This is a genomic window from Flammeovirga sp. MY04, assembly GCF_001682195.2.
Taxonomy (GTDB): Bacteria; Bacteroidota; Bacteroidia; order Cytophagales; family Flammeovirgaceae; genus Flammeovirga; species Flammeovirga yaeyamensis.
In genome coordinates, this window is sequence record NZ_CP003560.2 from 2,768,230 (window position 1) to 2,825,900 (window position 57,671).

Here is a 57,671-nt window from a genome sequence, read left to right on the forward strand (position 1 = left end):
AGAGTATGCTCAGAGATTTGATTACTTTATATCAAGAAGTAAATTTAATAGCAACTCCTGTAGTAGTTGCTATCTGAGAGCAAATTGCACAAATTCTTTCAAAAAGTTTTGGATCGACTTTTTTTACAGACTCAAGCTCCGCTTTAAGTTTTTCAAGTTGAAGTTCCAATGTTTCTACATTAAGCGTAAGCTGTTGTTTTTGAAGAGACGAAATTCTATTCTCGCTTTCATAAGCTCCTTGTTCTAGGAAAGTAAAAAAAGGAGATTCTAAACTGACTAATGCATTAAATTTAGAAAGACCTGAATAGGATATAAAACCTCTTGATTCAAATTCTTTAAAGAAACCTTCAATTATCTCAGGAGAAACACCGTGCTTTATAGCAAAATCATTATTCAGATCGAATCGTAATTCGGTTAGACCTGTTTTAAAAATCTCCAATAAGATTTCATCTTTAATATTACTATACATTTTAATTTAGTTTTATAACCACCTTTTTCTCAGGAAGGTGGTTTGTTTTTGTATAGTGTAAACTTACTAAAAAGAGTTCTCAATATAGGGTTAAATATTTTACATTAATTGTCATTTTTTTTATCTTTGTTAAATAAATAACCAAATCATCCACCTCTTACTCACCCGTTTATGTCAGTACCGATGCGAATCAATACAATCAGAAAGGCAAGAATAATTCAGGCAATAGTATCTGAGTGGTATGAACCACATCGGCAAGACAGAAATAAAAAGTGGGTTTGGATGAATAAAGTGTTGCCAATGGTTCCAATCAGTTATGATAGGTATTTAAGGTTATTGAAAATAGATACAGAAATTTGTTGAAGTAAAGAAGAATTGTTATTTAAGATTGTACTTATAGGTTGGTTCTCATAGAGCTAACCTATTTTTTATGTATTGATGTCGATATTATTAATAGGTCTAGGGGTAAATTGTGTTTGAGCAGTCCTATCAAAATAGGCGGTTTCATAGGTAATTGTAAAAGAGCGTATGCCGTCTGGCCTTTTTAATTTTACTGCTGATATCCTTTGTAATGGTTGGAACTCATCAGTATAATAACCATGTAACTTACTATTGATAAGTTCAACAAGAGTCATAAAATTATCATGATCAGAGGGTCTATCCATTTGTGAGGGAGGTCTATTCCCTTGCAATCGGATGTCTGCAATAGTTACCTGTACTGTTCCTTCTCCAATTTGCACTCCTTGCCCTGCTTGAGAAAAATTAAATTGATCCATATCAACTAATGCACATGGGAATTTTACCGCAGGATTGTCAATGTCTAATTGCCCCCAATCTTCCCCTGAATATCGTAATTCGGGGATCTCACTCAATTTGTTTTGAATACTGTTTAAAATCTGTTTCATATTACTTTAAAATTTTATTTAAATCTTTTTTTATCATCAACTTAACTTTGGCGTTTAGTTTATTAGACTTACCTATGAACTGTCTTTTAGGTAGGTTTACAGAAGCCTTTCCAAATACTTTTATTTTCCCTCCTTCATTATGTACTTTAGCATAAGGAATATTGGTATAAATCTTAACAAACCCTTCTCCTGAACGATATCGAATACTGTTCATTAAAGCAGATGTGTTACCTACTAATGTTTTACGTCTTGTTGCTGCAGGGGAAAAGTTGGTAATGGCATTGGGTTTTCGTGCTTCATAAGCTTTTTTTGATTTCCATCTTTTAGGGTGATTATCTGGAGGTGTAGATTTAGCCCTATAATCAAACCCGTACCAGACACTTTTAGGGTTGGTTCTTTTGGCAGGTTTCCATTTTTGCAAATAACTATCTGTAAAGCCACTATCCTGAAAGCTTTTTTTATAATGCTTCTTTGCTTCAATACCCATTATTCTTGGAGCATCTCTATTTAAATAGGTTTGAATTTCCTTTGAATGTCGTTTTAAATCGAGTTCAAGTTTGAAAATGTGTTTTGCCATAGAACTATATTAAGGAGTTTTCGTATATTTGTATTAGACCTTGGGGAAACTCATCGTCCCACCCTTGCGGGAAGGGAAAATCCCGCATCTTTTTTAAAACAGTTGAATCAAATCATCATACGATTTGATTTTTTTTGTTTCTACTACAATCATTTCTTTCTTTCCAAGAATATAGACTAACTTCAAATGAGGATAATTTTTGATTTGTCCGTATAAAGCCGAAGCTATACCCGTTTTATTTTTTTGAATTTCTTCATTAATATTAATTACAAGAGAAACTTTATTAAAAATATTCTTTGATAATTGACCTTTCTTAGAATTAAGCTTTTTGCGGATATTATTAAGAATCGTGTTTCTTACTGTCGCATCCTTTTTTCTTTCAAAACGATCACCTGTAATTCCATTAATCACAAATTCAGGATTTTTAATATCATCGGTATTTGTGTGAGGTTTGATTAAAATCTCTACATCATATTTATCTACAATTCTTTTAGCATCGGTCATATTTTCGGTAATGTCTGAAGTATGAGCACAATAATGTATTTTAATGTTACCTTTTTTGCCTTTATATTGTATGCCTTTAGGGTATGGAAGATCAGGAATAAATGTCTGAAAAGTTTTCTCTACTCCATTTTTAATAGCTTCATTACTAATGGCAATCATAGGATGTTTATCTGTGATGATTTGACCCGTTTTTGCAGGATTATTACGAATAGACTTAGGAGGTAATTTAATTTTATCAGCAACCTCTTTTGCACCATCATCATTTCGTTCTTGACTAACTGAACATTTACAATTCCATGCAGAAGGAGGAAGCCATGTATCCCAAAAAGGATCATCAATATGTTTTATTACTCCATAAAGCTTTTTGTGTTCACTTCTTTGTTCTGCTGCAACGCTTGGGTTATATCTTAAGAAAGGATATAAATCTTTGTCCTCTTGTAAACTTTGCCATTCTTCTGCCGATTGGCACGAACGAACAGTATGATTATATTCTGTTCTTAACCAATTGGTGTTATAAAGCTTATCCATAGTTGGTGCATCTTCAATGTCAGATAGTAATAAAACAGCCGTTAGCTCACGCATTTTGTAGGCAGAAAAACGGGCAATATTCTTTCTAAAGTTTTGCACCATTTCAAAACCATTATCATCATAAATGATGTCCGAAAAGATTTTATCAATACCACTTTGCAAATAGTTATTGGTGTAATGGAAAAGTTCTGGGTGAATAAGCATTTGTTCTTTTTGAATATCATTCCACACTTTTTCAATAGCCTTGTTTCCCATTCCCAATTTAGGAGCGTTATCACTGGCAAGTTCAATAACACCATGAACAGGGCAACCATTGTTCAAGCTATCGTAGTAAAGTTTCATTTTTTCTCGATATGCCCCCATCATAGAGGGGCTTACTCGAAAAAAGAATCCAATCCACTTAAAGCCGCTTCTTTTTTAGCACCTGTAACTTGAATGCCAAATTTTTCTTTTACCCAATTAGGGTCTACGTCCATATGAGACATGGCTTGTACAGTCATTTCCCAAAGGGATTTTAAATTTTCCTCTACTTCAAATTGAAAAGTCAATCCCCCAGGAATAAACCCAATGGCCTCCAGAGCAGGAAGGACTTTCTTATTCATTTCCTGAGCTACCTTTCTTTTGTCTGCTTTTACAATGTAATCAACAAGTTTACTAGAACTTTCTTCTTTAGATCTATTTCCATGTTTTGTATCCTGACCAATAATTGCCGTACTGATAACCATTGACAATTCATTGTTACAAAGCTGAATCAAGTTTTTATACACGTTGCCATCCGTTTGTACGCCAGTAGCAAAGTTAAACTCCTCCTGATCATCAATAATAAAGTATGCAGCACTACCCATGTCACGCATCATGGCTTCGGCTCTATCCAATTGTTCAGGGTCTTGAGTGTTGGTTTTTAAAACTCTTGGAGGAATACCATATATTTCACATAATTCTGACCAACAAGCCTGAGCAAACTTTTTAAATAATACATGAGGCACACACTTATTTAAAACCCCATAATTTCGCCCTTCAGATTCGTTAAACTCAATTAACCATTTCCCAAATTCATTGGCTTCACGATAAGGAACATAATTATTACTTAAAAGATCAGGGTAAAAACGTCCGTTCGATGGCGAAATATGTCTTCTGTCAATTTCAACCAAAGTTAAAACATCATTGATGTATTCAAACTCAACCAATGAGTAACCAAATAAAGGAGCGTCTAAAATAGATTTTACTATATCAAGATAAAACGGATGCGTTTTAAATAGATTAGTTGCATTTTCATCTACTTTACCACTTTTATTAATTAGTTGGAAAGATGAACCAATGGTTCTTTCTTGCCTTTGTTGCACTTGAGATGACAATGTTCCATCCAACATAATATCTTCATAGACTTCTATGAGTAGTTGTCTTTTGGGATCATCAACATTATCAGCTTTTTGTAAGGCAGTCTTCCAGTTGGATATATCTTTTCGGGTTCTCGATATCGCTTTTGGTTTTATTTTTCTGTAAAACCCTTTTTGCTGTTTGTTTTTGCCCCCTCTTCGGTTTCTATTATTTCTATTGGTCATGGCTAAAATGTATGTGTGAATTTAGGATTTGAAGCATATCTATTTTTGATTTTGGTTTCCCCATCCTCATCTTTTTTTAGTGGAAGATTTGGGGCAATAGCATTGTTTTCGGCAACTTTAGTAAGCCAAGCAATAGCATTATCATAATAGAGTTGAGCCTTTTCAAAAAGGTAATCAGAGTTGCATACACGTATCACATAATATATAGCGATACTCTTACCAAACTCTACAAGTAAAGGGTTTCTATCGTCACCCACAGCACTAAATATTTCATCAGTATCGTATTGTGGGTATAAATACGAAGTCATTTCTTGAACAGCTGCAGCAATCTGATATTCAACATCTGTTTGAGTGGCAATTTCTGTCAAACTATATTGATAGATTACTGTACTCATTTCGTCATAAGTGATAAACATAATCTTAGAATTTACGTGGTGATGTTCTTCCTACTCTGTAGGTGTTACTTTTTGTGGCGGTTCTTTTCTGTAATAAGAACACACCTCCTTCCAATGCATCGGGTGCATCATCGTGTACTTTGGAACCTTTTTGAAAAGCAAGTAATTGCTCAATTAGAACTCTCATTCCTTGCGAATCCTTTTCTTTCTCATTAAAAAGAAAAAATCCTCTCTCAAATAGAGGTTGTAACGCTTCGATTCTTGCAAACTTGTCTGGCTTCTTGCGTTTGTCTCCTCTTACAGGGATCTGATGACCAACGGTAGCTCCAAATGTTTTAAACTCTTCCAGTAGTAGATCTTGTAAAAAATTAGCTTCCATGTAATACATTACTGGTGTCGCTCCTTTTACGAAATCATCTATATCGTAATGCCATTGTACCATATTGGATACGGTGGTTTGATCAGCATACGCTTTTATTAAATGGTAATACCCTTCTTTGGTTTTCCCTAAAAGCATCGTGGCTTTAAAGTCATTTTTGGTAGATGATTTAAAACTGGGGTCAGTATAACACACAATAGCAGCATACTTTTTTAAAGGAAGCATTTTACCAAATTGAATATACTTTTCCTGAAAGATGACTCCTTCTTCAATCGGATTGTTCATGTACTCCTTTTGGAATGCTCTTTCTCCAATTGTCTCACGTAGTTCTGATATTTCATTGGAGGTGTAATTTTCTTTCCAAGAAGGAAGTCCTTTTTTATCTAAAGCGTTTATTATGGTATGATAAAAATTGGGTCGTTTAACAAGTTTGGCAAGTATCGACTTTTTATGAATTCTGTTGCCAACTAAAGTGACCCTTCCTCTTCCCATCGCCATAGTACCCATTAAGGCAGTAAGTAGCCAATCCAAGGCAACATCCACACGAGCTTCATTACGACACATTTCATCGTCATCAATATCATCAATAACAATATAATCTGGCCTGTTACTTCTATCTTTTAAACCCCTGGGGGATTGTCCACGACCAAGAGCTACAAAATAAAATCCTCCTTGCGTTCTGAATTCTCCTTCCTCCCATGATCCTGTTTGGGGTTGGTCGCCAAAATCATGATTGAATAGTGCATTAAACTGCAATTCTGCTTGTAAGTCAGAAAGCAGACGAACAGCAGCATCTTCACTTTTTGAAACAAGAACCATCATATTGAATTGTTTGCGTTCCTGTATCATTAACCACATCGGAATTAGTAAAGAAACATGGGTTGATTTAGCGTGACCTCTCGCCCATTCAAATACAGCTCTTGCTCTTTTGTTTTTTAAAAGGTATTTACCGGCATCCAATTGGAACTTACCACATTTACTTTTAGCAAGGTGGGGAAAGTAAGTTTCAACAAAATAGGCGTAATCCTTTCGTGCTCTCGCTACTCTGGAGTCGATGTCGTTTTTAGAGTCAAGAGTAAAAAAAGCGTTCTGCACCTCGTCTACTCTGGCTTTCCACCTTTTTTGTAATTCCTTAGAGGTCATTATCCTTATTAATTAAGTGCTGAATGTATCTATCCTGGTACTGTGTAATTTTCTTCATCACCTGCTCATCTACCGTGTCATCTTTTAATGCTTCTGACTGCAGGTAATTGGAGAATTTCAAAAAGATGCGAATCACATCATCAATTTTAATGTTGTTGCCTGCCTTTAAATGCTTCAACTGGGAAATAGCTTTAGAAAAAGCATCTGCATTGAAATCGTCACCATCCAACATCTCATTAATTTTTAATAAAGATTTGGAAAGTATTGTATCAATGCTCATTGCTTGGGATGCTCTTTTTTCTTCCCAATTACCATCGGTTTTCCACTTTCTCAATGTAGGCTGTGAAATACCTACGTTCTCGCATATCTCCTTTTCTTTTTTATTCTGCATGAAAAGCAAATAAGCGTATTCGTTTTTCTCTTTATTATTCGCTCTAATACCCATTTCTTTTTGTTTGCAAATACCTCATTAGACGGCTCCAAAAAAAATAGAGTAGGTATTATAACGGTTCTGTTTTTCTCAGGGAACACAGGGGTATATGTTTGTAATACTTAAAACGCAGAATAATGAAACACACTTTTGTAATAAATGATGAAAGCAAAGTAAACTCTCACGGCTTCAGGCTGATGAATAAAGGGATAGATCAACAAAGATTTCTTTCCAACCCTGTTTTGCTCTATAATCATGATAGAGATGATGTATATGGTAAGTGGGAAAACTTACGCATAGAAGGAACCACGCTTTTGGCTGATGCCACTTTTGATGAAGAGGATTTAAAAGCAAAAGCATTATCGGGCAAGGTCGAACGGGGATTTTTAAAAGGTGCAAGCCCATGCATTCATATTTTGGAGGTTGATATTGATCCATCAGGAGAGTTTGTGGCTACAAGAAGTGATCTTATGGAAATCAGCGTGGTAAGTATTCCAAGTAATGCGAATGCTTTAAAGCTAATGAACACGGAAGGAAAAGAAGTTTCATTCGATGAGGTGTGTTTACAGTTTAGTTTAAGCGGAAATGAACCAAAATTTAAAACAATGATAAAGTTACCTGTGGCCTTGCAAAATGCTTTAGGTCTATCTGTTGAAGTTGATGAGGCAATTCTTTTATCTACGGTAGAACAGAAAATGACAGAGTTTGAGGCTTTGAAATTAAAAGTGGACGCAGAAAAAGAAACCCGTGCCACTTCGCTTGTAGATCTTGCTATTAAAGAAGGTAAGATTAACGCAGAAGCAAAAGAACAATGGTTGAACCTTGCAAAAGACAATATTGCTTTAGCTGAAAGCACATTGAATTCTTTACAAAAGAAACAAAGCTTGTCGGCATTAACTGGTAATGTTCAAAAAGTGGACGAGTCAAGAGCAAATTGGACGTATTTGCAATGGTCTCAACAAGACCCTGAAGGTCTTGCAAAGCTGAAACATCAGCAACCTGAAGAATTTGAAAAACTTAAAAACACTAAATAACTATGGCAGTCTGGAAACAAATTTGGCTGGATATCATCAAGGAAGGTTTTTATCCTGATGGTTCGTTTTTAAACGAAGTAGTGGACATGTCAGAGTTTGTCGAGTACAATACTTTGAACTTGGCAGAGGCAGGAGCTGATCCTGATGTGTTAATTGATAACACAACCTTTCCTATTCCTGCAAGTACAAGAACTGATATCCCACATGCTTTACCGTTGGCTACTTTAACAACAAAGTCGACAATTGTAAGAAACATCGAAGAGATGGAAACAAATTACAATAAGATGGATTCAGCAGTGAGAGGTCATCGTAACGCTTTGTACAAAAAAGCACTTCAATTAGCCGCTCATGGTTATGCTCCTGATACGGACGATGAATTTACCCCTGTTTTAGGAACATCAGGTAATGCAAATGGATCAATAAAGAGATGTTCTTTCCAAGATATTATTGATTTACAAACTCGCTTCTATGAGTTTGATGCTGATCCAATGGATTTGGTATTGGTACTATCACCTCAACATGCAGCAGATCTTAAGGCAGAAGATATTGCCATGTATAAGCAAGTGATGTCAGATCGTAAGTTGTTCGACTTTAACCTGCATGTATCTAGTGCGGTACCTACATTTGATATCACAGATGGATCAAAGCAAGTAGTAAGCACAAAGCCAGATGATTTAACTCTTCATAGAGCTTCTATTGCTTTCTTGAAATCGGAGGTAATGAAAGCAGATGGTGATTATGATATGTTCTTAAAAGAGAAAGATCCTGATCAACAAGGCGATGTTTTCAACTTCCAAAAAAGATTCTTGGCAAAGCCAATCAGAGGAAAAGGTGTTGCTTCTTTGATTACTTCGGTACATCCATAAGAGAAGTAGCATGAAGCACATAATAGATAAAATTGGGATGGGTTCCTTTGTGGTAGCCCTCCCGTCTAGTATTCAATCGTGGACAAATGAATCTTACCTAAGATCAATCCTTTCAGATTCAAATATCTTTTGGATTACGTGTTCAAAAACGGTAACGGTACTCACTATTATTTGGCTTGTGCTTAAAATATTCAATGAGATAACATTAAGACTAGAATCCAATGGAAAAGGAAAAACAGGAGGATAGATTAAAAGAAATGGCATTGAGGTACTTTGAGCAAAACCCAAAGGCGGATGTATACCATTTGTTTAACGATGGAATGGGGTTTGGTGATTATGCCAAATCTCATAAAGATCAATATGCAAAGAAGTCTTTTCAGGAGTGCACAACTTTCAAAAGAAAAGACTTCTTTCCAGAGAAAACAGAAGATAAAAAAATTAAAACTTCCGAACCTAAATCATAAATACCATGTCAAAAGGTTTACCAAATGCGAAAATTACGATTCTCAATGATCAATTGGGACGTGATATCACAAACACAGGGGAGTTCCTTCTTGTACTTACGGGTATTGCTGTAACAGACAAGATCGAATTAAACGAAGTGAAAAAGATCACTTCTTTGTCTGAAGCAGAGGCTTTAGGTTTGGATGCTGCTTATGATACTGCTAATAGTTTAAAAGTACATCATGAAATTACCGCGTTTTACAGAGCAGCCGATGAGGGAATTCCTCTTTGGATTATGCTTATTTCTGATGCCACAACTATGGCGGATGCTTTGGACAAAAACAATAATATTGTTCAAAAAGCTTTAACAGATGCTGGTGGTGTTATTTCTTTGGTAGGTATTAATAGAATTCCAGATGGTGCTTACTCTCCTACACCGACCGAGGGGATCGACCCTGATGTAATTACAGCAGTAGAAAAAGCACATGAATTATCAATAGCTACCCAATCATATAAAACACCTGTTCGAGTATTGGTCGGAGGTAGAGGCTATACAGGTGTTGTAGCAGATTTACATGATTTCTCTCAAGATAGTTACAATGGTGCAGCCGTTGTTTTGGCGAGTGAGTCAGAGACAGGTTATCCAGCTGTTGGATTGACGTTAGGTTGGGCGGCTCAAGGAAGTATCCAAGAGGCTATTTCCAAAGTAGAAAGAGGCAGTTTACCAGTTTTCACAGGCTATCTTACAGATGGTTCGAAGATAGAAGTAAACAGAGCTGAAACTGGTCAAGAAACTACCCAAGATAAGATTTACGATAAGCGTTATATAGCGTTCCGTAAATTCGCAAACAGAGATGGGTATTATTTCTCAGGCTTCTTGGCTGCTACTTCTAAAGCAGATGACTATTCAGAAATCCAAAGAGGTAGAATTATTGATTATGCTTTACGTATTGCTTACGATACTCTGATTGATCAGATTGATAACGATATTGAAATTGACACAAACGGTTTCCCTGCTGCAGCGGAGATGAAAGCCATCGAAGGGGCAGTAAGTGGAGCATTAACGGAACTTCTTGTTAAACCTGGTTATGCATCTGGTGTGATCGTTGAGTTAGATCCAAACCAAAATCTATTATCTACGGACACCATTGTAGTGGATCGTATTGCGGTACGTCCAAAAGGTTATCCTAAATACCTTGAGGCAAATTTAGGCTTTGATAATCCTTTAAACAGCTAAAACAATGGCAGTATTTGATACAGACGAATTCGCTTGGGCGGATGTTCAAGTGGTAATTGGAGGAAGAAATATTGTAGGTATTCGTGGTATCCGATTTAAAGAGTCGGATGATGACGAATTAATCTATGGACGTGGCAATAGACCTATTGGTATTGGTTCGGGTAATCGCTCTTATGAGGTTGAGGTAAAAATGACACTTGGGGAAAAAGATGCTCTGGAAAAATCATTGGGGATTAATTCAATTTTGGATATCCGTTTTGATGTATCAGTGGCTTACTCAAAGCAACTTTCTGGAAAACAAGCTTTCCGTTACCTGCGTAGTGTAAAGATCTCTGAAAATGAGGAGGACTTTAACCAAGGCGATAAGTTTATGGAAGTATCTCTTCCTGGTATTTGTTTGGACATTGAAAGAGCGTAATAATGGAGCTAACACAAGATAAGATTCAAGCTTGGAAGAAAGAGCATGGAGATATCAACTTAATAGAGACAGAAGACGGCAAACAAGCGGTGATTTGGAATCCTACTCAGTCATTAAATGTAATGAAGCAAGTAATGACTGCTTTTCAAAACAGTGAATTTGATGCGGTGGAAGTGGTGATAAACAATTGCTTTATTGAGGGGGATGATTTAACGGGTGATGCCGATATTATGGGTATTGCTAAAAAAATCAAACACTTACTCGATTTGCCAGATGCTTTCATTAAAGATGAAAAAGAGGAGACATTTATTTGTGTTCCAGAGTTTGACTATAAAGTAAAAGTTCGTCACGTAACAAGAGGTGATATCACGTTTGCTAACGAAAAGAATCAAAAAAACATTCCTTTTGATACCAATATTGAAATTCTTAAAAGGGTTTGGAAAGGTACTGAAAAAGAGTATCAAAACTTATTATTATCGGATCGTCTTCATTTGGCATTACTTACAGTAGTTAATGACCTGAAAAAGGAAAATGAAGCGAGCTTAAAAAAGCTTTAGAAGCTTCTGCCATCACCCAGAGCAGTAGCTTTATACGTAAGGGTGATGCATTGCTCACCTATCATTTAGGAATTCAAAAACCTTGGGAATTACCCGAAGAAGAATGGGTCTATTTATACAATGGCCTTGTTTGGGTGAGAAAAGAGGAAGCGAAATACAATAAGAAATGAGTGACGTTTATCAATACATATTAAAAATTACTGACAAAGCCAGCCCTGTTTTTGATAAAGCAGGAAAAGCGGCTGGAGTAATGAATAACCGTTTTGAACGTCTCAATAATAATGTAGATCGTTTCAATGCAAAAATGAAAGTGAGCTTTACTACAGTTGCAGCAGGAGCTACAGCCGTAGTAGGTGCAATGGCATTGGCTACAAAAGCAGCAGGAGATTATCAAAATGAATTTCTTGAGCTTAAAAATCTGAATTTAGACAAAACAACATCACAGCTTAACGATTTAGACAAAAGCATAAAAAGAGTTTCTTTCGAACAGGGTTTAAACCCAAAAGAAACCGTAAAGGCTTTTTATGATGTGCAGTCGGCTACTGGTCTTTATGGCGAGGAAGTGGATAAGATTGTAACAAAAGTAGGAAGGTTCTCTATTGCAACCAAAGCCGACTTAAATGAATCAATCAATTCCACGACCAAAGCCATGAAGGCTTTTGGTTTATCTACAGATGAATTGGACGGTTACTTGGAGTCTTCTGCTAAAACGGTACAGGTGGGTATTACTACTTTTGACGAACTAGCAAAGGTACAGACAGAGTACGCAGGAGCAGCAGCTGCAGCAGGACAAACAGTAAACACAGCCAACAAAGTGTTTGCAGCTATGACGGCTATTTCAAAAGACAGTGCTACAGCTGCAACAGCAACTAAGTCAGCTTTCCAAGGTTTAACAGCAGACAATACAGTAAAGGGTTTAAAAGAGATTGGGGTAAACGTTTTTGATGCAAGTGGTCAAATGCGTGATATGGATGAAGTGATCAGAGATTTAGTTCCAAGATTAAAAGGAATGAATGATCAGCAGTTCCTCGATTTGAGAAATTCAATTGGAGGTCCAGAAGGATTACAAAACCTAATGAACCAGTTAAAAACTTCTGGTGATGATGTAATTAACACATTAGATGCTTTCGATCAGTCAAAGTTTAATATTGATGAAGCTTTAAAAAATGCTCAAGGTGATTTTAATACGCTTTCAAACATTGTTCAAAATAGATTTAATGTTGTTTTAACTGAATTAGGAGAAGTGATTCTTCCTTATGTGGCCATTGCTTTAAATAGTATTGGCGATGGGATTATTTGGTTAAGAGAAAACACTGAATCATATATGCCAGTATTAAAGGCACTTGGGGCGGGATTATTGACTTCGGGTATTGCGTGGGGTGCAATAATGTTAGCTTCAAAAGGTTATGCGGCTTCACTTGCTATTGCAAGAGTTGCAACCATTGCTTTTACAAAAGGTCAGATGTTGTTGAATTTGGTCTTAACCGCTAATCCTATTGGTATTGTGATCGTGGCCATTGGTGCTTTGGTTGCTGCTATTACTTGGGCTTACAATGAATTTGAAGAGTTTAGAGGGGTTGTTTGGGGATTATGGGAAGCTTTCAAAACGGCATTCGGGAATATTGGTGCTCTTGCCAGTGAGACCTTTGGAGGGATTGGAGATTTAATAGTGGGTGCATTGACATTTGATGTTGATAAACTTAAACAAGGATTAACAAGGGTAATGAATGCTTCTATGACTCATGGTAAAAAGATTCGAGAAGCATTTAAAAAGGGATATGATTCACAAATAGGGAAAGAGAAAGTGGAATCAGCATCAAGCACAGGAGCTGCGAAAGTTTCCAACCCAACATTGGATGATACCATTCCCCTTCCTGATGCCACTGTGGATGATTCCAAAAACGGTATTAATGATATCTCAAAAGGTGGATCAAGACAAACAACGGTCAATATCACTTATGGAGATATTAGCATGGCAGAAAATATTAATGTTCAAGAATTGACAGAATCTTTGGATGACTACTTCGAGAAGTTCAAGGAGCTTAACTATAGAGTATTTACATCAGTAGCTAATTTATCGAATGGCTGATTTTAATATAAATAACCTTACAGGTGGATTGTATCCTACTTTTGCTGCAAAGTCAGCTAAAGAAATCGTGAGTAGGGTCAAAAGTGGAGAAAACCGAGTAGATGAAATATTCGGTACTCCACTTTATATGCCTTTAAAACTTAATGATATACTACTTCCATTAGAGCCAATAGTGTCCGTAAGAACTAGAAAAAAGATCATTACAACTAATATTAATCGCTCAACTTCGAGGGGTAGTATCAAAGAGTTATTTGCAGAGGGGGATTATGAATTAACTATAAGTGGTTTTTTAATGGACAACACCAATACAGGGTTTGATAAATCGTACTCACTTATAGCAAAAGATTTCCCAGTAAATTCTTTTAAAGCATTAAGAGATATCTGTGAACGTCAAGAGGCAATAAAAATAGAGTCAACCATAACAGAATATTTGAATATTCAGTTTGTCGTTATTTCTGATTATAGCTTTCCTGGTAATAATGGTTCGCCTGATAGGCAAGCATATACAATTAGAGCTATATCAGATCAAGGCTCATCAACAGAAAACATCTATTCTAATATCATAAAACAATTAAATACACAATGAAACATTTAATCATCATGTTCCTAATGATTCACCAAATTACCATTGGTGCCAAAAACACGGAATTACCCTTAGTGAAAGAGGTAAAGATTGAGAAGTCATGGACAACACTTGCAGATACTGCACAAATCACTATTCCTTCCATTTCTAATGAAGTAGACAAAAGTCTTGGGGAAGTAATGAAAAAAGGTACACCCATCAATATACAATTGGGGTATCAGTTTGGAGAAGATCAATATTTAAATCAAGAATTCGAGGGATATATTAAAAGATTTCATCAGACCAACCCTATTAAAATTGAATTAGAAGATGCAGCTTATTTATTAAGGTCTAAAAGAGTAAATAAAGTCTGGAAGAAAACTACTCTAAAAGAAGTGATCACCTACATTATACAAGACACAAACATCACTCTTTCGGAAGATATACCAAGCGTTGGTTTTGATAAGTTTAGGGTATCCAATATTAATGGATATGATGCTTTAAAAAAGATTCAAGAGGAATTTGGATTAACTGCTTATTTCCGAGGAAAAACCTTATATGTAGGTTTGGCTTTTACGGAGAAACCAGGGGAGATAGAATTTGATTTCAATAAGAATATTATATCGGAGAATCTTACCTATAGAAATTTTGAGGATGAGGCTATTGAAATGAATGCGAAAGCAATTCAACCTGATAACTCGGTAATTGAAACAACAGTAGGTGAAAAGAATGGTATTCAAAAGAATTACACTTCCTATTCGGCACGGTCAGAGACCGAGCTTAAAAGACAAGCACAGGAAGAAATTGAAAAAGTCCGGTTAGGTAAATACGAAGGTGGTGTAAAAACATTTCTGTTTCCTTATGCTACTTTCGGTATGACTGCAAAAGTAACTGACATAGAAAATCCATCTAAAGACGGTAGCTTTTTAGTAGATAAAGTGACAGTGATGTTCTCCAGCTCAGGAGGACGGAGAGATATTCAGTTTGGTAAAAAACTCACATAGATGGGGTACGAAGAAGATATACAAAACCTTCTAAGACGAATCACTGAAAGGCCACCCGTACTTTTTCCTGCAAAAGTTGTAACAGTAAATGAAAATAATTTTAGTGTAGATGTATTGCCTTTGCATGAAGAAGTAGAGATTCCAGATGTTAGACTCAAAGCTTCATTGGATACTGCTAGTAATTATACTGTAGTTTTTCCAAAAGTAGAATCTATAGTTGTGGTGGCCTTAATTGGCAACTCTCAGATTGATGCATTTGTAACAATGGTCAATGAGCCTGAGAAAATAAAAACAGTGATTGGGGAAACAACCATTGAAGTAGATCAAAATGGGATAAGTTTCAATGGAGGACAAAATGGTGGGCTGATGATCACGCCTACTTTGGTGAATGAATTGGAGAAAAACAACAAACTACTCGATGCTTTTTTAAAGGTGTTGGGCGGTGCTCCTATAACAGAACCAGGAAACGGATCACCATCAGCTCTTCAACAGGCTTTAAATTCTGCTTTAAGCAGTTTTGAATTGGGTGATTTTTCAGAGGTAGAAAACAAAAAAGTAAAACACTAAATGAAAGACTTTATACTCAACGAAGATGAAACGCTAAAAATTACCAAAGGGGATTTTACGGCAGAGGATTCACTGAATCAAGAAGAGAAACTAATATTAATGGCCAATAAAGGTGATTACAGAGAGTTTCCCGATTTAGGTGTAGGTATAGGGTCTTTTGTTGATAGTGAGCTGGGTTCGCTTTATAAGCTGATTATAGAAAACATGGAGCTGGACGAAAAGGAAATCAAATCCTTGGACATCTACGAGAACGGAAATATTAACCTTACCACGAAAAGAAAATGATTGGAAATATAATCAAATCGGCTTCATCACTTATTAAAGGTTCATCACAAATAATTGATAAAGTGGTGACCAGTGACCACGAGAAACAAACCCTGAAAAATGAGTTGTCTCAAGTGGTTTTAAGTAACCTTAATCAATTGCATGATGCTCAATCAAAAGTGATTCTTGCAGAGGCAAACGGCAACATTTTACAGCGTTCTTGGCGACCTGTAGTAATGCTATGTTTCGCTTTTATTGTGATGTATACTTACTTTTTTCAACCTGCGTTTTTTCCTGACTCTCCAAACATGCAAAATCATTTACCTTCCGAGTTCTGGAGTTTACTGGAAATAGGATTAGGTGGTTTTGTGATAGGCAGAACAGCGGAAAAAATAGCAACGAATGTAACTAAAAACGTGGATCTGTCTTTTCTGAAAAAGAAAGAGAGAGCCGATAAACTAAGATAATTATGGCTTTTCAATTTGGATCAGCATCAAGACGTAGAATGGATGGAGTAAATCAATGGTTAGTGTTATGCGTAACTATGGCTTTATCCAAGTGTAAACACTTTGATCAAACAGTTCCTTGGATGGGAGGTTTGAGAAGTGCTGAAGATCAACATCGGATTTTCAAAAATGGGAATTCTCAATTAGACGGATACAATGCAAAGTCTTACCATCAAACGGGTAATGCTATTGATGTAGTGCCGTATCACAATGGCAAAATTGATTACAACTGTGATAAAGGGTTTAGAGAGTTTGCGGCGGCTATGTTTACATCATGGCAAGAAATCTTAGTAGAGTTTCCAGAGGCAAGGCAATATAAGTTAGAGTATGGTGGTCATTGGAGAAACTTCATTGATAAACCTCATTGGCAATTGGTATAAATAAAACACAATGGCACAAACAAGAGCAGAACTATATCAGGAACTACTGTCTGAAAAGCAAAGAGTTCAGGAGTTGAATGTTTTATCAGACGATAAAGAACTTGCAGAGGCATTGAAAGATTTAGGAGAAGTGACATCTACATCAAAAGTGGCGATGTGGAATCTTTGGTTATACATTACCTCATTTGTAGATCACATTATGTCCGTTCTTTTTGATGCTCATAAAGCAGAAGTGGAAGCTTTGATCAATTCATCAAAAGTACACACGTCGGCTTGGTACGCTGAAAAGATTTTGGAGTATCAACATGGAGATAACATTTTATTGCATCCTGAAACCTATCAACCTTACTATGAGGTGATAGATGAATCAAAACAAGTGGTAAAATCTGTAGCAGTTTCAGGTCGTGGTTTTGCTCTTGTGAAAATCAGAGGAGAAAACGGAAAGTTACCTGATACAGAAGCTCAAGGAGTTGAGGCTTACCTTAGAGAGATTCAAGAACCAGGGGCACAACTTGGAGTAGTGAATTTGGATAGTGATAAATTGGTGCTTCATGCTGAATTGTATTATGAGCCTGAGCAGGATCAAACAACTATTGAAGCCAATGTGCAAACGGCCGTTGAAACCTATATCAAGAATCTTCCATTTGATGGAACTTTGCAAGTATCTGATTTAGTCGATTATGTGAAGGATACTGACGGGGTTACGGATTTTTATATTACCATCTTAAAGGCTCGTCCTGATATTGGAACAGTACTCGAAGATGTTGAGGCTAGATATTACCCCTCATCGGGTTGGATGGAATTAGAAACTTATCAAGTAACCGCAATAGCCGATGTCTAAAATACAAGAACTCGATACTGATTTACTTACGTGGCGTTCGATTCCTTCGTTTCTACGAGATGTGTTTCACACTTCTTGGGTAAAGCTACTTACTTATAATACAAAACGACTCAACGAGCAAAAGCGATTGTTTAGAAGTTACGCAAGGGATCAAATCATTTGGGGAAGATCAAAATTAAGCGTGGAGACTTTGATCCGTTTGAGGTTTAATAATGATTCTATTTTTCTTACTACTCAAATAGTGAATAACGTAGAATTCCTTGTTTTTCCTCCTGAGTTCAATGCTTTGATTCCATTTGTAGGAACTCCATCAGATGCTACAACTATTGTAAGGCCACCAAATGATCCAACAATAGATTTGCAACAAACTCAATTAACTGTAGAAGTACCGAGCGTGCTTCAAGGTCAAGAAAATAATATTCACGCCTTCCTGAAGAAATATCTTCACGTGGGCATCATCTACGAAATAGTCTGGACATGAAAAAGTTTAATACTCCTAGTAAAGGGGCAATTTATAATACTAAGGATTTTGAGCATTTATTCAATGTTGCAAAAGACATTGCAGGAGCCTTGTCATCTGTGCTAACTGAAAGTACAGCACCTGTTAGAATATCTGGAGTAGAATTCACAAAAAACGGTCAAGATTATTCTTGTACTGAGGGGTGGCTGTTACACAATAATACCTTCTATAAAGTTGATGCATTTTCAGGAACGGCAACAGGCTCTCAAATTCCTGTATTCAATTTAGAAACAGTATCAGAACCTCATGAACCTCACGACCTTTATGAGGGCTATAATAAGGTGGGCACTTTCTTTATTTGTCAGGAAGAAAAGTTAAAGCCTTCTTTCGGAGCAAGTGGTACAGGTCTTTTTGATTATGATGCAATCATCAAGCATCCTGTGAAGAGAAATAGCGATGCTATTGCAGGTGTTCAAGGACTTTTGAGAGGTATGGTTGTTGACTATTACGGTGATCTTACCAATTTTGATGCAACAGGACTGGGCATTGGGGAATTTATCGGTTACGCTCTTTGTAATGGACAAAATGGAACCCCTGATGCTAGAGGTAGAGTATTTGTTGGTATGTCTGATACATCTTCGGCGAATGGAAATCCTGATGCTAATTTGGGAGAGTATTTCGTAATTGGAAATACTGGAGGTAATAGATCTTCAAGTCTAATTGAGGGTAATTTACCACCACACAAACATGGAGTAGGTGTTATTATAGTTGAAGACGGAGATCACGTTCACCCTATAACATGGCCAAACACTCAAGGTGATAATAATTTGGTTCATGGAATGTCTGCTAGATTAAATTCTAATGATAATAATGGGGAACCAACAGCTTTAGATTCTGTACCTACCCAAACAGATTTAGCAGGGAAGCACAGTCACGGAGCAACAGTATCAGAAAATACGGTGGGTAATGGAGATCCTATTGATATTAGACAACCATACATGGTAACAGGAAAACTAATGAAGCTTTAAAAAATGAAAAAGAAAGTAATCACATCCGAAGGGATGAATATATTAGATATTGTATTATTCAACGAAGGAAGCGTTGAAGGCTTACCTGTTTTCTTAGAACGAAATCCAAACTTAGATCCTAACGGAGTAATCCCAGCAGGAACTGAAGTTGTTATTGATACTGAAAATCAATCTCGTTCCGAGGTAGTGAATTACTTTCAAACGCGTAATATTAGAGTAAACACGGGTGATATTGTCGTTATTGCACCTCCAACAGATCTAACCGCAATTCCCACACCCTCAGAAGTGGGAAGTATCACTTTGAATTGGATTGACAACGCTCAAGGATCTTATCCATTTGAAATCTACAGAAGAAAGAAGGGAGCTATAGACTTTCTTCTTATTCATACTACATCAAACGGCATCAATAATTATATAGATAACATATTAGAGCATTGCACTACATATGAATACCGTGTGAAAATTGCAGGGGTATCAGGAGCAGTAGAATATTCAAACATTGCAGAGGCAACTACTCCATGTGCAGACCTTGTTATCTATAATACAGATTCATCAAAATTACAAGCATCTGGCACTAACTTCACTTGGGATCATCGACAAGGAGTGAGTTATTTGTTTGCCCTAGATGGTAAGGATAAAATAAATAGTATTTCAGCTTGCGATGCAGGTGTTTCAGGTGTTATCGACCTTACATCAAACGAGTGGTTAAACCTAGTTTATATCTGTTTTAAAAATGCTTTAAACCCTGATTTAAGATTAGGTAATTGGGTCAATCAAGAAGGTGTAATCTTGGATCTTGAAAACGCTTTCTACGAACCAGACGACTTCGAAAGGATGCTCACAGAATTAGAGCGTGTGAATGATCCTGATAACGTAATTCCAAACCGTACTTTTAACGGGGGGATTGTATTGGTAGACCTTTCAGAAAACCCAGACATCCAAACACGTATTGATAATCTTACCGCTTTGGGGTGGACTATTAAGATTGTAAATTACAAACTACTTTCTGCTACTATTGGGGAACGTACTTATGTATCTTTTGATGGTCGTATAACTGCTAATTCAGGGGCTGCTTTGTGGTTTGTGAATGGTAAACGTGTTGTTGGTAATGTGCAGTTGGAGCAAGGGGATTTGGTGGAGTTGTATCATAGTGATGTGGGTAATTTGCTTGATGTAAGTCTTAATAATTTAAACATAATATCAATTTATATAAGTGATATTCTATTCAATTCAGAAGCAACATTAAAAGTAAATCAAAATTACATTGGCATAGATCAATGGGGTTTTATTTTAGATTTATCTGATAAGGATCATCTAACTATAAAACTTAGAATAGAAGCAACAGTAAGTTACTACATCAAATCAACGTCATTAATTACTGATGAAGTAGAGAATTTCTTTAATAATTATGTTCATCCATACTACTACAAACTAAGAGAAAATTATAATATTACAGTTGATAATGAGAACATTTGCAATATTTGGTTTCCATACATTTGTGCTAAATATGAGCATACTCAATCACAAGAAGCATACTTTATTTGGAATACTAAAGGTATTAGTTCTTATGTAAAAGAACAGAAAGTAAGGGAATCTGACGATTATATTTATCACTCTATAAAACCCAATGCTTGGCAGTACATTGATAATTATGGGTTATTTGGTAGTTCTCAGTATGGGGGTACTGTCACTTCAAGAGTGAACAATGTAAATCCTTTAGTATTAGCAACGGGTGAGTTTAGATTGAATTGGACTACAAACTCACTTGCTACTGATGAACTTGCTGATATTGCAAGTGACTGGTATAACTTCTTAATGTCTGATAGAGATTTACAAACTTGTAGCGGTGTTTTTATTGCTTCAAATAGTGCTAAGAGATTAAAGCACGAACAGAAATGTGTATTTACGGGTATGACACATCCAAGTCCTGGCACTACCTTTAGAGGAGGTTTGTTTTTTCACCAAAACTATGAAGTTAATACTAACGAAACGACTGATTTGTACGAGATAAAAACAGTTGATTACATCTATTTTAGAGATATTAGAGGGTCATTTGTCAACCTTAAAATTAATATTGATTCTACTCATAGGGTAAAAGAAGTTTATCTTCAACAACTAAGATCAGGTGAGTTTACTGTTAATTCAGCTCCTTTCTTGGAGAGAATAAGATTTTACAACTATGGCCATGGTGTAAGTCCTAATGCTAATCAGCTTAGGATAGAAGGTAATTTACCGGAATTGCAACATTGCGGTGTAAAACACGCTACACAAGATTATAACGGAATAACAAGTATTGCTTCTTATAATGATATTTATATTGATTTAAGGAATGCACCAAAATTAAAAGAGTGTGTAGTTAGAAGATTGAACGAAGTAAAAAACATTGAAATATACCTTTCTTCTACTACTGAATTTGTCTTTACAACTCAATCTTTATCAATTAAAAATCTATCAGTTATTACAAATGTGAATATCAATTTATTGTTTGTGATACATGGTCTTTCAAATGATGTTTCTTTAGGTGGATTTAAACATGAGCAAAATCAACTAGATCAATTGAATGCTGTAAAGAATGATATTACAGATGTAAATGTTATAGCATCAACAACAAAATCAGTTAAGTTGTATAACAAGCAAAGTACAACTTTAGCATGGTTTCAGTCAGTTGAAACATTGCTTTTAGATTTGTCTCAAAATTACAATTGGAATACATATTACCATGATGAAAATGGTGATTACTTCTATTTTGAAGCTGGAACAGGTAATAAAATATTAGTATAGTGTAAACGGCAAAATAAACTGTACAATTCGATTGAAATAAAATGTACTTTTCGTTTTGCCGTTTATATTTAGTAGTTAGTTCAACTACTTTATTTGCACAAAAAAGAACAAGCGAATCTGCGGCTTATGTTACTTACGTATTCCAACCTCTTAACGGAGAAATCGTAGACAACTCAACAGGTATTTTTATGTTTAATGTAGATACCGAACTAAACACTTTAGATAAATCTGATGTAAAAACAGTGACTAAAGGTGTAAAAAAAGATCGCAGACCAAAAGCAATTCTTGATGCTAGAAATGATACTCTTTACAAATATGAAGAGTCGTTCGAAAAGTATAAAGAAAAATTTTCTGGTAAAGGTGACAAGTACAAAGACCTTAGAATCGAGATCGAAATTGACACTCCAACAATTGATTTTCTTGCAAACTCTTTTAAAGAATTAAAAGGAAGCGATATTGCTTTAAAATTGAAAGCTAAGGCAATGTTAAGAATCACTTCTTCAGATAGACAATTACTTTACGAAAAGGATCTATTTGCATCAAATCCTAAAGCTTTACAATATAAGGCTTCGAGCTTTGTGGAATACATCACTTTAAAATCACAAGTTAATAAAGCGGGTTCTGATGAAGCGAGAAGAGCGATTATGCAGCAACACATTCGTGATGAAATGCACAAAAAAATATTCAAATATGCGATCTATTATGCACACCTTGATATTCAAGAACAACTTTTTAGTGACTCATCTAGAGAATTGATTTATATCTTTGGTGCTAAAGGATCACATCCTAAATTCAAGCAGTTAACTGAACTTCAAGAAACTTTAGCGGATAGATTCAAAAAACTTTACTCTTTCTCTAAGAAGAAGAAAACGACAATGGACCAAGTGATGGAAACAATTGATGAGTCAATTCCACTGTGGGAGGAACTAATTGCTGAAGCAAACTATGAGGACAAAAAAGCTAAAGTAAATGGCGAAATTGCTGATGGTTTAAAATTAAACCTTGCATTAGCTTACACAATGAAAAGAGATTTTGATAAAGCTTTAGAGATTATGAATACTATCGAGAAAGCAAAAGAAAATCCAAATGGCTTAAACGGTATTATGGCGGGTTCTTTTAAAGGTCAAGCAAAGTCATTAAGAAGACTTCTTGAAAGAATTCAAATCGATCCTTCTAAAGTAAGCGTTACTACAGGTCAAGAAGCGAACTAATTCAGTTCAATTAATCTTATATAAGAATTTTAGGCTGTCATATAATAAATGTGACAGCCTTTTTATTTTACAATAAATTATCCCGTTAAACCATCGATTTTCAGCATCTTATAAATTCCTAAAATATTTTAGTGATTGTCATCAATGCTTTTTAAATCAGGTGTTTGCAAATTGAAAGTGCATGGTGCCAAAATGGAATAATAGGGAATCTAGTGAGAATCTAGAACTATGCTCGTAGCTGTATAGCACTCGTTGTCATCACTTAATTTAATAGCTAATTCAATACTTTTAGCTCTCTTAATTTAACTGATAAAAATTGATACTCCATTGCTGTTCCGCTTGATCAGATGTATCAAGTATAAAGTGAGAAGGACAATTTTTAGAGTCAAGTCAGAAGACCTACCAAGCAAATGAAGCCACCGACATCGAGTTAATGTCTAAGTTTTCAGCGTCCACCAAATTATTTGATGTACGTTACTGCACTTCCTACAATAGCGCCTTGTGTTTTGTTTCAAAAAAATTCAAAAGACATGGTCATCACTCAAGACAGTAAATTGCTGAAATTCGCCAATGAAGCAATTAACCTTACTAATGTAGAAAACGAAAACGCCAACATGCCTGAAGGTGTTTTTACTGCAAAACTTACCCGTATGTCGGGTGAAATCTCCAAGGAATACACAAAAGCCTACTTACTTCCCGAAAAGCATTTAAAGATGCATGAAGAAGGATGGATCTATATCCACGACTTCAGTTCTTATGCTGTAGGTATGCAAAACTGTATGTTTATTGATGTTGGAGAAATTCTTAGCAAACCCATTCATACAACGAATGGCACTATGCGTCCTCCTAAAAGTATTCGCTCTGCTTTACAAGTCACTGCTGTTGTTTTACAATGTCAGAGTAACGCTCAGTTTGGTGGTATCGCTATCAATGCCTTCGATTTCCATATGGCAAAGTTCATTAAACTCAGTTTCTATAAACATATGGAAACAGCTATTAAGTTTAATGTACCCGATCCTGATACATTTGCTTGGGACCAAGTAAAAGAAGAAACTAAACAAGCTTGCGAAGCTTTTCTTCATAACCTAAATCACTTAGAAAGCCGAGCAGGTAACCAACTACCGTTTGTATCGATTAATTACGGATGTGATACATCTAGAGAAGGTCGTTTGTTTATCGAATGCATGCTAAATGCCACAATGGATGGTATTGGAGAAAAAAGAACCACTCCAATTTTCCCTATTCAGATTTGGCAATACAGAAAGGAAGAAGGTAAAATTTTAAACGAGGATCTTTTCCAATTAGCTAACGAGTGTTCGATAAAAAGAGTCTATCCTAACTATGTCAACACCCATCAAGAGGTATATGACATTTTGGATAAAAACGGAAAAATTGTTCCAGATTTAATCCCTGCCACTATGGGGTGTCGTACACGTTTAGGAAAAAATCTACATGGCTATAACGGAAAATCGGGTAGAGGAAACCTATCTCCTGTAACCATGAACCTTCCTAAATATGCAATGGAAACTGACTCATGGGAGGAATTCTGTACTCTTGTAAAAGAGATGGCATTTATTGGAATCGACATGATGGAAGCACGTTTACGTTGGCAAAGAAAGCAACTAATGGGAGCTGCTCCGTTTATGTATAAAAACAAGATTTGGAAGCACGATCAACCGTATAACGAAAAAGCTAAAATTGGTGATATTCTTTATTCGGGTACCCTTGCTTTAGGATTTATCGGTATTGCCGAAGCTTTATTGATTTTAGAAGGAAAGCATCATGGTGAATCAGAAGAATCTCAAGAAAAAGCATTGAACCTGATTAAAGATCTACATAATTTCTGTGATAAGGAAAGTCAGAGAAGACGTTTGAATATCTCATTATATGCCACTCCTGCGGAAAGTTTATGTCATACTTTCGCTAAAAAACTACAAGAGCAATACGGTCATGTTCAAGGAGTTTTTGATAAAGAATTCATTACCAACTCTTTCCATGTTCCTGTATGGCACAACATCAATTATGTTGATAAGATTGCTATAGAAGCACCTTATCATAAATACTGTTCAGGTGGTTCTATCACTTATGTAGAGTTACGATCGGAAATCAATAAAACACCTCATTTATATAAAAATCTAATTGAGGGAGCGATGGAAGAAGGAGTTTATTACTTTGCTACTAACATCCAAAGAGATCGATGCTTAAACTGTGATCACGAAGGTTTATTTGATGATCTGAAATGTGATAAGTGTCAGTCGAAAGATATTATTACTTTAAGGAGAGTTACCGGTTATATTACAGGGGCCTATCATAAAGTATTTAATAATGGAAAGAAAGATGAAGTGAGGAATCGAGTAAAACATAATTAATGAATAAAAAAGAAGGTAATCTTAAATAGTGTATCAAAGATTACCTTCTTTTTTTATAATGTCTTTTTAATACTAAAATAAAAGGTACTTCCTTCTGATTCAGGGTTGTTTTCCACCCAAATATCACCATCATGGAGGTTAATTATTTTTTTGCAATTCGCTAAACCTAAACCACTTCCTTCATACTTTCTACTACTATGGAATTTTTTAAAAGCATCAAAAATATGCTCTCTTTTTTCAATAGGAATACCTATGCCGTTATCAGTTATTTCAAAAATCCAATGCTGTAGTTGACTTTTACATCGTATAGTGATTCTAGGTTTTTGACCTTTATGCATAAATTTAATTGCATTGGTTAATAAATTTTGAAAAACTCTATATAAACCAATTTTAGATGCATTAATTATCGGTAAATTTTCATAATAAATCTCGGCAGAACTATGTTCAATTTCACTATTGATATCTATCAAAACCTCATCCAATAATTTATTTATGTCTATCTCTTCTACATCTTCCATACGATCACTTTTCCCGTACTCTAAAAGTGAATAAACTAATTTTTTTAAACGATGTATAGAGTGTTCTAAAATTTCTAAATCTTCTTTATCTGGCTCATTATCTTCAAGACTTAACTCTATCATTTGCACCATATTATTTATCGGTGATTTGATATCGTGTGTCGCTTTATATACAAAATCTTTTATTTCTTTATTCTTATGAATTAATTGTAATTCTATATCTTTTAAATCTGTTATATCGATAAAGGAACCAATAAAAGAGACCAATTTTCCATTTTCATCGTATTCAAACCCACTATCTTTCGATCTACACCAAATCCACTCCCCATTTTTAGCTTTGAATCTATATTCTATTTTAAAAGTCTCCCCCTCTTTTGAATTGATTACATCTTCCATGTGTTTTGCAATGGCTTCTTTATCATTAGGATGAAAAAGATCCATAAACTCTGCTTGACTAAAACTATTCACCTCATCTAGATTGTACCCTAAAATAGAAGTGTACATTTTGTTCAAATAGGAATTAGTCCCTGTTTTTATGTTATAAATATAAATCCCATTCTGAGAGTTTAAATCTACTTTTTCAATAAAGTTTTTCCACTCTATAAGCTGATTTTTACGATTATACTCATCAGTTACGTTTCTTGTAATTAAGTTTAATCGAATAACTTCTCCCTCATGTATCACTGGAGTTACTGTTGTAGAATAATGCAAAGACCCTAATGGAGAAGGAAAATCTATTTCATAAGAATCAGCTAAACCTTTTGTGAAAACATCGTTTAATACATTACTCACCATGAACTTAGTTTCTTCATTGGGCAATAAATTAATCAGTGAAGACCCAAGTACTTCCTCCTTAGATAATCCAGGCGAGACATGATTGATGTAAAGAATTTTAAATTCACGGTCAATTTGAAATAAGTGATCTGTGTTATGCTCGATTAAAGAATAATACAAATCAATCTTTTTCTGATACTTAGAGTTTGTTCCACTCGTTCGCTTTGCATCAATAATTATGGCTATAATTTTATCTTCGCCTTCTATTTTGATTGGGCTTAGAGATATATCTACATGTTTTGTTTTCCCATTAAAATGTTTGGCATAAATTGGACGAGAACTTCCAGCACCCATTCTTCTTTTAGAGGCATTTTTAAAGAAGGATTCAACTCTTGAGTTATGGTCTTTAACATAATTCATAGGGATTAGACAGCTCACATTACGCCCGATTAAACTGTTGGCTTCATAACCCAATAATTCTTTTATTGCATTATTAGCAAACTCAATTATTCCTTGTTTATTGACTAAAATTGAGGCTTCAGCTAAATTTTCTAAAAGATTAATATGTTGATTCCAACTTTTCAAAGCAGGGTTTAACTCATCATTTACAGATTGAATGCTCATAGGTAACAGGTAAATAAGTAGTTTATTAAATTTAAAAACATACTTACAACATCTTTAATTACTCACGAACTTATTTCTATTATTCTCAATGATGTCACATAAAATATTATAATCTTCTACTTTAAACCATTTCATGTAATGCTTTAATCCATACCTGATACCCTTCAGGTCGCATATGTAACATATCGTCCTCAAATAAATCTGGTCGGCTATTGCCCTTATCATTTAACATTGGGCGATAAATATCGACATAAGTAACGTTGGTTTGGTGCTTGATTTCATCAAAAACCAATTGATTCGATTCTTCAATTTTAGATTGAATGTTGTCTTTGCTTGGAGACGGTTTAATCGACAAATACACGATTGGTAAAACATCTCCATATCTTTCTCTTATTTGATGATACAGACTATTGTAAGAATTTAAAATATCTGAAGGTTGCTGTCCTCCACCTAAATCATTATCACCTGCATATATAAATATTTTCTGAGGTTGATCGATATCAGAAAACAATTCTTTAAAATATAATGCACATGCTTCTAGTGTAGAACCACCAAACCCCATATTTAAGATTTGATCGTTGTTTAAGTCCTCTCTAACTGATGTCCATAAACGAAAAGATGAACTCCCATAAAAGACAATCGGACTTTCAATACGTGGCTGCTTTTTGATGTTGTTTGCTAATTCAGGCAACCCTTCTTCTTTATAAAATTGAATTTCTTCTGTAGTCATATTTTTATTTTTCCGCTAAGGCTATAGCCTCTTCAACATAAGATCTATACTGTTTTGAATAACGTGAGAGAAACACTCTAAGTTCCTCTTTAAAAGGACGTTTACCTTCCAAAACGTCAGATAATCTAAAAGGTTTTTTAATTACTACTCCAAGTTTAGTTTTACTGATTCTTTTATCAAAAAATGCAATCGCAATAGGAACTATTAAGGGATCGACACCCGAATGATTGGCAATCATAAAGGCTCCTGGTTTAAATTCTACCGGAGATTGCTGGGTCTCACGGCTTGTTCCTTCTGGACTCAAAATTAAATTTGTCCCTTCCTTTAATTTTTCTCCTGCCTCATCAAAGAATTTATTCCTTAAAGCACGCTTCTCTTCTACTGTCTGATTGGCCGTATCAGAGTCTTGAGTAAACACACCAAGATGTCCTAACTTATTATAATAATCTTGATGCCCGTATTCTGGACCTTTCCCTATTCTCACTACCCTCATCCCTGAATCTTTATAGAATTTATAAAGAAGCATGGAAATAAAATGAGAGTCTAAGGTGATCTGAAAATTATTCGGTAAGGTATAGTAAGGGTGGTTCAACAAGTGATTATAGATGAATATATTTCCCGTAGACGACGGTAAATTTTCTAACCCATCTATCTTTATATCTACATAAGAAACTGCACGTTCAAACAATTGGGCACATTCGTTTCTTAAATCTTTAGGCGATTTATGACCTTTAGCCGTAATCACATGATTGGTCATGTGTTTTAATCCCTCCAAAAATAAAAACTCACGTCGTAAAGGCATGGTGATTTTCCTAAAGAGATTGGCTAAGTTTTGTTCCGTAGGATCACCATGATCCGAAAGAGAATCTATTAGGTCGAAAGCTTCTCCTTGAGTTACTTTTTCTGATAATAAAACGGGTATTTTATACAACTCAGAACATACGCTTATTTGTGCTCCCGCTTGCTCGATCATGGTTTGAATGGTCAGGAATTCTCTATCGAAAGTCTGAGTAATGACTTGTGCTCTAATTGCTTTCAATGCACTTCCCAACAACCACAAAAGGCGATACATAAATAGCATACCTAAATGAGGAAACTCAGCATACAATACCAATAAATCGATTCTATTGATCTCCAAGACCTCTATAGGTTCCAACACCACTAACTCCATTCGGTTAGGAATTGGGTCGAAACTAGCGGCAGACCACATTATCACCTGACCAGTTTCCTGTAAAATATCCGAAGTATATACTTCGTCATTATTCGTGATATAATTCAATGCGACTTTACCCGATTTCAAGACCATAAACTTATCAGAAACTTGTCCTTTGGTAAGGAGTTTCATACCAGGATTATACCTTTTAGTGGTACTTATTTCCGATAACTTTGCCAAGTGCCAATCGGCAAAAGGGTTGAAAAATGAACTCTGTCTAAAAAAGTCCATCACGGTTTGCTGAGGTCCTTTATCCTGAAATGAGGTATAACTGTTTTTGGCTTCAAAACTTGATGTACTCACAGCAACGGCTCCTTGCATCCAAGATTCTCTTGCGTTACTCAGCAAGTTTGTACTCAACAATAAACTTGATGACAACACGTGCATCCCAATCTGAGGGAATTCATCAAAAAGTTGTCTTAGTTCTTTATTATTCCAAGAAATAACTTCTGTAGCGCCGACTGCTAAACCTGTTGTTGCATATCGGTAAGGTTCTCTAAAGCCCGACCATCCAATGGGTGTCCACTTTTCTATACTTTTCCCCACTTCCAAGGCACCCCTTTGGTCACCCACATTTAATTGATACGCCACTCCTCCACTTAATAATACATAGTAGTTCTCTGAGGTGGCAAATTGCTCAGTAATGACTTCACCATCGTTAAAAGTAATAATAGTGGCAAGGGAAGATAGTTGTTCTAATTCTTTTTCCGATAAGCGATCCGCAAACGGTAAATCATGTAAAGTGGCCGTTAATGTCATATAGCAGATGTTACATTATTAACTTAAGCTCAATGAACTTATGTTGTTAGTTTAAAAGTGTAATTCAGCTTAAAAGAAAACGTTATCTTATTCCTATTTAAGCGATGATTCAATATCGTTTGATTCAGTAAGATATTGAGTTGAAACGACATAAACAAAAGGAAAAATTACACTTAATAGGGTGTTAGGGTAGTTTTTAGTTTATTTTTATTCATCAGATATTTTGAGTGGGAGAATTATTATCACTGGTTTTCATCAAATAATAAGAGCATTTGACTGATTACCTGATCGACTATACCTTCCTCATTTTCAGCAGTTATCTCCCATTCTCCTATCAGCTTGTCTTCAGAAATTAAACGATAGTTTAACTTGATTCCTTTTTTACTTACTTTATATCGTCCTTTTAATTCGTATACATCTGTTCCTTCTGCTCCTTTTTGATAATAAAACGGGTACTCTTCATCGTTTATAATGATCTTCTCTACAAACTTCTTTTCTATCTCCTTTTGATCTATCCACGTCTTCTCTTCCTCGAAATTTATATCAGCTATTCTATTTTTTTGAAGAGATAGCATGATCTTTTTTCGATCATCAGTAGCCAATTCTCCTATGTAAAAACTACCTGCTCCTCTTGGCATTCTGTATTCGGGTTGTTGCTCGCCTTGCATATCGTCGGCCAATTCGGGCACTTTGTCAATCGCATAGGTAAATAGGTTTTGAACATCCACAAATTTCCCTTCGTTTAGGGCACCGAATTTCATGTAATCCAAGAGTGAATACGTAAGCAGTCCATGTTTTAAAATAGACGACTCGTAGCTTACTTTATCTGCTGATGCTCCCGACAGCATAAACATACCCGTTCGAGAGCGGATTTTCTCTAAAGCACGCTTTTTCAACCCCTCCTCGTTATCGTCTCTAGAAACAATCTGATTTGTCGAAAAAGAACCGGCATGACAAGCATCAATCACAAACACTTGCTTGCTAATTGGAATTTCTTTAATCCACTCCATCAGTTCGGATCCATTAATAGAGTAATTTGTTCTGATATGTTGATCTTTGATATCGGAGTTCACCATATCTTTCGTGAGGAAATAAAAGTCTTTCCCTCCATTTTCATTATCTCCAACTGTTCCATGTCCAGCCAAGAAGACAAACAAAACATCTGATGAATTCGCCTTATTGGATACTTTTTTAAATGCTTTTCTAATGTTCTCCTTTGATGGCAGGTTATCTTCCACATCAGACGATATCAATTGGATATCTGTATTTTGAATGCCAAATAGATTTTCTGATCCATCTTGAATTACTTCTGCTACAGCTTGAGCGTCTTTAGATGCATATCTTAAATCAAGTAATCGTCCCCTATAATTTGATACCCCAACAACAATAGCATATAAAGTTGGTGGCACTTCCAATTCGACATCTTTCCCTTTGTATTGTAGCTTCAGTCCCCTTCCCGACAAGGTATTTTCTTGGTTTGTGGCAATCACAGAGATTTCATTATTCTTACCATCCATCAAATTACCTTCGAGCATCGAAATGGGTACCTTATAATACTCCTTATTATCTTTTTGTTCTATGGTGGCAACATCTTTCAGGTCATGAATCACTTCCTTATTATTAATAAAAAGTGATACTGTGCCTACTCCCCCTCCTCTATCATTAAGATGAATCCATAGGGTTTTATCTTTTTGCTCCACCTCAGCATCAGGATATAGTTTTAAATCGCTTAACGATGGTACCTTTCTTAATTCTTGTCTTTCGATAAGTTCCTGTCCCAAGCCGGGCTCCCAATACATATCTTTTAATTGATCAAAATCGATAGTTTCGTTACCGTAGACATAATAGATATTTTCCATATTCAGATCGCCTACATCAAAAAGTCCGGTAGCATGTTTGAGTACCCAATCACCATCATCGGTCACAATCAGTTTACCCATAGGTTCTTCTTGATACACATCCATTAAATCTAAACTCATGTCTCTTCTTACCGTAAAGAAAACATCTTGCTTTTCGAAGGGCAATAAAGTCACCATTGGAATCGAAGTGAAGTCAAATTGATTGACTTGTTTTTCCAAGGAATCGTTCATCAATACAATCTCTCCTGACAGCTTACCAATGAGCCAAAGGTCTGATTTATTAAGGTAACTGATAGTTTGGATAGGTGCATCTGTTTCTACTTTTTTAATCAGTTTAAAAGTGACAGCATCAAAAAGAAACAAATGATGTTTTCCCCCAACTAATAGCAGTCCGTCGGTTTCATTAAATGATAAATCTTGTAATTGTACATCACTAATAAAATCAGAAAACACTACTTTGTTTACTCTAAAGTCATAGATTTTCAGAGAACGGTCGCTACTTATACTTGATATAAAACGTCCACTATTAGATACGCAAACTTCAATTATATCTCTATTATGATCATATAGTTTTCTTAGGTTCTGAGTGATATCGTTGAATAAGTACACTCCTCCATCATCTCCTCCAATACAATCATGATTATTAAGAGGAACATTCTTCATTGATTTTACTATAAAATTGAGCTTAGTAGTATGCAGGTTTTGACCTCTTTTGTTCCATATTTTTAATAAGCTATCTGTTCCAGCGGTGGTATGTGTTTGCTTCACTGTATTATATGATAATGCATTGATGCTTCCTTCGTGGGCTTGAAACACGATTGATGTTGTATTTACCTTAGGACGCCAGATTTGAATTTTTCCGTTTGATAAACCAATGGACACTTCTGAAGAGTTGGGATCCAATAAGGCACACTTTGGATAACTTGCTTGAGGCTTCCAATTGACTTCGACAAACGATTTTCTGTTTTTATGTAAAGACCATAATGAGAAACTACCGTCACGATGTGTAAAAGCAGCAAATCGTCGGTCTTTAGTAAACTTCATTAAAAGCATATCCTCCTTAATCCCAACAGGTTGTTCTTCTATAATCCCATTATTTACTTGATAGAAATACACCTTATCTGTTTGTGTTTTCACAGATAGAATCTTAAAATAAGGAGCATATACAATATCAATAAAAGGGGTTCCATCTGGTGAATTTAAGGTACAGACTACTTTCTGATTATTTGCATCCCATACTTTAATAGTTTTGTCCCATGAAGCAGAAATAACTAAGGAATCTTCTGGTATAAAGTCGATTTCAGAAACCCAATCGTCATGTAATTTTTCTTCTATCGTTGGTCGGTCATATCCTCTCCATAATCCGACCGTACCATTCATATAACCAGCACCTAACCACTTCATTTCTCTGTTATAATTTATGGATGAGAAATTGCCGAAATTGGCTTTGACTTCCAGCCCATCAGGTGTAGATTTAATTTTTTGCCAATCGAAACGATAGATCATGCCTCCTTTATTTATAAAAAGCAGGTATCCCTGAACAAATCGCATTTCGACAATATCGTAATCCAACGAATCGTATTGATAAAGAAGTTTTCTATCTTCTAAGCTCCATACTTTTACAGACCGGTCTTTACCTGCAGTAGCCAGGTATTTATTATCGTTCGAAAAACAAAGCGTAGACACTCCATATTCATGTGGAAAAATGGTATCAAGTAGTCTTTTTTCGTCTGTGTTCCATAGTTTTAAAGAGCCATCTTCACCCACTGTAGCCAATAATTTAGCATCATCAGAAATGGCCATTTCGATGACCTCTCCCACATGACCTTGAGATAGTGTTAGGTGTATTTGCTGACTGAATACATTGACTGAAAAGCACAGTAGTAGAAAAAGCGTATGTGCAATACTTTTGAGCATCAAGTAAGATCTTATTAAGAATAAAAAATAGATCGAGTGATTTTGATTGTGAATATCAAATACTCTTTTAAAGATAATGCTTTAATTTAATTATCGGAGGAGTAGAATGTATCAATTTACAATCGACATGTTGATTTAAAGATGAACAATATCCATCAATTAATTAAGAAATACGTTAAATGTGCACTGAATAAGGTTCGATATTCTTTATAACTTTTATATTTGTTATACTCTATCAAAATTAATAAAGGAAAAGAAAAAAATATATGTCGAAGAGGAGCTCTATAAGGAATAGAATTTTTACTGAAGAGGAACAAGCGTTTCAGAAAGAACGGTTTGATAAGATTATTCAGTCTTTTGTAAAGTTGATAGAGACTTATGCCAAATTATTTAGTATTGAGTTAAAAACTGGGTTATCGGGCATGTTGGCTTTATTGGCCATCTTTACTGTTCTATTGACCTTTATGACTTTAGCTTTCTGCTTTTTTGCTTTGGCTTTTGCCCTTTTTGTAAATTATATCTTCTCCTGGCCTCCTTTTGCAGGATTCAGTATAGTAGGTGTTTTCTGCTTGGTGATATTTGGTGTAATTATCGCCAATACGGGTCGCATTCGTCAACAGTTCTTGATTTTGATTGATCAGGCTATTGACCATATCAATGAAGAAAATCAAGTGTAGATTATGAGTGAAACTACAGATAATAAACCGAAAGTCTCTGCCAACGAAGTTAGAGAGCGATTAAAAGCTGAAAAAATTCAGTTAAAAGAAGAGACTAAAAAATATAAAGAAGACTTAGTTAACGTAGCCACAGATACGGTCACAGATGTTAGAAGTGATGTAAAGAAAATGATGGTCTACGGCGCTGCTTTAGTCGCTGCCTATAGTCTTACACAATGGGGATTTAAGGTCCACAATAAACGTAGTCAGAAAAAGTTTTTGAAGAAACTGGCGAAGGAAAACAAAAATACGGGTCAACTTCCACTATCAGAAAGTAAAAATTCCAAGATCCCTTCCTTTGGAAAAATGCTTAGAGATGAGGCAACTACGTTCTTAATTGGAGTAGCGAAGGAAGAACTTATGAATTATTTAGAAACTCGAAAAGAAACTCGAAAGAAAAAAAGGGTTTGATTTTCAATAACTTAAGCTTTCTTAAGTATGCTTGCATAATATAATACCGGTCTTTTGACCAATAATATTTGCACAAATAAATTTTGTTGTATTTCTTTGCAACTCAATTGGTCAACTAAAAGTTATTAAGATGTCCGAAATTGCAGAAAAAGTAAAACAAATTATCGTTGATAAGTTAGGTGTTGAGGAGTCAGATGTTACTCCTGAGGCTAGCTTCACAAACGACTTAGGTGCAGACTCACTTGACACTGTTGAGTTAATCATGGAATTCGAAAAAGAATTCAACACTTCAATTCCTGATGATAAAGCAGAAAGCATCACAACTGTAGGTCACGCGATCGCATACCTTGAGGACAACGTAAACTAATAAGTTTACACTCCCTTTAAATAAGCGAATCAAACGCTAGCGAACCTGATAGAGCAAGCGCCTCAACAAAAGGATGCTAAATCTGTCAGGTTTGTTTTATTTTTGGATATTCCAAAAGACAAATTTCTATGAAACCTAGAAGAGTTGTTATTACCGGTATTGGTGCGATTACACCACTTGGTAATAGTGTCGAAGAATACTGGAATAATCTAGAGAAAGGTGTTAGCGGTGCTGCACCTATCACTAAATTCGACGCTTCAAAATTCAAAACACAATTTGCATGCGAAGTGAAAGGCTTCGATGCTAAGGAGTATATTGACAGAAAAGAATTGCGTAAAATGGACTTGGTAAGCCAATATGGTGTTGCTGTAGCCAAACAAGCAATTGATGATTCTAATTTAGATCTTGAATCTGTTGATAGAAACCGCTTTGGCGTAATTTGGGGTTCTGGTATTGGTGGACTTAAGTCTTTCCAAGACGAGGTAACTACATTTGCCAACGGAGACGGTACTCCAAGATTTAACCCTTTTTTCATTCCTAAGATGATCCCTGATTTAATTCCTGGACATATTTCTATGACTTGGGGATTAAAAGGACCAAACTTCACAACTGTATCAGCTTGTGCATCGGCAACAAACGCCATGGTAGATGCATTCAACTATATCCGTTTTGGTATTTCTGACCTATTCGTAACAGGTGGTTCAGAGGCAGCGGTTTGCGAAGCTGGTATCGGTGGTTTTAATGCTTTAAGAGCATTATCTACTAGAAACGATTCTCCGTCATCTGCTTCTAGACCTTTTGATGCCACTAGAGATGGTTTTGTACTTGGCGAAGGTGCTGGTGCATTCATCTTTGAAGAATATGAGCATGCAAAAGCTAGAGGTGCTAAAATCTATGCTGAAGTAATTGGTGGTGGTATGACTGCAGATGCTTACCATATGACGGCTCCACACCCAGAAGGAGAAGGATCTAGCCGTGTTATGGCAGAAGCAATTAAAGATGCAGGCATTACGCCAGAAGATGTAGATTACATCAACGTTCACGGTACTTCTACACCACTTGGTGATATTGGTGAAGTGAATGCTATCAAAAAAGTATTTGGCGAGTCTGCTTACAATGTAAGTATCTCATCTACAAAATCTATGACAGGTCACTTATTAGGTGCTGCTGGAGCTGTAGAAGCCTTAGCTTGTTTAATGTCTATTGAAAGAGGTGTTATTCCTCCGACAATCAACTTCGAAACTCCAGATGAAAATCTTGATTCGAAATTGGATTGTACATTCAATGAGGCTAAGAAACGTGATGTGAATATTGCATTATCAAACACATTCGGATTTGGTGGTCATAACTTCTCTGTGATTTTCAAGAAAGTTACAGACTAATCAAAAAAGAAACTTCAAACCCGTTAGTTTTCTACTAACGGGTTTTTTTATTTCTTAATTTGAGTGTTGTCATAAAGGGTTTAAATGAATAGCGTATACGATTATTTATACTATCCTACTATCAGTTAAAAAGATTTTGCTAAAAACTTTGCAATAATTTTAATTATTTTTCACATTTTTGGTAAATCTAGAATTCGATAGTAATAATTTACATCCAATTCAGATGAACATAATTTCATCCTCGGTTTTTTTCGAGACTTATACTACACCTTTTTTATGTTTTTAGGAAAACTCTTAAAACGATGGGTGTCCTCTTATAATGATCAGGAGAAAGAATTGGCAAGAGTGGTTCGACAGATCACTGGCAGAAAACCGTTCAACATTAAGCTTTATCATTTAGCAATGCAACATACTTCTGTTGCTTTCGAAAGTGGAGCGATAAAAGGATTTAAAGAATCCAATGAACGTCTAGAGTATCTTGGTGATGCCGTACTTGGTTCGGTGGTTGCTGAATATTTATTTAAAAGATACCCCTATAAAGACGAAGGTTTTCTAACAGAAATTCGATCACGTATTGTAAACAGAGAATCATTAAACCGTTTAGCTGTAAAAATCGGTTTAAGTCAGATGGTGGCTTTCGAAGGAAGGAAAAATTCGGCCTTAAGTCACAAATCGATCTATGGAGATGCAATGGAAGCTTTTATTGGTGCCATTTATCTAGATAGAGGTTTTCATTTCACAAGACGTTTCATCATTCATAAGCTCCTAATGAGACATTATGATATTGAGGAAATTATCGAAACCACTACCAATTTTAAAAGTCTTATTATTGAGTGGGCACAGAAAAACAGTAAAGCTGTAGAGTTTACTGTATCAAAGCAAGGTGGTAAAGACGGTAAGCAGTTTAAAGTAAATCTTCTTATTGATGGTGATGTCCAAGCAGAAGGTGCTGGATATAGTAAGAAGAAAGCAGAACAAGATGCTGCCCGTAAAACTTGCGAAAATCTAACTCTAATATAGAGTTCATCACCCAAAAAGGCCCTCTTAGAACGAATATTCTAAGAGGGTTTTTTATTTTGCTATAATTTTTGCTAGCTTGATTATTAACCTGAGTTCATAGATAAATATTTCCACAAAAAATGATGTTTATCGTCGAACCATGGTTATTAAGTAAAAATGAAATATTACTTTTTCAACATTACTTTAACAATATATTTTAGGAATCCATCGATAATGGTAGACACACATGAGCACTAAACGCTTATATTATTTCTTATTTTTTATTAGTCTTACTACACTAACTTCATGTCAGTGGGGAAAACAATATACCTACGCCACTAGACAAGATCGGTTAACTGAGGTGGAGAAAAGGGAAGCAGCGGCTTTGGGAATCTCAAGCACTACACCTTCCAACCAACAAGAGTCTTCGGATGAACTTCCTACCATGACTACTACAGAAGAAGGAGTAAAGAATATTTCGGCTGCCGGAAAAGCAAAGACAGCTTTAAAAACTGCTTGGTCTTATAAAGGGGTGAAATACAAAATTGGTGGAACCACTAAAAAAGGAATGGACTGTAGCGGTTTGATGTTGGTATCTTGGCAGTCGGCCAACATACAATTACCAAGAACCTCCCAAGAACAATCTAAAACAGGAAAATATGTCGCTTTCGCTAGTCTAAAGCCTGGTGATCTCGTTTTCTTTACTGGGCCAGGATCAAACTATATCAAACATGTAGGGATGATTTCTAAAATAGAAAACGGAAGAAAATATTTTATTCATGCAAGCACAAGTAAAGGAGTGAGAGAGGATGAAATATCAGATATATATTGGAAAAAATATTATAAACTCGGCAGAAGAGTACATTAACATATACATCATGAAAACAACAACGACTATTATCCTACTGTTAGGACTAACTTCTTTTATCTCTTGTGATTCATCTAATGAATCACAATCAAATAATGAGGAACAAGAAGCAACTATAACCATCAAAAAAGAAGAAGTTAAAAAATCTTCTACTACAACAACTTCTACATCAGAAAAAACACAGAACGACAAAGCTGAAACAGCAGTAGAAATGGCTCGTTCTTTAGTAGGTACTCCGTATAAAAGTGCTGGAACATCAAAAAATGGAATTGATGCTAGTGCACTTACAATGCTATCTTGGGAAGCTGCAGGTGTAAAATTAGCTCGTATATCTCAAGAACAAGCTAGACAAGGTAAAAAGGTAGCAACAGAAGATGCTCAACCTGGTGACTTGGTTTTCTTTTCTACTCAAAAGGGAAGCAGCCGTGTGAGCAACTGTGGAATTATTACTAAGAAAACTGCACAAGGATTTAACTTCATCTATACTTCTTCTAAAGACGGTGTGAAGGAAACTGCATTCTCTCCTTACTGGAAAGATAGATTGGTGGTGATTAAGAGAGTGGGATAATAGGTAGCAGGTAGCAGGTAGCAGGTAGCAGGTAGCAGGTAGCAGGTAGCAAAGTTAACGCTCGTTATTAACTAAGAAACTAAGGAACTGAAGAACTAAGGAGGCATTACTCTTTGATGAGAGAGAGGTGGTGAAACCCCTCGAAGTAATGTCAAAAAGTTCTCGTTTTCCTTATAGTCTTTTTTTATTTAACACCTCTTCATCTACTCATCCTCTACAGCGAGGGGTGTAACCCCTCGGTATACAAACCATAAGGTTAAAGTCAGCACAAACAAATAGCAGAGAGTAAACCTGACGCTCATTTTTTGCTAAAAAATAAGACAAATTAACCGGTTAGAATTCATTTTGTTCAAATTTAAAACTATTATTGTGTAGAAAGGAAGACAAACTATGGCAGAAAACAATAATAATTACGACGAGAGCAGTATTAAGTCACTGGATCCTCGTGAACATATTCGACTTCGCCCAGGTATGTATATCGGTAAATTAGGAGACGGTTCTGCTCCTGATGACGGTATCTATGTCTTGGTGAAAGAAGTAGTAGATAACAGTATTGACGAACACATGATGGGCTTCGGTAAACAGATTGATGTTACCGTTGAGGATGGTTCGGTGTTGGTAAAAGATTACGGTCGTGGTATCCCTTTGGGGAAAGTGGTTGACTGTGTATCTAAGATCAACACGGGTGCCAAATACGATTCTAATGCGTTCCAAAAATCTGTGGGTCTTAATGGTGTTGGTACAAAGGCTGTAAATGCACTTTCTAATTTCTTTAGGGTTTCTTCTGTAAGAAATGGAGAAAAGAAGGTGGCTGAGTTTGAAGCAGGTCAGATTACAAATGACTTACCAATTGCTAAGTCCAATGAGAAAAATGGTACAACCATTTACTTTAAGCCGGATAATACCATTTTTAAGAATTATAGGTTCCTTCCAGACTATCTTGATGATTTATTCTGGAACTATGCTTACCTAAACTCTGGTTTAACTTTAAAGCTAAATCAGAAAAGCTACCTGTCTAAAAATGGTCTTAAAGACTTATTAGAAAGAAAAACCAACGCGGAGCAAATCAGATACCCTATCATTCACTTTAGAGGTGAGGATATCGAATTTGCATTTACTCACGCGAATCAATATGGAGAGAACTACCACTCTTTTGTAAACGGTCAGAATACCACTCAAGGCGGTACTCACCTTTCTGCATTTAGAGAGGCGATCGTAAAAACAGTGCGTGATTTCTTCGGAAAAAACTTTGATGCTGCAGATATTAGAGCATCAATTGTAGCGGCTGTAGCAGTAAGAGTACAAGAACCTGTTTTCGAATCTCAAACGAAAACAAAATTAGGTTCTACTCATATTGGTCCTGATGGCCCTACCCTTCGTACTTTTGTAAACGATTTCGTAAGCAAAGTCTTAGACGATTTCTTACACAAAAACACTGAGGTAGCTCAAGCTTTATTAAAGCGTATCCAACAATCTGAAAGAGAGAGAAAGGAGATCGCTGGTGTAAAGAAAATTGCTAACGAAAGAGCGAAGAAAGCCAATCTTCATAACAAGAAATTAAGAGATTGTCGTCTTCACTTTAACGATAAGAAAGGTGAGGAAGAGTCGAAAAGAAATACCACTTTATTCATTACCGAGGGTGATTCTGCATCGGGTAGTATCACTAAATCTCGTAATGTTCAGAGTCAGGCAGTATTTAGTTTGAGAGGTAAGCCATTAAACTCTTTCGGCTTAACGAAGAAGGTCGTTTATGAAAACGAAGAATTCAACCTCCTCCAACATGCCTTGAACATTGAGGACGGAATTGATGGATTAAGATACAATAGAATCGTTATCGCTACCGATGCCGATGTCGATGGTATGCACATCCGCCTATTGATCTTAACATTCTTCCTACAGTTCTTCCCGGATCTTGTAGAAAAAGGACATATCTATATCTTGGAAACTCCTCTATTTAGAGTAAGAAACAAGAAGAAAACGATTTACTGTTACTCTGAAGAAGAGAAACAAAAAGCAGTGGGTGAATTAGGCAGTAAGCCAGAAATCACTCGATTTAAGGGATTGGGTGAGATTTCTCCTGACGAATTCGGTGGTTTTATTGGTGATGATATCCGTCTTGATCCTGTGATCTTAAGTGAGGACAGTAATATCAAAGATTTACTGTCGTACTACATGGGTAAAAATACAATGGATCGTCAGAAATTCATTATCAACAACCTTAGAGTAGAGAAAGACGAAGTAGAGGCAGAAGTGTAATCTATTTCTATTTGATATACATTGAGGCAACAATATTCGTATTGTTGCCTTTTTTATTTGACTTTGTTTTTCATTTAAGGTCTACAAAAAACGCCAAGTCGAAGGGTATCTAAATGGAATTTGGTAATTTTAGGTTATGAAGAAGATTGAATTTATTCTAAAAGCTAAAGAAGAGGGCAAACGATTCCTTGCAGATGCAAGATGGTCTAAAGAAGGTAAACTACCTTTGGTTTTATTTATCCATGGTTTTAAAGGTTTTAAAGATTGGGGAGCATTTGATATGATTGCCGATCAATTTGCTGATGCCGGTTATTGCTGCATCAAAATGAACTTTCATAGTAATGGTACTACTTTAGACATGCCTTTTGAAGTGGTGGACAAAGAAGCTTTTGCACAGAATAACTTTTCAAAAGAATTAGATGATATCGGTGTGATGATCGATTGGTTGCACTCAGAAGAGTGTCCTTTGAAACATATCGACTTAGATAAAATCAATATTATCGGCCACAGCCGTGGCGGAGGTGTTGTGCTATTAAAAGCCGCTGAAGATAGTCGCATTAAGAAAGTAGCTACCTTAGCTTCTATTCCAAGAGTAGATAGTTTCAATGAGGAAACGATGAAGGAGTGGAAAGAAAATGGTGTAACTTATGTTTTAAACGGTAGAACACAAGAACAATTGCCATTGTATTATCAAGTAGCGGAAGATTATTACGCCAATGAGGGACGTTTAGATATTGCCTTAAACATCAAAAAGCTAGATATTCCAGTGATGTGTATACATGGTGATGAAGACGAGACAGTACCTCTTCAATCATTACATTATTTAAAACAGCTTCAACCGAATATCAAAGATATAGTTATAAAAGGAGGATCTCATACATTCAACACCAAGCATCCTTGGGAGGAGCAACAATTATCACCAGAGATGCAAGAGGCAATTAATCATGTATTAGATCACTTTGGGGAGTAGAGATTATGGAAGATGCATACCTTACCTTAAAAGGTACAAGTGAAGGTCTATTTAAAGATAAAGGAAGTAAGTTTATCGCTTTAGCACATCATGTGACAACAGAAGAGAAAGCGAAAGAGATTGCGAAAGCTTACAGAAAAGAATATTATGATGCTCGACATTGGTGTTATGCCTATATCTTAGGTCCTGATAAAGCCAAGTATAGAGCTAACGACGATGGGGAACCTTCTGGATCGGCAGGTTTACCAATCTTAGGGCAAATTAGGTCGATGAACCTCACGGATACTTTAGTGGTGGTGGTTCGTTATTTTGGCGGCACTAAATTAGGTGTCCCTGGCTTGATTAATGCCTATAAAACATCGGCTGCAGAAGCATTGCAGCTCGCCGAAATTGAAGAAAAATTCGTTCAACGCAACATTAAAATCACATTTGCTTATCCACAAATGAACGATGTGATGAAAGTGGCGAAGAAATTTGATCTCGATTTTGGTCAACAATTTTTTGATGAATTATGTCATATTGAATTCTTGGTGAGAGAAAGCCTTTATCCTCAAGTAAAAGAACTACTTGAAGATATCGATGACTTGATATTCCAAGAAAAAGAAGATTAACATGAATACTAAGCTATCCTATTTCAAAGCTGCTTCTTTAAGCATGAAGCATTACTATAATGCCCTTGTTTATATCAATAAAAATGGGTTGAGGAAATACTATTTGTATACTTCCATATTTGCAATCATCCTCTTTACACTCATTTTTTGTGCAAGTTTGTATTTAGGAAACACGACAATTGATGCCATTTCGAACTTCAATTTTATGCAAGAATGGAAGGCATCAATTACTAGCTTAGAACCCGCAACCATAGACAGTATTATGTATTGGGTACTCTTCCTTTTTGTAGGTCTACCTATTATGATTACAGGTATCTTTGTTTACCCAGTAATTTTAAGTGCGTTTACAGTACCCATTCAAGATACACTGACTCAAAAAGTTTTAAAGATCTCTTACCACCAAGAAGTGGATGATCGTTTCGATATCAAACGAATGTCTTCCCTATTTTTTAAAGTAAGTATTCCCAATGCCTTAAAAAGTTTGTGCTATTCATTGATCCTCTTACCACTTACCTTTATTCCAGTGATTGGAATTGTTTTTATGGCGATTTCTATAGCAATCAATAGTTATTATCTTGGTTTTGGGATAATGGACAACTATTTTGAATATTGGAATATCGATGTCGATAAAAGTAAACAGTACATACAACGTAATAAAAAGATGTCGACCTCTATTGGATTGGGGGGTGGTCTATTGGCTATGATTCCTATATTGGGAGGTATTATCGCTCCAATTACAAGTGTAGTTGCTGGAGGATTAATGATGAAAGAACTTAAAGTTTATGAGCATTTTGAAGAAATATAATCAATTATTTATCGTACTCTTTTGTAGCATTCTTTCGTCTTGTGGCATTTTTGATCAAGAAGACGATGATCAAGATAATGGCATTGAAATTTTCGAAAACGTATACACTGTAGATCTTGAGTACATTATTAAAGAACCTGAATCGTCTGATTTAAAAAGAATAGAATTTTTCTATAACGATGAGTTCTTTAGATTTTCCGATATTATTCAATATGATCAAGAAGATAACATAAGAATTTTAGTACTTGATTATGTAGACAATTCATTAACCTTTGAATCAATAAAAGTATTAGATGGAGATGCCAATGAACTTCATCAATATTTATTCAGCTACTCAGGAAATACGACTACAATTACCAAGGACGGAATTGATTATCTAAACATTCAAAATTCTGAGCAAGTTGCCCTGCCTTATAGAATTCAAAACTTCAAGGAAGGGAAAACTTATTTTTATACCTATGAAGAGGGTACCCTGAAAGGAGTGAAAACATACAATACTATTCTAGAAAATGAATTATTCAGTTCTTCACTTAATACTACTTTCGAATACTTAGAATTTGGAAATTCGATGATCTACGGAACGACTAACTTCACTCAATTCCTCACTTTAGACAATATTGAAGACTATAAACTGACAAAACATTTAGTCACCGATCTCACTAAACCTACTTTGAATACCAATTTCTTTGTGGCATCAGATTCTACAAGAATCACCTACAGAAGTATTTTTAATGAGGAAAAGTATCCAATAAATATCTCTATGATCAATTATGATAAAGAATTAAATCCTACCCAACAGATAGTTCATATCATATCGTACGATCCTTTACTGTCTCCTTATTAATCTGAGTTCTGCGAAAAATTTCACTATGTTTATACTAAAGACATTAGAATTAATTTTCTGAGGTCTTCTTTAACCAAGGTATCTTTGTCGAAGCAAATACCATAATCTTTATTGATATCCAATACGCTAATAAGCCTACTAACCACCCACCGATAATATCACCAACAAAGTGAACACCTACTGCTATTCGACTATAAGAATACACAATAGTCCATAAAAATAATAAGACAGCCCAAGGGAAACGTTTCTTCCAAGCGTTATAGAAGAATAGAGCTATCGCCATAGAAGTAGAAGCGTGAGAGGACACAAAACCATAAGCCCCACCTTTATAGCCATGCAACGTATGCACTAAATGCTCTATGACAGGATCATGTGAAGGTCGTGGTCTCTGAATTAATTTTTTAATGATTTGAGAAGCAATCGCATCCGCCAATCCAATAGCTATTCCTAAACCTATCAAAGTGATCAATGTATTTTTCCATCCAAATTTGATGTACGAAAACATCAACAAGAAGACATATAACGGCCAAGAATTTACCGGTGTAGTCAGCCACCAGAAAAAACTATCTGATGCCGGATTATGCATCCCGTTAAAAAATAAAAATAATGATCTCTCCCACTCAAACGGCTCCATAATCTCTTCTTAGTTTGTCAAATGATGATGTTTTTCGAACGGATCTGGGAAAGGATAATTTCCTTTATATCCGCGTAAACGATATAGGTAAGCATAACGCATCAAGTTGCCACCACGAGTCACTTCCACTCGATCGACCTCTTCAATTTTATCAAAATATTTTCCGAAGACTTGGTTTACATCTCTACCCCAGTTAGTCACATTTACAAAATAGACATCCTCACCTACTTGTAAACCTCCACGGTCGTTATTAATCCAAGCATATTTATGAATCTGATCCCAATTCCCCATCATTATCAAAGGATGGCCATTCGGATGGGCAATATAAAAATCGATATGTGTACCTGGGAACCATTCAAAAGCTACAAATTTTGCATTTTCTTTCATGTTTCCATCAGCTACATCTTTAGCGATAATAGGCTTTAATTTCTTGTTGATCTGTCGCCAACCATACATATCTTGAGTAAAATCATACTCCCCAAAAATTTCTGGTTTACTCAAATCTGTTTTTCCTAATTGCAATGGACTAAAGTTGATCAACCAGAAAGCAATGGCTAACACAACCGATAAGAAAACAGTTGAACCCACAATACGTCTTGGTTTCCATAATCTTGATACATTTTTCGCTTTAGCATCAATAAGTTTTTCTCTCCAATATACCGCTGCTATAATGATAAGCGGCAAGTATGCAGGACCCGTCCAATGAGGTAATGTTCTTCTAAACAAAGCAAATGATGTAAACACCAATAAAAGAGGGAGTCCGTTATACAACAAAACTTGTAACTCTTTCTTTTCCATCACTTTTCTGCCCTTAAAAATACCGACTAAAGCAGCAATAATTAAGTACCAGTTCCAAGGGTTATTGTACGCAATTTGTCCACCTACTTCTGTAAAGAAATAGTCTAAACGAAGTTCCAATGCAGGAGTTACCCTTTCTGTATGGAAAGTAAAACTGATGAAGTCGTTGCTGTAATTCCAATAGATTACAGGGAACATACAAGCTACAGCAATAGCACCCGCTGCCCAAATACTCCAATCTTTTAACCAACGTCTATCTGATAGTAACACATACAATGCTACTCCGATGCCAATAAATCCACCATGGTATTTTGATAATCCCGCAAGACCTATCATTAAACCACCTAAAAGAAGATTTTTTCTACTCTTGGCATTTATTTCTCTAGGTAAAGCGTCCATTAAGAAATAAATACTCAACATCCAAAATAAGGTCTGAGGAGTATCTGGGATAATAAATATACCTGCTAGAATAGAGGCATAAATAGAAGAAGTATATAAAAATGCAGCGTATAAACCTGCAATATGATCTTTAATTTTCGAGGCTATTCTATAAATCAAGAAAGTATTGATTCCAGCAAACACCACTCCACCTAATCGCATAAAAAACTCATACGGTAAAGTTAAGTTTAGAGTAAATAGCTGAATCACCCATCCTACCATTGGCGGATGATCAAAATGACTTAATGCAGGATATAAAGCGTAGGTCCAGTAATATACCTCGTCATTACTGAACTCCATCCATCCACCGATAAATGCTCTAACAATCGAACTAATTACAATTAGTCGAAGCACAATTTTAGTGGCTCTATTTTCCGTAATACTTTTAGTTTCCATGCTGCAAATCTACTTATTCTAAAATAATGTCGATTACTTTTTATAAAAAATAACGGATTATTGATTTAAATCGTGGGGTTCATTAGTAAGTATCATCAAAGAATTACCGAAATAAATCAAATTTTACTGAATTAGTCGAAAAAATGCTTATCATGGAGCATAACGATATTATGGTTATTCCTAAGGCATTAGATAATTTCCAAAATTGAAGTCGGTGAGGTTGTATGAGAATCCGGTGTATGATATGAAGGAAAAGGAGGTGTTGTAGAAAGTTTTTAAAGCAGTAATTTAGTTAGTGAGAAATCATTAGTAGTATGGTTTTACACTTTGTAAAGTGCTTTCTAGAGACATGTTTTAGAAAGCACTTTACAAAATTTTAGTCTTTTATAAATGTTTTAGTAAAACGTTTGTTGTTGTTCGATACCCCAATTATATAGACCCCTTTAGGGAAGTGGTCTAATGTTATTGACGTTTGATGACCAATTACACCTTCAAACAAAGTTCTTCCATGTATGTCGTATATTGTACAATCCACTTCGTTACCAAAGAGTTGCTGTACATTTAATGTTGAACTTGTTGGATTTGGATAGATGCTCCACTGATTCTCCCAAAGGTCTTCTGAAGATGTTGGTCCTCCTTCCCTTTCTAGCGGAATACTAATCGCAGAGAAGATCTCCATACTTTCGTAATGTTGTAACAACAATTGAAGATTAAATTCTTTGTTGATACCGCTTGGAAGATCTGTTAAATCCACTTGTAAGCTTCCACTATTATCTGAAGCGATCATAGGTGTGATATAACCAATGACTTGATCAAAATCTCTTTGCATCAAATTCATAGGATTACATGCACCAATAGTTTCTTGTGCATCTCCGAAAGTAAATACCCAAAGCAATTCATCCATTTTACTGAATAAGGTATCAGCTATGGTATAATCAATAGTTAATTGATCTTCAGTGTGCGTCCAATCAACAGTAACAGGTTCATCCTTAAGTACTGATTTACGAATTGCATCGTAAATTGGTGTACTCATTTCTTGGATGCTTGTTCCTTCAATCAGTTCTCCATCGATCGCTACAGAATAAGGTCCTGTCTCATCGTTAATGGAATTAAGACCGTACCATAATCTTCTCGCTTCCGTGGTTTCTGCTCCTCTATCGTATATAGGATCAGTACACGTTTCACTTCTTTCTAGATAATAGTTATGGATAAAATCCGGATCGTTTCCATTGACCACTTCCAAGATTTCGTACATCTTAGACAAAATATCCTGATGACCAGTATTATTGGCTTGTAAATACGATTCGATAACCACATTTCGCGATCGATTACGGATCTTCATTCTTTCAAAACCAAAGGAATCTGTGCTTCCTTCTCCATGAGCGAATACAAAACGGAACATTACTTTTTCTAGGTCACCGTTCATATCTAATGCAGCATCTAAAGGAATTCTACCTTCTACTGCTCCTAATGCCCCAGCCCATGCCAAGCCATCGTTATTGGTATTTAGATCGTTATTGTATAGACCGTAAGTATTGTACCAATTCCATATTCCTTCTGGAGTTCCTACCGTTTTCCAAGTTCCAGCATATCCTTGTTTTACTTGCAAGAACACTCCGTTTCTTTCGGAGGTGTTGGCAATGTAATCTAGTTCGATCATTGGGCGGTCCATGGAAGATAGATCGTATACAGGGGATGAAATAGTGGCTAAACCTCTAGCGACAGTGTCAGCTAATTGCCATTGTTTATTTTCAACTTCCCATGGTGTTTTAGTACCGCCTAGTACGTCTTTTATAAAGACGCTATTTCCATCTACTTGAAGTAAACTTGCCTTCCAATTATCTTCTTCAATGAAAGATATATTGATTTCATCTTCAGCAGTATTTACATTTTTCAAAACAGGGATACTAAAAATTTCTTGCAGTTCACAAGTACCTGTTTCTGTAGCCGCCGTTAAAATAAATTTCACTGAATCATCATCAAAGGTATTTGATAAGTTAAAAGTAAATTTACCATTTGAAGTAGAAACTATGCTATTACCTATGGTTACATTTGACTGATTTGGTCCAAGCGATAACGTATAAGTTCTATTATTAAATTCTGATAAACCTACACTTATGATTCTTGAACTCCCTGTCTCAGGAAGAGTCATTTGTAAACTGGTTGTAATTTCTGGTTCATAAATCGTTTTGAAGTTTTTGTACCCTAAGAAAAGAGTATCATCATTTACTTTTCTATATAAACCAATTACAAAATCATTAAACCTATTTTCTGGATCATCGTGAATGTTACTTGGATATAATGTATATGAATAATAATCTGTATCAGACCTTACTAATGCTTCTTCATTTTTAATTCTAATTGAATCTCCATTTTCTAAGCGATACAAGTTTAATCCTAGTGTAGTTCCATTACTATCTGCCTCCTCAAAAACGTTGTTTATACTAAATTCTCCTATTTCTTCTGAATTACTACAGTAATAATCCTCAAATTTATCATCCAATATTGATTTTTGAGTGATTTTAAATTCGACTGTATCTTCAGATTTACCACCGTTTATATCTAAAGCTAGTACTCTTACATCTACTTTTCGTGTATCAATATCATCAGTAGACTTACCGTCTCTCCACATATTAATTGGTGAGATCAAATTATCCACTTCCGTTTTTGGATTATATTCAAAATCACTTACATCTGTGTTATCATCGATGTTCGTTTTCAGTTCGAAATTTTTACCTGAATACCCAAATAAGAGCCATTCATTTCGTAAAATGACGTCTTTTACATCTGATACATAAACTGCTCTATCAGGATTGTTAGGACTACTACCTAAAACGTTACTAGTTCTATAAACAAGATTTAATTGTCCTAAATATTTACTAGGAAACTTTTCTGATATAGAGTCGTAAGGAATTTTAATATAAGCTTCATTTACATTATACAAATCTTTATTTTCTAATCTAAATAATGGCTTTCCACTAATTCCATTTTGATATACAATAATGGAATCTGCTCTAAATGAATTTTCTAATGTTGAAATGTGAACTACCAAAGTATCTTCAGCAGGTATTTCTTGTACATACCATTTATTAAAAGGATTATAAGGATAGGAAATACTAAAATTCGCAGGGTTTTCAAATTTGATTTCAGGTAAGCAGTCGCCCATCCCGCTAAATACTACTTCACCGGCAGTAATTCCTCAATTTTATTGATCGGCTGATCATCTATTTTTTCTAGCGTTGATTTTAGCCATTCAAAAGGTTCAATGTCGTTCATTTTGGCTGTTGCAAAAAAGGCATAGAACATGGCAGCTTGTTTTGCTCCTTCTTCATTTCCTGCAAACATGTAATTTTTTCGACCAATAGCAAGTGGACGAATTTTATTTTCTATGGGGTTGTTATCAATCAAAAGTTTACCGTTAGTTAAGTACATTCGGAGTCCTTTTTCTCTATTGAGAAGATAATGTATTGCTTTTCCTAACTGAGATTTAGGTAAGACGGTTAGCTTTTTTGCCCACTCAAAAAGTGTATTGATTACTGGAAGAGCATACTTTTGCCTTTGCTGATAGATGATTTTTGGATTAGATTCTTCTTTCAGTGATTTTTCCAGTTCGTAGAGCTGGCCAATAAGGTTCACCGCCTCCAATGCCCTTTTATCTCCACCTTTATGTGCTTCAAAAAAGTATCGACGTGCGTGGGCCCAACAATTGAGCTGTGTAATTGTTGTTGTCTGATCAAAATAATCGTAAGCTTTATAGCCATCGGTTTGAGCATAACCTGAAAAATTATGCAGATGTTCTTTTAAATATTTCCGATCTCGACCGCTTGCATAATGAATCGATAATAATTTGGCTTTAGGATCAAGGTAATACCACATATATCCTTGGTGTGGTTTTCCTTTTTTACCTGTTCCCATCACCTTTATGGTCGATTCATCGATTTGAAGGTAGTTACTTTGCTGTATTTTTTGAGTGAGTGTGTCGTATAAAATACTCAGTTTATCCGCCGTTCTTTTTTGTAAGTCTATGAGCGTTGTATTTTTAGATAAACACCTTGTCTTTCAAATTGCTTGATAAAACGATGGATGGGGATATGATCGATAAATTTACTCACGACCATCTGTGCGGCTAAACTTGCCGATGTACTTGACTTAGGAAATGGTAGATCTGATGGTAAATTTGCTTGACTAAACTCGCTGTTCTCTTGATGTGTATCACGAACGTAACGAGGGCGAATAATTCTACGAACGAATAAGCGGGCAGGCTCGCATTCGAGTACTTCCGTGACATCTTCACCCACTTTATGCCATCCATCCAAATCATGATCAGGTTCAATCACTTCTTCTACACGTTCCAGATGCTCTGGTAAAGCTGTTCGTACAGGCTTTTTCTTTTTGCGTTTGTGAGCAGGAACGGTAATCTCCTGAGAAGGCTCCGTTTTCTGCTCTTTGTCTTGAGCGAAAATAGAGAGCTGATTATCGGGTATATCCGCTTGTTTTCGTTTCTCTGATTTAGAACCGTAAAGCATACTTTGAAGCATTGACAACTGTGTCTTCAGTTGTGCATTTTCTTGTTCTAAATTCGCTATTTTATCATCCTTACTCACCTTACAAAAGTAGCGATTTTAATACTAAAAACGTACTTTTTGACCTCTTTTTTCTAAAGAAATACCTTCAATTATCATCATAATTTCTGTCGAAGATAAAGAGATGTTTTTCTGTTTGTCGAACCCTTTCGGAAGCTCAAACCGACCTTTTTCCAAACGTTTATAATACAATGAAAAACCGCCTTTTTCAAACCGAAGCAGTTTCAATTTATCTTTACTTCGATTAATAAAAACGAAAATATCTCCATTAGTCACATCCAGTTCCATTAAAGAAATAACGATATTACTCAACCCATTAAATCCTTTTCGCATATCTGTAAATTTACTGTACAGGTAAATACGATCTGTATTACGAAGAGATAACATTAGAAAAAATGAATTGCTTCTTTTAATAGTTCTCGATCTGAAAGATGGAGTTTTACTCCATTGGGATATTCGAGAGTAACGGTCTTAACGGTCTGTTCAACCTTCTTCGGTACTTTGACAGGGATGAAACTCCCCTTAGCTGGATTTGTATTTTCTTTACGTTGTTTTACTACCCAATAATGAAAAGTGGATAGCTTAATTGAATGAAGTTGACAATAAGCTTTTTGTTGTAAACCACTAATTTTCCATGATGCTATATGAGCATACATTTCTGCTTTTTTTGACATAATATCTACGTTTTAATGATGACGTAAAATTAAGTCAGGAATTTGAGGCATAATAGATGGGGATGGGCGACTGCTTACGATTTCAGGGCCTATTATATTTTCCTCTGATACAACATTCCCAGATCCATCTTCGATGACTAAATCATAATTAAGCGTTGTACCACTTGTAAACTTTTCGTCTATTGGTAAATCGAATTTAAAAACACCATTATCTTCTGTAAAAACAATATTACCTATATCCTCATTTGTTCCTAGCACTCTGATTTTAATATTATTTTTTAATGAAGATGCAACATATGGAACCTCAATTGTCACTATTCCATTTTTCAATTCTTCGTTAGTACTTACCTCAATACCTTCTTGTATATATTTGATACCTGCTTTTGAAATTGATGGTGCAAAAGAAGAAAAATAATATTTTGTTTTTTCTATTAAAGGAATATCCTGTGTGTTACCCGCCTGATCTTCAGCGTAAACATTATTTATAGTAAAATAGGTTACCTTTTTAGCACTTACTCCATCATATAAACCTGACAAATTAAATGAAAAATATAATTCATTACTATTATTAGCCCCTTTTGTAAAAGAAGTTAAAGGAATAGATACCGGTGTTTTTCCACCATCTTCATCAAAAATATCAATAGACAAATTGGTTCCTGTCTTTTTTAAATCATATTCATCAATAGTAACCTTAATTGTTGAATAAAAATCATCCATGTCCTTTTCTGTTATCGGAGTTTGTACCCAGGTTGTAACTAATGGTACAGAAGGATCTAAAGGATCTGTTGGCCCAGATAAAAATTCAGGTTCTTCAATGTCAATTAAAGAAACAAAAGAAGGATTACTAGGTGGTGTATTATCGTAATAGTGTAATGAAGAATATACAGCTTTATTATCTAAATTTGAATTATCATACAATGTAACTATTGCATTAAGTCTTTCACCTTCATTCAATGTTTTAATATCTTCAATTACATCAGAAGTAAACTGAAAATTAAAGTTATTATTTGCAGTAAATTCTAATGGAAAAGTTCCCAAAAACTGTCCTGATGAATTATAAATAATTATTTCAGAAAAATCTTCATTTACAACAACGGAGTTATCTTTAGATTGATAACTATAATGAAGTGTCTCGTTTAATTTAATATAACCATCAAAAGGTGTTTGTGTTATCTTAAAATCTGACTTATTTAAAGTAGATGTACCTTCAAAAGTTGTAATATTTGTTCCATAATCAATAACATCAAAAGTATATTCTAAATTTGTTAAACCTTCGAAAAAACTACCGTTTGTATTTGGTGCTCTAAAAGTAATTTCTTTTTGCTTTCGACCATCTTCATCATCTTTATCTACGATTTCAACAGCTGTGATTGTTTTATTGAATGTATTAGATTCAGAACTTGTAAAATTCATTGAAAAAGAACTTTCATCTGTATAATCTAAATTAGATTCTAATACTTTGAACTTATATTCAACATAATTAGAAGTTATATCTTGATTATGGTTATCACCAATAATTGATATATCTGGAGCTAAATTATCAAAAGATAGATAAGGTCGATGATTATCATGTGTAGGTTGTAAAATGGTATAATTATCTACGTTATCAACAGTATATCGTAACACCAAACCAAATTGAATTCTACCTTCAAATAAATCAACATTATCTGCAATTAATTCAGCCTTAGATTTAAATATCTTACCATCAATTTTAACTACATATGTATTCCCAGATTTATGAGAAATACTTTTTATTATTTTTTGATCTCTTAATTGTTGAATTTCAGTATTAGCATAATTAACATATGTAATATTACCCAGATGGTCATCCAATATTATAATGTTACTATTTAATGCTGAATTTGTTGAGAATTCAATTTCTATATCACCATCAGCTGTAAATACTTTATGTACATCATTAATTATATAAGGTTTTGTAATTAAATGTGTACCCGAAAAAGATTGTGCATTTATTTTAAATGTACAAACAAAAACAACTATGTGTATGAATAAACATCTCTTTATTAATTGTTGTAACATAATGAGTTTTAATTACATTCAGAAATCACATCGTTTTTAACATTGAGATCAGTTTTAACTTCATCTATATCACCAACATCCATTAAACACACATTAGTTAATTCAACCCAATCTTGATAATTTGCAGCATCCTTATCAATAATAAAAAGAAGGGCGGTATTCGTTTGGTTTCCTCTAATTATAACATTCTCCAAAGTTAATGAAGCTAATTCTTCAGAAATTGCTTTTCTAATTGCCACATCTGTATTTATAAACTCAGTATTTTTAATATTAACATTGTTATCATCAGAATTTTCCATATATAATCCATGATTTGTATTTTCAATTACACAATTTTCAATATTAATAGAAAAATTTTCATAAAGTTTAGAATGTGCATTATCGATACCTTTTCTTGCATTTTTAAAATTACAATTAAATATATTATAATCACCGCTCGATATCCAGATTAAAGCCCATAACTCGCCACTATTAATACCATCAAAATCAAATCCATCTATTACTCTTAGTGTTTTTACTTTACTGAGATCTGCAATATTAAATAACATAATAAAATCAAGTAAAGATCTATTTTCAGAAAAATTACGATCTTCTAATTTTTCATACATATTTGAACTAAAACCACCATAAAAATTAAGATGAGCAGAATTTGAACTTACTTGTTCTGCTTCACTATACTCTCCCTTCTTAACCAAAATATCAATTGTATTATCTTCACCTTCAATCGCCGCCTCAGTAGTTTCTACAGCTGTTTTGATACTCGTAAACGCATTCTCCCAACTACTACCATCTCCAGACCCAGTCGCCGCAACATCAACAAATACACAACCATGTAAATCATCTAATGTTTTTACCTCAGTCGCTACTTCCTCTGATTCTTCTGAAACAATTTTTACAGCTGCTTTGATATCGTATGCAACACCAATATCCAATCCATGTCCTACCGCTACTAAAGTAGTTTCGTCTTTCATTTCTGCATCCATCCAAGTGTATGCATCGTCTGCATCAGTTGCTTTTTTGTAGTAGAAACCAAGTGCAAGATCGTCGTTAGGTTCGATATCAGAAGTGAATGTCCCTTCCATGTATAAACCACCTTGATTATTACTTACATCCTTAGTACTAACGGAAAATGTATACGTTTTAAAATCTTGTTCTGATTCAGAAAGCACTTCATCACCGTACTTTACTGTTATTTTCGAAGAGTAGTTTGTTGCCATGTCTAAGCCAGGAACCACAATTTCTAATTCTTCAACGTCTGTATCGTATTCATTCGTTACTGTTTTTACAACAATCTCTCCTGAAAGTACTTCTGTAACAATGGCAATTTTGGTATTTTCTAAAATTCCTTCTAAAGCACCGTTTATTCTGAATGAAGTAAATCCTCCATCAGCAGCGAAATTTGTTTTTACTTCTTGAGTGCTCACTTTCTTTTTTCCTGTAGTGACTACGTCTTCTCCGCGTATCACAGAAAAATCGAATTGGTATTCTTTTCCAGAAGTTAGTTGATCAACTTCTAAAGTATACTCCTGATTTTGTAAATCAGTAAATGTCTTTTCTGAAACCACTTCTTCTCCATCGTATAAAACGAATTTCGCAGAAGCCTCTAATGAATCTTCATAATTGGCGATACTACCTATTAACTCCAAAGAGGTATAACCAATCGTTGGATCTGAAGCAGATACTGTTACGCCGTCCATCCCATTTACAGGATCATCACCACCGTTAATTTCTTCCTCTGACTTATCGCATGATGTTGTCAGTAATAACAAGTAACCTAGTATGGCAACTAGCGTAGTTAGTTTGTTTTTCATCTTTGTAAAAATATATTTCAGTTTTAGCGAATCGATTGAGTACTTAACGCTATTTAAAAAATTAATGTCGTATTACGAAAAAAAGTATTTTGGTTTTATTTCGCAGTTCGAATGTAATATTTAATCAAATTATTAAATAAATACAGATCACATTTTTTTATTTATTAGCTCATTTTATTTGCAGTTCACAATAGAATCTACAAATAGTTCAATTTTAATGTCTTTTGATAATTGATTTTCAATATTCTATAAATAGGTGAAATTTATACAAGCTATAACGCAAATAGCATTATTGATCGTTATTAAATATGATAATATTGTGTGACCTCTCATTAACATGTAAGTATTGTGATGTAAAATCTTGTAATAGTGATGTAATGTAGAAAGAGGCGTTCATTTATTGAGGTTAATTATATTAACAATTGAGTTTTAGAATCATTATTTGATCACCACTATTTGAAAAAAAAAGAATTGCACATATCTTAGCCTTACAAAAGCAGACTATTAAATTACTAAGCACTCGTTTAATACAAATGTCTGTACAAACTTTTTACGCTTAACAGGACTAATTATTTTTTCATGTCTGAATTCGCTCAAAAAACAAAAAAAACTTCAGATCTTAGCAATAAAACTTATTCTACAGGCTATCTTTTTCAGGAAAAAAAAGAGATAGATCCTAAAGATCCACCACCCATTTACATTTTTGTAGATTGCAATTTTAATAGAAGATTAGATAACGATATTTCCTTTACTTTTCATTACGACAAAGGGGATTTTGTTGATGAAGACATTCTACGTCCATGTATTTTAAAGTTAAACTGGAATGATCCTTTTATCAAATATGAATTACAGCTTCCTAATAGTGTTTTTGAAAAGCTAAAGAACCGTTTAATAACTCATTTTAATGGCCTTGGTTTTATACATACATCTTCCTCAGTTGTTTCTATACCTTACAATAATAATGAAGCAGGAGGATATGATGCTTTTAATAAGGAAACTGTATTTTCGCAGACTCAAAACTCAAAAGGTCATTATATCAGTAATTCTAGATATGTTGTAAAAAGCTTGGATGAGCTTTCCATTGCTTTAAATATGCAATCCAAGTTTACAATGCAACTCGATCAGCACTATAAGAAGTATCAAAAAAGTTTACCAAAAGCATTGAATTATGAAGAACTTGTAAAAAGAATGTATTCTGAAGTAAATACAGAATATAGAACAACAAAATATTTTCAAGCGAAAACTGATCTTTGGTTATTGAGTTTAAGTCCAAATGCTTTAGGTTCTTATATAAGAGGAGATATTATTCAAAGTACTTTTTCAGATCTTTATCACTTTTTCTGTGGTCCAGATGAGGATGAATTTTTCGATGTTCTTTCAAAAATCAATAACCACCCTCCTTCTATTGAAAAATTAGAATCTACTTTCAAAAGATTATACCCTGAAGAAAAAGGAATAAAAGAATGGTTGGTAAAGGAATTGCCCGAACACAGAAAAATATGGCTTCAATTTCTACCAAATATCAATAAAGGAGAATTGCCTTTGGATTATGATCTCATTGCGAAAAATATACTTCAATATTATGAAGAATATCAA

52 protein-coding genes, 1 pseudogene and 1 riboswitch (1 of these 54 running past the window's edge) are annotated in these 57,671 nt (G+C 35.0%); of the genes and pseudogenes, 32 read left to right on the forward strand and 21 right to left on the reverse strand.

The genetic code is table 11. The features are described 5' to 3' along the window. Positions 1-31: 31 nt before the first annotated feature. The 8 genes from MY04_RS11185 to MY04_RS11220 form a co-directional block, all read right to left on the reverse strand. A complete protein-coding gene (locus MY04_RS11185) occupies positions 32-469 on the reverse strand; it encodes a hypothetical protein (protein ID WP_066209710.1) in 438 nt (145 codons plus the stop codon). A 428-nt stretch (positions 470-897) separates the two neighbouring features. Next, positions 898-1,374 (reverse strand): hypothetical protein, encoded by a 477-nt coding sequence (locus MY04_RS11190; protein ID WP_066209714.1) that lies wholly within the window; start codon positions 1,372-1,374, stop codon positions 898-900. A gap of 1 nt (position 1,375) precedes the next feature. Beyond that, positions 1,376-1,951: a phage virion morphogenesis protein gene (locus tag MY04_RS11195; RefSeq protein ID WP_066209716.1), complete on the reverse strand. Its 576-nt coding sequence runs from the start codon at positions 1,949-1,951 to the stop codon at positions 1,376-1,378. Between the two features lie 93 nt (positions 1,952-2,044). Beyond that, positions 2,045-3,325: a phage minor head protein gene (locus MY04_RS11200; RefSeq protein ID WP_066209717.1), complete on the reverse strand. Its 1,281-nt coding sequence runs from the start codon at positions 3,323-3,325 to the stop codon at positions 2,045-2,047. A gap of 32 nt (positions 3,326-3,357) precedes the next feature. After that, positions 3,358-4,545 (reverse strand): phage portal protein family protein, encoded by a 1,188-nt coding sequence (locus tag MY04_RS11205; RefSeq protein WP_066209719.1) that lies wholly within the window; start codon positions 4,543-4,545, stop codon positions 3,358-3,360. Between the two features lie 2 nt (positions 4,546-4,547). Beyond that, the gene (locus MY04_RS11210) at positions 4,548-4,961 is read right to left on the reverse strand and encodes a DUF1320 family protein (protein ID WP_066209721.1); all 414 of its coding nucleotides are present in this window, start codon (positions 4,959-4,961) and stop codon (positions 4,548-4,550) included. Positions 4,962-4,965: 4 nt separating this feature from the next. Next, positions 4,966-6,462, reverse strand: a complete 1,497-nt coding sequence (gene terL, locus MY04_RS11215) for a phage terminase large subunit (RefSeq protein ID WP_066209724.1) — start codon at positions 6,460-6,462, stop codon at positions 4,966-4,968. Beyond that, a complete protein-coding gene (locus MY04_RS11220; protein ID WP_066209725.1) occupies positions 6,452-6,907 on the reverse strand; it encodes a phage terminase small subunit-related protein in 456 nt (151 codons plus the stop codon). The genes terL and MY04_RS11220 overlap by 11 nt, the downstream gene beginning before the upstream one ends. Positions 6,908-7,029: 122 nt before the next feature. On the opposite strand from MY04_RS11220, the gene MY04_RS11225 reads away from it, so the two are divergent. From MY04_RS11225 to nrdD, 19 genes are all read left to right on the forward strand, one after another. After that, on the forward strand, positions 7,030-7,926 hold the full coding sequence (locus tag MY04_RS11225) for an HK97 family phage prohead protease (protein WP_084005846.1): 897 nt from the start codon (positions 7,030-7,032) through the stop codon (positions 7,924-7,926). A gap of 2 nt (positions 7,927-7,928) precedes the next feature. Then, the gene (locus MY04_RS11230; protein ID WP_066209729.1) at positions 7,929-8,792 is read left to right on the forward strand and encodes a hypothetical protein; all 864 of its coding nucleotides are present in this window, start codon (positions 7,929-7,931) and stop codon (positions 8,790-8,792) included. 221 nt (positions 8,793-9,013) lie between these two features. Beyond that, a complete protein-coding gene (locus tag MY04_RS11235; protein WP_066209732.1) occupies positions 9,014-9,256 on the forward strand; it encodes a hypothetical protein in 243 nt (80 codons plus the stop codon). Between the two features lie 5 nt (positions 9,257-9,261). Next, complete coding sequence (locus MY04_RS11240) at positions 9,262-10,473, forward strand: DUF2586 family protein (protein ID WP_066209735.1); 1,212 nt, start codon at positions 9,262-9,264, stop codon at positions 10,471-10,473. A 4-nt stretch (positions 10,474-10,477) separates the two neighbouring features. Then, positions 10,478-10,891, forward strand: coding sequence for a hypothetical protein (locus tag MY04_RS11245; protein ID WP_066209737.1), 414 nt, complete (start codon positions 10,478-10,480; stop codon positions 10,889-10,891). Between the two features lie 2 nt (positions 10,892-10,893). Then, the gene (locus MY04_RS11250) at positions 10,894-11,448 is read left to right on the forward strand and encodes a hypothetical protein (RefSeq protein WP_066209738.1); all 555 of its coding nucleotides are present in this window, start codon (positions 10,894-10,896) and stop codon (positions 11,446-11,448) included. 166 nt (positions 11,449-11,614) lie between these two features. Then, on the forward strand, positions 11,615-13,537 hold the full coding sequence (locus MY04_RS11255; RefSeq protein ID WP_066209740.1) for a phage tail tape measure protein: 1,923 nt from the start codon (positions 11,615-11,617) through the stop codon (positions 13,535-13,537). Beyond that, positions 13,530-14,123 (forward strand): DUF6046 domain-containing protein, encoded by a 594-nt coding sequence (locus MY04_RS11260; protein ID WP_066209742.1) that lies wholly within the window; start codon positions 13,530-13,532, stop codon positions 14,121-14,123. The genes MY04_RS11255 and MY04_RS11260 overlap by 8 nt, the downstream gene beginning before the upstream one ends. Continuing rightward, on the forward strand, positions 14,120-15,103 hold the full coding sequence (locus MY04_RS11265; RefSeq protein WP_066209744.1) for a phage late control D family protein: 984 nt from the start codon (positions 14,120-14,122) through the stop codon (positions 15,101-15,103). The genes MY04_RS11260 and MY04_RS11265 overlap by 4 nt, the downstream gene beginning before the upstream one ends. Further along, the gene (locus MY04_RS11270; RefSeq protein WP_066209746.1) at positions 15,104-15,670 is read left to right on the forward strand and encodes a hypothetical protein; all 567 of its coding nucleotides are present in this window, start codon (positions 15,104-15,106) and stop codon (positions 15,668-15,670) included. After that, positions 15,671-15,955 carry a hypothetical protein gene (locus tag MY04_RS11275; RefSeq protein ID WP_066209747.1) on the forward strand — a complete coding sequence of 95 codons (285 nt, stop codon included), beginning with the start codon at positions 15,671-15,673 and terminating at the stop codon, positions 15,953-15,955. Next, complete coding sequence (locus MY04_RS11280; RefSeq protein ID WP_066209748.1) at positions 15,952-16,401, forward strand: 3TM-type holin; 450 nt, start codon at positions 15,952-15,954, stop codon at positions 16,399-16,401. The genes MY04_RS11275 and MY04_RS11280 overlap by 4 nt, the downstream gene beginning before the upstream one ends. A 2-nt stretch (positions 16,402-16,403) precedes the next feature. Next, positions 16,404-16,820: a M15 family metallopeptidase gene (locus tag MY04_RS11285; RefSeq protein WP_066209749.1), complete on the forward strand. Its 417-nt coding sequence runs from the start codon at positions 16,404-16,406 to the stop codon at positions 16,818-16,820. 10 nt (positions 16,821-16,830) lie between these two features. Next, on the forward strand, positions 16,831-17,661 hold the full coding sequence (locus MY04_RS11290) for a hypothetical protein (protein ID WP_066209751.1): 831 nt from the start codon (positions 16,831-16,833) through the stop codon (positions 17,659-17,661). Further along, complete coding sequence (locus MY04_RS11295; protein WP_066209753.1) at positions 17,654-18,142, forward strand: hypothetical protein; 489 nt, start codon at positions 17,654-17,656, stop codon at positions 18,140-18,142. Before MY04_RS11290 ends, MY04_RS11295 begins: the two co-directional genes overlap by 8 nt. Continuing rightward, a complete protein-coding gene (locus MY04_RS11300) occupies positions 18,139-19,149 on the forward strand; it encodes a hypothetical protein (RefSeq protein WP_066209755.1) in 1,011 nt (336 codons plus the stop codon). The genes MY04_RS11295 and MY04_RS11300 overlap by 4 nt, the downstream gene beginning before the upstream one ends. A gap of 3 nt (positions 19,150-19,152) precedes the next feature. Continuing rightward, positions 19,153-21,930: a hypothetical protein gene (locus MY04_RS11305; RefSeq protein WP_066209757.1), complete on the forward strand. Its 2,778-nt coding sequence runs from the start codon at positions 19,153-19,155 to the stop codon at positions 21,928-21,930. A 41-nt stretch (positions 21,931-21,971) separates the two neighbouring features. After that, complete coding sequence (locus tag MY04_RS11310) at positions 21,972-23,141, forward strand: hypothetical protein (protein WP_066209758.1); 1,170 nt, start codon at positions 21,972-21,974, stop codon at positions 23,139-23,141. Positions 23,142-23,306: 165 nt separating this feature from the next. After that, a riboswitch (cobalamin riboswitch) is annotated at positions 23,307-23,562 on the forward strand. Positions 23,563-23,671: 109 nt separating this feature from the next. Beyond that, positions 23,672-25,510, forward strand: a complete 1,839-nt coding sequence (nrdD, locus tag MY04_RS11315) for an anaerobic ribonucleoside-triphosphate reductase (RefSeq protein ID WP_158297665.1) — start codon at positions 23,672-23,674, stop codon at positions 25,508-25,510. A gap of 53 nt (positions 25,511-25,563) precedes the next feature. Here nrdD and MY04_RS11320 read toward each other — a convergent pair whose 3' ends face one another. From MY04_RS11320 to MY04_RS11335, 4 genes are all read right to left on the reverse strand, one after another. Then, complete coding sequence (locus tag MY04_RS11320; protein ID WP_066209762.1) at positions 25,564-27,426, reverse strand: PAS domain S-box protein; 1,863 nt, start codon at positions 27,424-27,426, stop codon at positions 25,564-25,566. A 121-nt stretch (positions 27,427-27,547) separates the two neighbouring features. Then, positions 27,548-28,156 carry a GDSL-type esterase/lipase family protein gene (locus MY04_RS11325; RefSeq protein WP_066209764.1) on the reverse strand — a complete coding sequence of 203 codons (609 nt, stop codon included), beginning with the start codon at positions 28,154-28,156 and terminating at the stop codon, positions 27,548-27,550. Between the two features lie 4 nt (positions 28,157-28,160). Then, the gene (locus MY04_RS11330) at positions 28,161-30,128 is read right to left on the reverse strand and encodes a 1-acyl-sn-glycerol-3-phosphate acyltransferase (protein ID WP_066209765.1); all 1,968 of its coding nucleotides are present in this window, start codon (positions 30,126-30,128) and stop codon (positions 28,161-28,163) included. Positions 30,129-30,370: 242 nt separating this feature from the next. After that, a complete protein-coding gene (locus MY04_RS11335; RefSeq protein ID WP_084005847.1) occupies positions 30,371-33,904 on the reverse strand; it encodes a caspase family protein in 3,534 nt (1,177 codons plus the stop codon). A gap of 266 nt (positions 33,905-34,170) precedes the next feature. Here MY04_RS11335 and MY04_RS11340 point away from each other — a divergent pair, with 266 nt between their 5' ends. The 12 genes from MY04_RS11340 to MY04_RS11395 all read left to right on the forward strand — a co-directional run bounded on the left by MY04_RS11340 (position 34,171) and on the right by MY04_RS11395 (position 44,701). Continuing rightward, complete coding sequence (locus tag MY04_RS11340) at positions 34,171-34,581, forward strand: phage holin family protein (RefSeq protein WP_066209769.1); 411 nt, start codon at positions 34,171-34,173, stop codon at positions 34,579-34,581. A 3-nt stretch (positions 34,582-34,584) separates the two neighbouring features. Further along, positions 34,585-35,031, forward strand: a complete 447-nt coding sequence (locus MY04_RS11345) for a hypothetical protein (RefSeq protein WP_066209770.1) — start codon at positions 34,585-34,587, stop codon at positions 35,029-35,031. A 130-nt stretch (positions 35,032-35,161) separates the two neighbouring features. Beyond that, positions 35,162-35,398 carry an acyl carrier protein gene (locus tag MY04_RS11350; protein WP_066209772.1) on the forward strand — a complete coding sequence of 79 codons (237 nt, stop codon included), beginning with the start codon at positions 35,162-35,164 and terminating at the stop codon, positions 35,396-35,398. Positions 35,399-35,526: 128 nt separating this feature from the next. Further along, positions 35,527-36,780, forward strand: a complete 1,254-nt coding sequence (gene fabF, locus MY04_RS11355; RefSeq protein ID WP_066209774.1) for a beta-ketoacyl-ACP synthase II — start codon at positions 35,527-35,529, stop codon at positions 36,778-36,780. A gap of 276 nt (positions 36,781-37,056) precedes the next feature. Further along, a complete protein-coding gene (rnc, locus tag MY04_RS11360) occupies positions 37,057-37,800 on the forward strand; it encodes a ribonuclease III (RefSeq protein WP_066209776.1) in 744 nt (247 codons plus the stop codon). A 226-nt stretch (positions 37,801-38,026) separates the two neighbouring features. Then, a complete protein-coding gene (locus MY04_RS11365) occupies positions 38,027-38,647 on the forward strand; it encodes a C40 family peptidase (RefSeq protein WP_084005848.1) in 621 nt (206 codons plus the stop codon). Between the two features lie 10 nt (positions 38,648-38,657). Beyond that, positions 38,658-39,215, forward strand: coding sequence for a C40 family peptidase (locus MY04_RS11370; RefSeq protein ID WP_066209779.1), 558 nt, complete (start codon positions 38,658-38,660; stop codon positions 39,213-39,215). 390 nt (positions 39,216-39,605) lie between these two features. After that, a complete protein-coding gene (locus MY04_RS11375; RefSeq protein ID WP_066209780.1) occupies positions 39,606-41,471 on the forward strand; it encodes a DNA topoisomerase IV subunit B in 1,866 nt (621 codons plus the stop codon). Positions 41,472-41,607: 136 nt separating this feature from the next. Beyond that, positions 41,608-42,441: an alpha/beta hydrolase family protein gene (locus MY04_RS11380; protein ID WP_066209782.1), complete on the forward strand. Its 834-nt coding sequence runs from the start codon at positions 41,608-41,610 to the stop codon at positions 42,439-42,441. Between the two features lie 5 nt (positions 42,442-42,446). Further along, complete coding sequence (locus MY04_RS11385; RefSeq protein WP_084005850.1) at positions 42,447-43,052, forward strand: IMPACT family protein; 606 nt, start codon at positions 42,447-42,449, stop codon at positions 43,050-43,052. A gap of 1 nt (position 43,053) precedes the next feature. Next, complete coding sequence (locus MY04_RS11390) at positions 43,054-43,857, forward strand: EI24 domain-containing protein (protein ID WP_066209786.1); 804 nt, start codon at positions 43,054-43,056, stop codon at positions 43,855-43,857. Beyond that, positions 43,835-44,701 (forward strand): hypothetical protein, encoded by an 867-nt coding sequence (locus MY04_RS11395; RefSeq protein WP_066209788.1) that lies wholly within the window; start codon positions 43,835-43,837, stop codon positions 44,699-44,701. The genes MY04_RS11390 and MY04_RS11395 overlap by 23 nt, the downstream gene beginning before the upstream one ends. 49 nt (positions 44,702-44,750) lie before the next feature. Here MY04_RS11395 and MY04_RS11400 read toward each other — a convergent pair whose 3' ends face one another. The 9 genes and pseudogenes from MY04_RS11400 to MY04_RS11440 all read right to left on the reverse strand — a co-directional run bounded on the left by MY04_RS11400 (position 44,751) and on the right by MY04_RS11440 (position 56,075). Further along, positions 44,751-45,335, reverse strand: a complete 585-nt coding sequence (locus MY04_RS11400; protein WP_084005851.1) for a phosphatase PAP2 family protein — start codon at positions 45,333-45,335, stop codon at positions 44,751-44,753. A gap of 9 nt (positions 45,336-45,344) precedes the next feature. Beyond that, positions 45,345-46,967, reverse strand: a complete 1,623-nt coding sequence (locus tag MY04_RS11405; RefSeq protein WP_066209790.1) for an ArnT family glycosyltransferase — start codon at positions 46,965-46,967, stop codon at positions 45,345-45,347. A gap of 376 nt (positions 46,968-47,343) precedes the next feature. Next, positions 47,344-50,133 carry a T9SS type A sorting domain-containing protein gene (locus MY04_RS11410; protein WP_066209792.1) on the reverse strand — a complete coding sequence of 930 codons (2,790 nt, stop codon included), beginning with the start codon at positions 50,131-50,133 and terminating at the stop codon, positions 47,344-47,346. A gap of 11 nt (positions 50,134-50,144) precedes the next feature. Beyond that, positions 50,145-50,273 carry a transposase domain-containing protein gene (locus MY04_RS28325; RefSeq protein ID WP_442899787.1) on the reverse strand — a complete coding sequence of 43 codons (129 nt, stop codon included), beginning with the start codon at positions 50,271-50,273 and terminating at the stop codon, positions 50,145-50,147. After that, positions 50,256-51,571, reverse strand: a pseudogene (gene tnpC, locus MY04_RS28330) (IS66 family transposase); the annotation flags it as partial. The gene MY04_RS28325 and the pseudogene tnpC, both read right to left, overlap by 18 nt. 24 nt (positions 51,572-51,595) lie before the next feature. Continuing rightward, on the reverse strand, positions 51,596-51,937 hold the full coding sequence (tnpB, locus tag MY04_RS11425; protein ID WP_066207003.1) for an IS66 family insertion sequence element accessory protein TnpB: 342 nt from the start codon (positions 51,935-51,937) through the stop codon (positions 51,596-51,598). Further along, positions 51,937-52,224: an IS66 family insertion sequence element accessory protein TnpA gene (gene tnpA / locus MY04_RS11430; protein WP_066207001.1), complete on the reverse strand. Its 288-nt coding sequence runs from the start codon at positions 52,222-52,224 to the stop codon at positions 51,937-51,939. The genes tnpB and tnpA overlap by 1 nt, the downstream gene beginning before the upstream one ends. A 12-nt stretch (positions 52,225-52,236) precedes the next feature. Beyond that, the gene (locus MY04_RS11435) at positions 52,237-54,264 is read right to left on the reverse strand and encodes a hypothetical protein (RefSeq protein WP_066209797.1); all 2,028 of its coding nucleotides are present in this window, start codon (positions 54,262-54,264) and stop codon (positions 52,237-52,239) included. A gap of 8 nt (positions 54,265-54,272) precedes the next feature. Beyond that, entirely contained in the window at positions 54,273-56,075 is a 1,803-nt protein-coding gene (locus MY04_RS11440) for a hypothetical protein (RefSeq protein ID WP_066209799.1), read from the reverse strand. Between the two features lie 579 nt (positions 56,076-56,654). Here MY04_RS11440 and MY04_RS11445 point away from each other — a divergent pair. Further along, positions 56,655-57,671, forward strand: partial view of a hypothetical protein gene (locus tag MY04_RS11445; RefSeq protein WP_066209801.1) — the beginning only. 3,138 nt of this gene lie beyond the right edge of the window; only the first 1,017 of its 4,155 coding nucleotides appear in the window; the start codon lies at positions 56,655-56,657; the stop codon falls past the right edge of the window.

Bases quoted from the DNA above. Each gene is read 5' to 3' on its own strand.
- MY04_RS11410 (WP_066209792.1), bottom strand. From the start codon at position 50,133: ATGGGCGACTGCTTACCTGAAATCAAATTTGAAAACCCTGCGAATTTT.
- MY04_RS11300 (WP_066209755.1), top strand. From the start codon at position 18,139: ATGAAAAAGTTTAATACTCCTAGTAAAGGGGCAATTTATAATACTAAG.
- MY04_RS11345 (WP_066209770.1), top strand. From the start codon at position 34,585: ATGAGTGAAACTACAGATAATAAACCGAAAGTCTCTGCCAACGAAGTT.
- MY04_RS11340 (WP_066209769.1), top strand. From the start codon at position 34,171: ATGTCGAAGAGGAGCTCTATAAGGAATAGAATTTTTACTGAAGAGGAA.
- MY04_RS11190 (WP_066209714.1), bottom strand. From the start codon at position 1,374: ATGAAACAGATTTTAAACAGTATTCAAAACAAATTGAGTGAGATCCCC.
- MY04_RS11350 (WP_066209772.1), top strand. From the start codon at position 35,162: ATGTCCGAAATTGCAGAAAAAGTAAAACAAATTATCGTTGATAAGTTA.
- terL (WP_066209724.1), bottom strand. From the start codon at position 6,462: ATGACCTCTAAGGAATTACAAAAAAGGTGGAAAGCCAGAGTAGACGAG.
- MY04_RS11265 (WP_066209744.1), top strand. From the start codon at position 14,120: ATGAAACATTTAATCATCATGTTCCTAATGATTCACCAAATTACCATT.
- MY04_RS11325 (WP_066209764.1), bottom strand. From the start codon at position 28,156: ATGACTACAGAAGAAATTCAATTTTATAAAGAAGAAGGGTTGCCTGAA.
- MY04_RS11370 (WP_066209779.1), top strand. From the start codon at position 38,658: ATGAAAACAACAACGACTATTATCCTACTGTTAGGACTAACTTCTTTT.
- MY04_RS11245 (WP_066209737.1), top strand. From the start codon at position 10,478: ATGGCAGTATTTGATACAGACGAATTCGCTTGGGCGGATGTTCAAGTG.
- MY04_RS11290 (WP_066209751.1), top strand. From the start codon at position 16,831: ATGGCACAAACAAGAGCAGAACTATATCAGGAACTACTGTCTGAAAAG.
- MY04_RS11385 (WP_084005850.1), top strand. From the start codon at position 42,447: ATGGAAGATGCATACCTTACCTTAAAAGGTACAAGTGAAGGTCTATTT.
- MY04_RS11280 (WP_066209748.1), top strand. From the start codon at position 15,952: ATGATTGGAAATATAATCAAATCGGCTTCATCACTTATTAAAGGTTCA.
- MY04_RS11285 (WP_066209749.1), top strand. From the start codon at position 16,404: ATGGCTTTTCAATTTGGATCAGCATCAAGACGTAGAATGGATGGAGTA.
- MY04_RS11305 (WP_066209757.1), top strand. From the start codon at position 19,153: ATGAAAAAGAAAGTAATCACATCCGAAGGGATGAATATATTAGATATT.
- MY04_RS11405 (WP_066209790.1), bottom strand. From the start codon at position 46,967: ATGGAAACTAAAAGTATTACGGAAAATAGAGCCACTAAAATTGTGCTT.
- MY04_RS11225 (WP_084005846.1), top strand. From the start codon at position 7,030: ATGAAACACACTTTTGTAATAAATGATGAAAGCAAAGTAAACTCTCAC.
- MY04_RS11310 (WP_066209758.1), top strand. From the start codon at position 21,972: ATGTACTTTTCGTTTTGCCGTTTATATTTAGTAGTTAGTTCAACTACT.
- MY04_RS11255 (WP_066209740.1), top strand. From the start codon at position 11,615: ATGAGTGACGTTTATCAATACATATTAAAAATTACTGACAAAGCCAGC.
- rnc (WP_066209776.1), top strand. From the start codon at position 37,057: ATGTTTTTAGGAAAACTCTTAAAACGATGGGTGTCCTCTTATAATGAT.
- MY04_RS11250 (WP_066209738.1), top strand. From the start codon at position 10,894: ATGGAGCTAACACAAGATAAGATTCAAGCTTGGAAGAAAGAGCATGGA.
- MY04_RS11200 (WP_066209717.1), bottom strand. From the start codon at position 3,325: ATGAAACTTTACTACGATAGCTTGAACAATGGTTGCCCTGTTCATGGT.
- MY04_RS11335 (WP_084005847.1), bottom strand. From the start codon at position 33,904: ATGCTCAAAAGTATTGCACATACGCTTTTTCTACTACTGTGCTTTTCA.
- tnpB (WP_066207003.1), bottom strand. From the start codon at position 51,937: ATGTTATCTCTTCGTAATACAGATCGTATTTACCTGTACAGTAAATTT.
- MY04_RS11295 (WP_066209753.1), top strand. From the start codon at position 17,654: ATGTCTAAAATACAAGAACTCGATACTGATTTACTTACGTGGCGTTCG.
- tnpA (WP_066207001.1), bottom strand. From the start codon at position 52,224: ATGTCAAAAAAAGCAGAAATGTATGCTCATATAGCATCATGGAAAATT.
- MY04_RS11395 (WP_066209788.1), top strand. From the start codon at position 43,835: ATGAGCATTTTGAAGAAATATAATCAATTATTTATCGTACTCTTTTGT.
- MY04_RS11390 (WP_066209786.1), top strand. From the start codon at position 43,054: ATGAATACTAAGCTATCCTATTTCAAAGCTGCTTCTTTAAGCATGAAG.
- MY04_RS11235 (WP_066209732.1), top strand. From the start codon at position 9,014: ATGGAAAAGGAAAAACAGGAGGATAGATTAAAAGAAATGGCATTGAGG.
- MY04_RS11365 (WP_084005848.1), top strand. From the start codon at position 38,027: ATGAGCACTAAACGCTTATATTATTTCTTATTTTTTATTAGTCTTACT.
- MY04_RS11260 (WP_066209742.1), top strand. From the start codon at position 13,530: ATGGCTGATTTTAATATAAATAACCTTACAGGTGGATTGTATCCTACT.
- MY04_RS11210 (WP_066209721.1), bottom strand. From the start codon at position 4,961: ATGTTTATCACTTATGACGAAATGAGTACAGTAATCTATCAATATAGT.
- MY04_RS11240 (WP_066209735.1), top strand. From the start codon at position 9,262: ATGTCAAAAGGTTTACCAAATGCGAAAATTACGATTCTCAATGATCAA.
- MY04_RS11380 (WP_066209782.1), top strand. From the start codon at position 41,608: ATGAAGAAGATTGAATTTATTCTAAAAGCTAAAGAAGAGGGCAAACGA.
- MY04_RS11330 (WP_066209765.1), bottom strand. From the start codon at position 30,128: ATGACATTAACGGCCACTTTACATGATTTACCGTTTGCGGATCGCTTA.
- MY04_RS11195 (WP_066209716.1), bottom strand. From the start codon at position 1,951: ATGGCAAAACACATTTTCAAACTTGAACTCGATTTAAAACGACATTCA.
- MY04_RS11220 (WP_066209725.1), bottom strand. From the start codon at position 6,907: ATGGGTATTAGAGCGAATAATAAAGAGAAAAACGAATACGCTTATTTG.
- nrdD (WP_158297665.1), top strand. From the start codon at position 23,672: ATGGTCATCACTCAAGACAGTAAATTGCTGAAATTCGCCAATGAAGCA.
- MY04_RS11270 (WP_066209746.1), top strand. From the start codon at position 15,104: ATGGGGTACGAAGAAGATATACAAAACCTTCTAAGACGAATCACTGAA.
- MY04_RS11230 (WP_066209729.1), top strand. From the start codon at position 7,929: ATGGCAGTCTGGAAACAAATTTGGCTGGATATCATCAAGGAAGGTTTT.
- MY04_RS11320 (WP_066209762.1), bottom strand. From the start codon at position 27,426: ATGAGCATTCAATCTGTAAATGATGAGTTAAACCCTGCTTTGAAAAGT.
- MY04_RS11400 (WP_084005851.1), bottom strand. From the start codon at position 45,335: ATGGAGCCGTTTGAGTGGGAGAGATCATTATTTTTATTTTTTAACGGG.
- MY04_RS11275 (WP_066209747.1), top strand. From the start codon at position 15,671: ATGAAAGACTTTATACTCAACGAAGATGAAACGCTAAAAATTACCAAA.
- MY04_RS28325 (WP_442899787.1), bottom strand. From the start codon at position 50,273: ATGTTCTATGCCTTTTTTGCAACAGCCAAAATGAACGACATTGAACCT.
- MY04_RS11440 (WP_066209799.1), bottom strand. From the start codon at position 56,075: ATGAAAAACAAACTAACTACGCTAGTTGCCATACTAGGTTACTTGTTA.
- MY04_RS11185 (WP_066209710.1), bottom strand. From the start codon at position 469: ATGTATAGTAATATTAAAGATGAAATCTTATTGGAGATTTTTAAAACA.
- fabF (WP_066209774.1), top strand. From the start codon at position 35,527: ATGAAACCTAGAAGAGTTGTTATTACCGGTATTGGTGCGATTACACCA.
- MY04_RS11205 (WP_066209719.1), bottom strand. From the start codon at position 4,545: ATGACCAATAGAAATAATAGAAACCGAAGAGGGGGCAAAAACAAACAG.
- MY04_RS11435 (WP_066209797.1), bottom strand. From the start codon at position 54,264: ATGTTACAACAATTAATAAAGAGATGTTTATTCATACACATAGTTGTT.
- MY04_RS11375 (WP_066209780.1), top strand. From the start codon at position 39,606: ATGGCAGAAAACAATAATAATTACGACGAGAGCAGTATTAAGTCACTG.